This is a genomic window from Vibrio sp. Y176, from assembly GCF_033438945.1.
This window is the reverse complement of sequence record NZ_JAWOQS010000003.1, coordinates 230,686-288,356: the sequence shown is the minus strand read 5'-3', so window position 1 is coordinate 288,356 and position 57,671 is coordinate 230,686. Positions and strand designations below refer to the sequence as shown.

Sequence of the window (57,671 nt, the reverse complement as noted above, 5' to 3'; positions counted from 1 at the left end):
AAAGTAACAATTCGCTTCCGTGGCCGAGAGATGGCACACCAAGACATCGGTGTTGACGTTCTAAATCGTCTTAAGGAAGATACTGCAGAAATTGCTGTAGTTGAATCTTTCCCTAAGAAGATTGAAGGTCGCCAGATGATCATGGTGCTAGCCCCTAAAAAGAAGTAATTAACGGCTCATCAAGTAATTAAAACCTAGCCGCTTTCCTTTCGATAAAGGCATAACGGCTGGGTTTTGTTCGCCCTAATTACGTTGTTTATTAAACCTACTCAATGCGGAGTTATTCATCATGCCTAAGATGAAAACCAACAAAGGTGCTGCTAAGCGTTTTAAGAAAACTGCTGGTGGTATTAAGTACAAGCACGCTACAAAACGTCACATCCTGACTAAGCGTACTACTAAGAACAAGCGTCAACTACGTCCAAATGCAATCCTTCCAAAATGTGAAGTGGCTGCAGTAATCCGTATGTTGCCATACGCTTAATTCTTTTTAGTTATCAATCGTTTAGTTTAGGAGAAGCATAATGCCTCGCGTAAAACGTGGTGTACAAGCTCGTGCACGTCATAAGAAAGTTCTAAAACAAGCTAAAGGTTACTACGGTGCGCGTTCACGCGTTTACCGCGTAGCTTTCCAAGCAGTTACTAAAGCTGGTCAATACGCTTACCGTGACCGTCGCGCTAAGAAACGTCAATTCCGTCAACTATGGATTGCACGTATCAATGCGGCATCTCGTCAAAATGGTCTATCTTACAGCCGTTTCATCAACGGTCTTAAGAAAGCATCTATCGAGATCGACCGTAAGATCCTTGCGGACATCGCAGTATTCGACAAAGCTGCATTTGCAGTTCTAGTTGAAAAAGCGAAAGCTGCTCTTTAATTAGCAGTTTAGGATTAAGAGAAGGAGAGCATTAGCTCTCCTTTTTTATTGCTAAAATTTATACCCAAATGACTTTTAGCTTGGCTATTTAGAGTATTGTTTATCAGTCTTCTCAATTTATTGGTTAGCATCTTATGTTAGTTATAAGGTAGCTTGGGTATAAATTTTTACGTTTATAAGGGATTAAAAATGATCTACACAACGACCGAAAGCATTCCTGGCCAGCAGATCTCTGAAATCAGAGGGGTTGTAACTGGTAATGTTGTTCAATCAAAGCATATTGGCCGTGACCTCATGGCGGGTATCAAGAGCATTGTTGGCGGCGAAATTCGTGGTTACACGGAAATGATGACCGACGCGCGTGATATTGCTATACAGCGCATGGTGGCGGACGCTGAATCTAAAGGTGCCGATGCAATTGTAGGGATTCGATTTACCACAAGCTCAATCGTAGATGGTTCTTCGGAAATTTTGGCATTTGGTACTGCAGTGAAACTAGCGGACTAGTCTACTTGAATAGCATTGCAAAAATGCTAATAGAGAGTGGTGAATTATTATGCATTTACCGTTCTGTTCCTTTTAGGTTAATTATTCTAGATTTTTGCAGAGCGAATAGATTTATATTCTCAACTTTACGTTACTATTAAAATTAATCACGATAATTTAGAGTGATTGCTTTACTTTTATTTTGCATATTATTTTATATCTATAATGAAATTGAATTCATATTGAATTTTTCATTTGTTGTGTGAATTCTACTTTCAGTATATTAATTCATGTTTTTCTTATAAAAATATGAACTTATACCTTGCCAAGCGGTTCTAAATTGTTACAAATACTATACAGCTGTAACATTGCCAAAAGGAATTGTAGATGAGAGATCTGACTCCCGAATACTTGCTAGCCGCATTACGCCAAGCGATTAAAACAAAAGGGCTAACATATCGAGAGCTATCTGAGAAAATGGGTATGCCACTATCTACCTTTAAGAGACATCTTACAAGCACGAATCTCGCTTTAGATAAGTTGCTGGAATATTGTAGAGCGGTTGATTGCACGTTAGATGAACTACAAAAGCTCGCAAATCAATTGCAAGGTGAAGACGAGGATTACTTTAGTCGTACGCAGGATGAGGTATTCTTTCAATTCCCTCACCTTTACGACTTTTATCGTGAATTGAGAATGCTTCGAGGTAAAGACGGTTATTCTATTTTAAAGAAAAAGTATGACTTGTCTGAGCAGAGCATGTCTGATTACTTAAAAGCATTAGAGTTGTTGGATCTCGTTTACGTTGATGAAGATAAAAATATAACGCTGCACGGGCCTTTATATTATAGCTATGCAGAGAACTCCAAGCTCAACGACAAATATACAGAAATCATAAAAGAGCAGACGACTACCCACGATAAGTGTGTTCGCGTTGCTTTGGCGCGTATGAAAATTACCGAAGAACAGCTTTTGTTACTGGAAGATCAAGTCGCAAAGACCGTCATCGATTTTCATTCCAAAAATGTTGTAGCAGAGAACTTTAATGTCTCTGATTTTACTAATATTGTTCTACTTGCTGGGCCACATCAGCCAGTCACATTCTCTGACGGCATTATTGAGACAGAGGGGCGATTTATTGATGATATTCGTTATGCCATCGCAGCTGCAGGTGATAAGCCAAGCCTATCTATATAGATTTTGAGCCTTTTTTGAAGAGAGTTTCTGAAAGGGCGTTGCAAAAGAAAAAGCCTAAGACAGCAAATACTTTGTAAGTAGGGCATTCAGCGGTGTTTGCTCTTAATTCAGACTTAAAGTGTTTTGGGCTTATTTCGAATAATACCTGTTCAGCATCTACTTTCGTTATTTTTAACATGCTGATTTCCTTCGTTGTTCCTCCCAAAGCCTCTCTCGCTTCCTCTACAAAGAAACCATTCTCGTTGAACCAAGCATCCTGTAGCTACTTGGGTATGCATAATTGGTAGCTATTTATCTTCTAATTATAAATTCATACTTGAAATGTTTGTTTTTTGATCTATTATGACGAAGTGTCATTTATGACGGTTCGTCAACTTTAGTTGCGTTCCTGTATTAAAGAATCGTGTTACAATTATTGGGAGTGTGTTGGTATACGGATCAAAGGATTATGTTTAACTTTCGCTGTAAAAAATATAGCAAGCAAGACGGATGTCGTGTGTCTTCAGGGCTAACAAAAAAGCAACAGGCGATTGCTGATCGTGAGATAGAGCTTATTCAATTGGCTAAGTCTTTAGTTCAAGAGCAAGGCTTTGCCAACTTAACGATGGACAAGCTTACAGCGTCAAGCCCTTATTCTAAAGGGACGATCTACAATCATTTTTGCAGCAAAGAAGATGTGATTCTTGCGCTTTGTATTCATTCGCTGAAAAGCGAAGCAATATTTTTCGAACGTACCGCCAAATTTAATGGCAATACCAGAGAAAAAATCATTGCGATGCATGTAGGTTATCGTATTTACGCTCGTATGGAGCCAGTACTATCAACCTGTGCGATTGTTGCAAAGACGCCTTGGGTTCTAGAGAAGGCTTCGCCTAAACGTGTGAATGAACTGAATAACTTGGAAGAACAAGTAATAGATGGTGCTGATGCGCTAGTGAACAATGCGGTAGAATGTGGTGATCTTAAGTTTTCTCCCGCAATTGGTTCTGATGCTATTGTATTCGCCAACTGGTCTATTGCATTCGGTTCAAACGCTTTGGCGCAAAATGCATCGAACAGTCGATGTATTCAGCGAATTCAAGACCCATTCTCAGTACTGCACAACGCGAATATGTTACTTGATGGTTTAGGTTGGTCGCCTTTATCTACAGAATGGGACTACCGTAAAACCTGGCGTCGAGTGGAGCAGGAGTTATTTAGTGAAGAGCTTGCTTATTTAGAGTCAGTGAATCGCTAATAAACTGGAAAGGCCAATCTGACGTTATGGTTGGCTTTTTTATCGCACTATTGTGACGAATCGTCATTAAATCTCGAAGGTTGGTGTTCAGCCAATGATCACGAGAAGCACAGGAAGTTACTAAAAACTAACTTATGTAGCCAAATTCATTCGATCTAAAGTTTGCATGTCGAGTTTGTCTGGTTATTTACAGCATTTGCTGTTTTTTTAGTTTTTAAATTTGACGAAACGTCACAAAAGGAGAGTGTGATGCCACATCACAACGTTCAACAATACGCCCGTTCAGGGTGGGGTAAGCTACCAACGAATTACAGTGTATTGGTGATACTTGCTACCGTTTTATTGATTGTCATAGCAACTATTGGAGGAACAAATCTTTACTTTAGAGGAGATTACGACATCTTCTTTGATGGAACAAATGAGCAGTTACTTGCGTTTGATGAAATTCAAACCACCTTTGCAAAATCTGACAGTCTTGCTTTGGTTATAGCGCCAAAGAGCGGCACTGTTTTTACTCCTAGCACATTATCTCTTATTCAGCAGATCACTGACGAGGCGTGGCAAGTTCCATACTCGACCCGCGTTGATTCCCTCGCCAACTACCAGCATACCGAAGCGTTTGAAGATGATCTTCTTGTCGAAGATTTACTGTATAGCGAATATGAATTGACACCTCAACGAATAGAGAAAGTCAAAAGTATTGCGTTGAGTGAGCCGGTTTTGAAAAGTTCACTGATTTCTGAAAAAGGAGATGTCACGGTCGTAAACATTACGGTCCAACTCCCTGAAATAGATAAAACTGCTGAAGTACAAGAGGTGGTTGCTTACATAAACGGAATGATTGAGCGTTATCAGCAAGTGTACCCAGACACGGAATTCCACAAGGCTGGTATTATTGCAATGAACTACGCGTTTATGACCGCAGCCCAAGATGATAGCGCAACATTAGTGCCTACTATGTTACTAGTGATATTGGTGTTTTTGACCATCATGTTGCGCTCATTGCTTAGCGTCATCGCGACGCTCATCGTTATTATCGGCTCGGTTATGGTTACAATGGGCTTGTCAGGATGGGCTGGTATGTTCTTAAGCACGGCGACCGTTAATGTGCCTACCTTGGTGATGACGCTTGCCGTCGCAGACTGTGTACACATCATCGCGACAATGCGTCAGTCTATGCAAAACGGCTTTAGTAAAGCCCACTCTATTGAGCGAAGTATTGCGCTCAATTTCATGCCTATCTTGATTACCTCCATTACCACCGCGATCGGCTTTTTAATGATGAATATGTCGGATTCTCCAATCCTGAGAGATTTCGGCAACCTATCAGCCCTTGGCGTCATGGTTGCTTGTTTCCTTTCCATCACGTTACTTCCCGCCTTGCTTAATATCCTTCCGGTTACGGTGAAGTCGGATACTTCTGATGAAATAAAGCACTTTATGGATCATTTAGGAGATTTCGTGGTGTCAAAGCGACATGCTTTATTGCCGTTGTCGGTGCTTGTTATTGTCGCGAGTGCGAGCTTGATTCCACTGAACAAAGTCAATGATGAATCCGTCGAGTACTTTGGCCATAGCAATGAATTTCGCCGAGCGGCTGATTTTATGGAAGAGCGAATCAGTGGCATGGCGAACATCAGTATCGCGATAAAAACCAACGAATCGCAGGGCATTGCCGATCCTAATTTTCTCAATTCCGTGGGTAAATTTACTGACTGGCTAAGGTTGCAGCCAGAAACGGACCATGTTGCGACCTTGAGCGATGTTTATAAGCGCCTAAACAAGAACATGCATGGAGATGATCAGGCTTATTACTCGCTCCCTCAAGACAGAGAATTAGCGGCTCAATATCTGCTGCTTTATGAAATGTCACTACCGTATGGTTTAGATTTGAACAACCAAATCAATGTAGATAAGTCGTCGATCAAGATGGTTCTCACCGTGGAGAACTTGGGCAGCGTCGAGCTTGTTGATTTGGAAAATCGCATTTACCAATGGTTTAACGAAAACGCGCCTCAATATGATGTTGTTGCGTCTAGTCCTTCACTGATGTTTGCGCATATTGGTGAAACGAATATGGCCAGCATGCTGTCAACCTTGCCCATTACTCTTGTCTTAATCTCTGCATTACTGATCTTTGCCTTGCGTTCGTTCAAGCTTGGCTTAATTAGTCTTGTCCCGAATATTGCTCCTGCGCTTATTGGTTTTGGTATTTGGGCGCTGGTTTCTGGCGAGATTAACTTGGGATTGTCTGTCGTTGTGACATTAACGCTTGGTGTTGTTGTCGATGACGCCGTTCACTTTCTTTCTAAATATCAACACGCTCGTAAAGATGGCCACAGTGCGGAGCAAGCGGTTCGCTACGCCTTTCGTACCGTGGGGCGCGCACTTTGGATTACGACGGTCGTGCTTGTTGCTGGTTTCTCTGTTCTGGCGATGTCGAGCTTCCGTTTAAATGCCGATATGGGACAGCTGAGTGCCATTGTCATCTTTATTGCTCTTGTTGTGGATTTCATCTTCCTACCAACTCTACTGATGTTGTTTGACAAAGGCGTTTACGACGAGGTGGACCGCCGAAATAGGCTTAAATCAACTGACTCTCAAACCAAGACTGTTACTCAGTCATAACGAATTAAAGGATTGAACATGAATTTAGTAAAAAATGCCTTAAAAGTATCAGTACTTTCTGTCTCGCTTATTATGAGTCATGCGGTGTTGGCGGATAAAGCCAAAGGACTAGAAATTGCTCAAGAGCGCAAAGCCCGTGATGAAGGGTGGGGGGATTCTGTTGCTACGATGCAAATGATTCTGCGAAACGCGCAAGGAGAAAGCAGCACACGTTTAATGCGCTTACAATCACTCGAAGTTGATGGTGATGGTGACAAAGGGCTCACGATATTTGATGAACCGAGAGATGTAAAAGGCACGGCGTTTCTTAACCATTCTCATACGGTGGGTGCCGATGACCAATGGCTTTACCTTCCTGCACTGAAACGTGTGAAACGTATTTCCTCGCGTAACAAATCAGGTCCTTTTATGGGCAGTGAATTCGCGTATGAGGATCTCAGTTCCTTTGAGATTGAAAAATACCGTTTCAACTACCTAAAAGATGACAGCATAAACGGGCAAGATGTTTTCGTCGTAGAGCAAATTCCGACCGATAAGAACTCAGGTTATACCAAGCAAACGGTATGGTTAGATAAAGCGCATTATCGTCCACTTAAAGTTGAGTTTTACGACCGCAAAGGCTCTTTGTTAAAAACGCTTTCTTTTTCCGATTACAAGCAATATCTCAACCAATATTGGCGAGCGCACACTATGGCGATGACAAATCATCAAACAGGAAAAAGTACTGAGCTAACGACTAGCGAAATGCGTTTTAACACTGGATTACAAGACAATGACTTTCATAAGAATGTGTTGAAGCGAGTGAGGTAGTGGAGGAAAAATGAAGCGATTAAATGTTGGGTTGTTGCTTAGTGCAGCAGCCTTTTTTTACTCGATGCCTCTGACTGCCGTCGAGCTTGCAGGACAAGTCAATATTGAGCATCGTCAGTTTTTTAAAACGGGCTCTCAGGGTCAGAGCAAAGCGCAAGCGTCATTGGTTTTGCAGCCAGAATTTTACTGGGAGATACAAAATGGTGATGCAAACTTTACTTTCACACCTTTCTATCGTCTGGATGGTCTAGACGATGAGCGAAGTCATGGCGACATACGAGAGGCACTTTATCTGACTTATTGGGATGATTATGAGCTTCGAGTTGGGATTAGTAAGGTCTTTTGGGGAGTGACTGAATCAGCCCATTTAGTTGATGTCGTAAACCAAACAGACTCTATTGAAGCCGTTGATGGTGAAGATAAGCTCGGTCAGCCGATGTTACATTTTACCTCTTTCAAAGACTGGGGTACCGTCCACGCAATGTTGTTACCTTACTTTAGGGAACGAACGTTTGCGGGTACAGATGGCCGCTTGCGAACCGACCCCGTTGTCTCTGATGATGCTATCTATGAATCAAGCAGAGAAGAGAAGCACGTAGATGTGGCTTTTCGATATTCGAAAATGCTTGGCGATTGGGACGTAGGCCTGAGCTATTTATATGGAACAAACCGGGATCCTTACTTTCGTTTTGAGTACGGAGAATTAAAGCCTTACTACGCTCTGATGAGTCATGTCGGTCTGGATGTGCAAGGAATCGTTGGCGATTGGTTATGGAAACTAGAAAGTGTTTATCGAGATAGCGCTGATAATCATGTCGGTCTTGTGACGGGTTTTGAGTATACCTTCGTCGGTGCATTTGACACGGTTTGGGATGTGGGAGTTATTGGTGAGTACCTCTATGACAGTCGTGGGAACAACGCACAAACTATCGGTCAAAATGATGTGTTTGCAGGTATTCGTTGGGCGCTCAATGATGAGGACGGAACGGAAGTATTGACGGGAATTACGAAGGATTTAGATAACGATGATGTTTACAATGCTAAGTTAGAAGCATCGAGCCGAATATCGAATCACGTTAAGTGGCAAATTGATGCTTGGTTGTTTAAAAATGAAACACCAAATGATTTGCTCTACTTCGCTAGAGATGACGATTTTATCGAGCTATCTATTCAATACTATTTCTAAAACAAAAGGGCACAACTAAACGGCAGATTAACTAAAGATGACATTTTTGACGTTTTTGTGCTCTTTTTATTCAATAACCTCTTCTTTTCGTAATTCAATTTGGCATTGGTGCCCGGTTTGGCTACTATGTACAGCTATCAAAAAACCAATCACTCCCTTATGGACACTACCTACAGGTAGATGAGGAAACGATGCAACATCTAGAAGAGATCATTGCTAGCGCGAGCACTGCAATTGAAGCTGCCGAATCGCTAGTCGCACTTGATGAAGTGCGTGTTCAGTATCTGGGTAAAAAAGGTGAGCTAACTGCTCAACTTCAAAGCCTAGGCAAACTACCACCAGAAGAACGCCGTGAAGCTGGTCAAGAGATCAACAAAGCGAAAGGCGTCGTTCAGCAAGCTATCGCAGCTCGTAAAGATGCACTACAACGTGCTGAGCTTGAAGCGAAACTAGCAGCAGAAACAATCGACGTAACACTACCAGGTCGTCGTATTGAAAACGGTGGTTTACACCCAGTAACTCGTACTGTAGAGCGTATTGAGAAGTTCTTTGGCGAACTTGGTTTTAACACCGAGGCTGGCCCAGAGATCGAAGATGCATTCCACAACTTCGATGCGCTAAACATCGCAGCTGATCACCCAGCGCGTACTGACCACGATACTTTCTTCTTCAACCCAGACTTGATGCTTCGTACTCATACGTCAGGCGTACAGATCCGTACGATGGAAAATGGTAAACCACCATTCCGTTTCATCGCACCAGGCCGTGTATACCGTAACGACTACGACCAAACGCACACGCCAATGTTCCACCAAGTGGAAGGCATGCTGGTTGATGAGAACGTAAACTTTGCTCAGCTGAAAGGCATCCTGCACGATTTCCTATGTAACTTCTTCGAAGAAGAAGTAGAAGTACGTTTCCGTCCATCTTACTTCCCATTCACTGAGCCTTCAGCTGAAGTAGACGTGAAAGGCAAAAACGGTAAATGGTTAGAAGTACTAGGCTGCGGTATGGTTCACCCGAACGTGCTACGTAGCGTAGGTATCGATCCTGAAAAATACTCTGGTTTCGCATTCGGTATGGGTGTTGAGCGTCTAACAATGCTTCGTTACGGCGTGAACGACCTACGTGCGTTCTTCGAGAACGATCTTCGTTTCCTAAAACAGTTCAAGTAATCCAGAGGGTTCATCAACATGAAATTCAGCGAATCATGGCTTCGTGAGTGGGTAAACCCTGCGGTTACTACTGACGAGCTAACTCACCAAATTACAATGGCCGGTCTAGAGGTAGACGACGTTCTTCCTGTTGCTGGTTCTTTTACTGGCGTTAAAGTCGGTCACGTTGTTGAATGTGGTCAACACCCAGATGCAGACAAACTGCGCGTAACTAAAGTTGACGTGGGTGAAGAAGAGCTTCTAGACATTGTTTGTGGCGCACCTAACTGTCGCCAAGGTCTGAAAGTAGCAGTCGCAACAGTTGGTGCTGTTCTTCCAGGTGATTTCAAGATCAAAAAAGCGAAACTACGTGGCCAGCCATCTCACGGCATGCTTTGTTCGTTCACTGAACTAGGTATCGACGTTGAGTCAGACGGCATCATGGAACTAGCAGAAGACGCAGTAATCGGTACTGATTTCCGTGAATTCCTAGGTCTAGACGACGTAACAGTAGACGTAGATCTAACAGCAAACCGCGCTGACTGTTTCAGCATTCGTGGTCTAGCTCGTGAAGTTGGCGTACTAAACCGTGCTGACGTGACTGAGGCATCAGTAGAAGCAGTTGCCCCTTCAATCGACGATAAAGTGTCTATCGAAGTGAAAGCGCCAGCTGCGTGTCCTCGTTACCTAGGTGGTGTTATTAAGAACGTAAATGTTCAAGCTGAAACGCCACTATGGATGCAAGAGAAACTGCGTCGTTGTGGTATTCGCTCTATCGACCCTGTAGTAGACATCACTAACTACGTTCTTCTAGAGCAAGGCCAACCAATGCACGCATTCGATCTAGCGAAGATCGAAGGTGGCATCGTAGTTCGTATGGCAGAGCAAGGTGAGAAGCTAACGCTTCTTGACGGCAACGAAGCAGAACTAAACGCAGATACACTAGTAGTTGCTGACCACAACAAAGCACTTGCAATCGCAGGTATCTTTGGTGGTGAAGACTCTGGTGTAACAACTGAGACTAAAGACGTTCTACTAGAGTGTGCATTCTTTGCACCTGATCACATCCGTGGTCGCGCTCGTAGCTACGGTCTGCACACTGATTCTTCAATGCGTTTCGAGCGTGGTGTGGATTACGCACTACAAGTGAGCGCAATGGAGCGTGCAACTCAGCTTCTTGTTGAGATCTGTGGCGGTGAAGTAGCACCTGTTGTTGCAGTAGAGTCTGAAGCAGACCTACCTAAGCCAAACAAAGTTGCTCTACGTCGTACTAAGCTAGACAACCTGCTAGGTCACCACATTGCAGATAGCGACGTAGTAGAAATCCTAGAGCGTCTAGGTTTGACGGTTGAAGCTTCAGAAGAAGGTTGGATGGCAGTAGCGCCAACATGGCGTTTCGATATCGCTATCGAGCAAGACCTGATTGAAGAAGTTGGCCGTATCTACGGTTATGACAACATTCCTAACCAACACCCAGCAGCAGCACTTAAGATGCACAACCACGTTGAAGCGGATCTTCCACTGAAACGCGTTCGTGATCTTCTTGTTGACCGTGGTTACCACGAAGCAATTACATACAGCTTCGTTGAGCCTGAGCAACAAAAGCTAGTTGTACCTGGTGTTGAGCCTCTAGTGCTTCCAAACCCAATTTCTGCAGACATGTCGGCAATGCGTCTTGGTCTTATCCAAGGTCTGCTGAACACAGTTGTTCACAACCAGAAGCGTCAACAGCCACGCGTTCGTCTATTCGAATATGGCCTACGTTTCATCCCATGTGAATCTGCAGAAAACGGCATGCGTCAAGAGCCTATGCTTGCAGGTGTTATTGCTGGTACTCGTGGTGAAGAGCACTGGGATATCGAAACCAACACTGTTGATTTCTTCGACCTTAAGGGCGATCTAGAAGCGATTCTAGAGCTATCTGCGAACGAAAAAGCGTACTCTTTCGCTGCACTGTCACCTGAAAGCAAAAAAGCTAACCCAGCACTTCACCCAGGTCAATCTGCGGCAATCATCGTAGACGGCAAAGAAGTGGGCGTGATCGGTACCGTTCACCCTGAGCTTGAGCGTAAGTTCGGTCTAAACGGTCGTACTATCGTATTCGAAATCGAATGGTCTGCAATCAACAGCAAAGTGATCCCAGAAGCGGTAGCGCTTTCTAAGTTCCCTTCAAACCGTCGTGATATCGCGGTAGTAGTGGATGAAGCTGTTGCATCTGGTGACATCGTTAACGCTTGTCTAGAGCAAGGTGGCGAGTTCCTTAAAGATGCAAAACTGTTCGACGTTTACGTAGGTAAAGGCGTTGAAGAAGGTAAGAAGAGCCTAGCAATCGCTCTGACTCTACAGTCACTTGAGCGTACGCTTGAAGATGCAGATATCGCTGGTGCGGTTGACGCTATCGTTGCTCACGTTTCTGAGAAGTTTGGTGCGTCTCTACGTGACTAATCTCGCGTAACGTATCTTCTTAAGAAATGAAAACCCTGCCAGTTTGGCAGGGTTTTTTTATTTTTAGGATTACCTTATCGTTGTTCAAGTTCCTTACTGCTCGCACCACCCCTCATTATTTTAAAATACTAGACCAAACTAGGGATGGCCCTTACCCGAGATTAGGAACGTATTGTTTTTCAGCTAATACACGCTAACGATAGCTTATTGGCGGTTAGGCAGCGAGTGAGAGGGTATAGCTAAGCAGAAGAGGCAGCGTAAGAATGCTGAAAAAGTTGCCAAATAATACCATTGACGCCACCTTCATGGGTTCTATATTCAGTCTTTCCGCAAATAGGTAATTCATGACGGCTGGCGGCAGCATTGTGAAGAGCACCATCATTTGCAATTGCATCGTTGGAAGGGGAATTAACCAATAAATAAGTGCAAAAGCGACAGCACCAGTTGCCAGTGACTGCACGGTACACAACACACCAATCTTTAAACCGTCCAACCTTAAATGACACATTTGTGCCCCCAGAGATAAAAGCATCACGGGTACGGCCGCTTGCCCAAGTAGAGCAGTGGCTTCGTATAAAGGCGCCCATGCACCCACATTTGACACGTTGAGAAACAGAGCCAGAGACGCTGCTAAAAAGATTGGCATCTTGACTATTTGCTTAAAAGGGTTGCCATGACTAAGCAGCATTACGCCTAAGCTGATATGCAAGCATGCTGACACGACAAATAAAAGCACTGCTGACGACAGCGCAATTTCTCCAAACGTATAGGTAAACAAAGGAATAGCTAGATTTCCGCTATTGCGAAACATATGTGGTGGCGCCCAGGTTTTAAACGAGAGTGACGTCCATCGACATACCGGGATCATGAGTAGTGCGGGAATTAAAACCGCGACAATTGCCGCCAAAAGAAGTGGCCCCTGATTTGAATCGAGCGGCATGCTAACGAGTGACGAAAATACCAGTGCTGGCGTAAATACCTCAATATTAATGCGGTTTATTGGGCGAAAGTCAGGCTTGATGTAACGACCGACCAAATAGCCAACTCCGACAAGAGCAAAAACAGGGAAAAGAATATTTATGATTTGATTAATCATGGTCGCCTAGAAGCAGTGTAAGAAGCTAATGAGGGAATACACGAACTTCCACATTATCAATCTTTATATATGGCGTCATCGTTAAACAGCGAGAAGCGTGGGTTTAATCAAGCTTTCTAAGCATAGTTGCAAAGTACAGGTGGTCATACCTTTTAATCTAATTGTTACGTATCGAGTTACATACAAATCACTGAATTTACGACAAGTTCTATGTCAAGTGTCTGTTAAATAACCAATATCTGATATTTTTATTAAATAGTGTTTAATGTTGATATTTAAACTAATTTTAGTTTTATAATCTGGATGTTTTTCCTGATAAAGATGAAACAAAAACAAAAATATCAAATTTCTGGCGTTTAACAATAATTTACGTAGTGCTATTCCTTTTGTTCGCCAAGAAAAAAGTTGGCGAAAATCATAAGCTTGTCATACACTTCCTGATGTAACCCCGATATGTTGTTGAATTGGTAGGGTAAAACTGCTCTGGCGCTACACTAACGTAGCATTGTTTAACATAGCTTTGAGGAAAGTTTTATGGCGCTCACAAAAGCCGAACTGGCAGAAAACCTGTTTGATAAATTAGGATTTAGTAAGCGGGACGCCAAGGAAACGGTAGAAGTGTTCTTTGAAGAGATTCGTAAGGCACTGGAAAGTGGCGAACAGGTAAAACTGTCAGGTTTTGGTAACTTTGATCTTCGTGACAAGAATGAACGACCTGGTCGTAACCCGAAAACTGGTGAAGATATTCCAATTACTGCTCGACGTGTAGTGACTTTTCGCCCGGGTCAGAAGTTAAAAGCTCGTGTAGAAAACCTGAAGAAAGTACAGTAAGCCGAATAAATGGATCACGCTAAGGCGTGGTCTTTTTTTGCGTAAAATTCGTGTGCATACAAATGAAAACCACCGCAATGCGGTGGTTTTTCTGTTTATGAGAGACGCTTAATGATATCGGTTACGCCGCTTCTAGATGCGTTGTTAAGTATGGTTGCCATGCTTGTTGGTACAAGTTCTTAGACTGTGTACGCATGTTGCGAATAGAGGCAAGCTCTATTTCGCTTAGCTCACGTTTTTCCAACATCGCTTGACGTTCTAGTTTCTGGATTTTTTCGTATAGGTCATGTTCGGGACCGCTTTTTACATCTGCGATTGCTTTCAAGTGCAGTTGAACTTCGGCTACTAGGTTTGTTTTTGGTAAACGAACGAGCAAGTTCAAGTCTCTATATCCTGAAGGGCCAGGTTTTTTGAATCGATTTTTTACTTTCACAATCGTTGTTTCACGCTCTAACGTTTCATAAATGGAGACTAAACTCGCGACGTCTTCAGCTACAATCGTTGCACGTGCTAGGTCAGTAATACGTTCAACTTTCCCATCTAACTCTAAAGCTATCTTTTCTTCTGCTCGTTGTTTGGATTTCACGCCTGCGAAGTATGGCTGAGCGTCATTAAGAAGTGCGGTACTTTTACAGATAGTTTCAAGTTCAAATTGCGCTTGGTGAGCTTTGCTGTAAAGAATGTCGAAGTCAGAATATGGCTGAGTTGGTGTGGTGTCGATTGACTGAATGCCATATAAACCGCTAAGGCTGTGTTTAAAAAGTTTCGAACAAACTTCGTTTTGGCTGGTTGAACGATTTTGTTCGCCATTAGGCGCAGGGGTAATTGGAAGTGCGGCAAATGCCGGTGCACGGCTAAGTACCAAAAGCATCAATGCTGTAGTACGAAGAAATAAGCTCATTCACTCTCCTTAACTTGCTTGTACTTAGAAAATAGGGAACATAAAGGTCGCTAAGTTCGGCAAATCAGGTACTAACTTATAAATGGGGCCATTACGAAAGATTCCAAGGTTTCAGTTTTATCTTGAAGTAGAATCGTGCGTTAGATCACCATTTCTCTTTTCTTTATTCTGATTATCAGATAAAGGCGCGTCTCCTATGAGACCGATTACATCCTATCACCGCAGTATTAACCAAAGATGAACGGCATAGACAAATTGAAAAAAAACGTTAGTCTTACCTCTCAAAATGAAAACAGCCGACAAGTAGAAAGTAAAATGAGAGACCAAGAATTTTGGCATAACAAATGGGCCAGCAATCAGATCGGATTTCACTTGGAAGATGTAAACCCGCTATTACCAGTATATTGGAAACATACTAATCCAAAGCGTGAAGATAAAGTGTTAGTTCCTTTATGTGGAAAGTCAGAAGACTTGATTTGGCTAGCGATGAAGCATGATTCGGTTGAAGGCGTTGAGCTAAGCCATATTGCTGTGCGTGCCTTTTTTGCTGAACATTTTTACACGCCAACGGTAACGCCTCTTAATGGCATGCACGAGCTTTATCAATTTGATGAGCTCTCTATTTATACTGGGGACTTTTTCACTGCACCAGTATCTCAAGCCGATATCATTTATGATCGCGCCGCGTTGGTTGCTTTACCGCAAGATATGCGAGAGGAGTATGTAGAGCGTCTCAAGCAACTGCTGAACCCAGGCGGTCGTATTTTGCTTGTTACACTCAACTATCCTCAAGAAGAGATGGCGGGGCCTCCATTTAGCGTGCCGGTCGAAGAGATTGAGCAGTTATTTTCAGGTTACAAAGTTACTTGTTTGAACGTAGATGAAGCTGACGAGAATCATCCTAAAATTGCGAAAAAAGGCTTAAGTCGCTTCTCTGAAGAAGTGTACTTAATCGAGAGTGAATAGGCTCTCTTCGGTTTGGAACACGAAATAGCGCAGCAATTTGAGCTGCGCTATTTTTGTATGAGTGGTTCGTATTTAATAAATGATATTCACTTTTGAAGCACTTTCAATAGCATCTTGAACGGCTTCTTCGGTGGTTTTTCGTCGCGTAAGGACAACACCTAAACGGCGGCGACCATCGATTTCTGGCTTACCGAATAGACGAACTTGTGTTTGAGGTTGAGCTAAAGCTTTGCTTAGGTTTTCAAAGCGAATGTTTGTGGAAGTCCCTTGTCCAAGAATAACAGCAGACGCAGATGGGCCATATTGCACAATATTATTAATTGGCATTCCGGTAAACGCGCGCACGTGGAGAGCAAACTCAGACATTTCCTGTGAAATCATTGTAACCATACCCGTATCGTGAGGGCGAGGAGAGACCTCATTGAAAATGACTTTATCGCCTTTAACAAATAGCTCTACACCAAAGATGCCGTAGCCACCGAGCGCGTTTACCACTTTCTCAGCCGTGTATTCAGCTGCTTTTACTGCGTTTTCTGACATAGTTTGCGGTTGCCATGATTCGCGGTAGTCGCCATCTTCCTGACGATGACCAATTGGAGCACAGAAATGCACACCGTCAACGGCTCTGATGGTCAATAAAGTGATTTCGTAATCGAAGTCGATAAAACCTTCCACGATAACGCGACCTGCACCCGTACGCCCGCCTTCCTGAGCGTAATCCCATGCTTTTGTAACGTCGTCTTCGGTCTTGATAACACTTTGCCCTTTACCTGAAGAGCTCATCACAGGCTTCACCACGCACGGAATACCCACATGCTCAACCGCGGCTTTGAAGTCTTCAAAGTTATCTGCAAAACGATAAGGTGAAGTCGTCAATTCCAGTTCTTCTGCTGCCAAACGTCGGATACCTTCACGATTCATTGTTAGCCTGGTTGCCTTAGCGGTTGGAACAACATTCAGTCCTTTTTCTTCAAGCTCTACCAGTTTGCCGGTTGCGATGGCTTCAATTTCTGGTACGACGTAAGTAGGTTGTTCCTTCGTAATAACTTCTTCTAAGGCGTTCCCATCTAACATGTCGATAACATAACTACGGTGAGCGACTTGCATCGCTGGAGCATTGGCATAGCGATCACAAGCAATCACTTCTAAACCAAGTCTCTGGCATTCAATGGCGACTTCTTTACCGAGTTCGCCAGAGCCTAAAAGTAATACACGGGTAGCATTTGCGCTAGTTGCAGTGCCAAACATAGTGTTCCCTTACAAAATAGAGTGATGAGACAGAAATTGCAGGAGATCATACTCAAGTTTCATGACAAAGCAAACGTTTGCTTTTGGTTTTTAGGTAATAAAAAAGCTCTACATGTTGTAGAGCTTTTTGTTGAATTTGTCGTTTATACGTTGACAAAACTAAGCGGAATATCTGGATTCAACGCTTCCAACGTTGATTGCGTATCGGCTAAGTGACTGATCTTACCTTCAGAGTTTTCTACCAATGCAGCGGCTTTGATGCTGTCAAAGGTTTCACCCGCAAGTAAAACTTGGATTAGCGCAACTTGTAGCGGTGGCAAGCTAGGATTAAACGCTGCATTTTCTGCATAAGCGCCTTGGAATACACGGCCGCTAGTCATCTCTAATGCTAAACCACTCAAGTTGTTGGTGTATGGAGAGTGGCTCATGTTCATCGCTTCAACTGCACTTTGGATGAGTGCGTCTTCATCATCACATGAGAATTGGTGTTTAACTTCTGCCATTAAGCCGGACTCGATACCGAGATCGTTTGGTCCAAAGGCTTCAGGCAGGTATTCATGAAGTGACTTTTCTTCGCGTTCTGGGAGCTGGATTTTAAGCTCGTTTGCGGTAGATAACTCATTCATGAACTGGCGGCAGTGACCACATGGGCTGAAGTTGATAGTGATATCCTTAACACCACGTTCGCCTTTCATCCAAGCATGGCTAATCGCAGACTGCTCTGCGTGAACCGTTTGACCCAACTGTACACCAAAGAATTCCATGTTGGCACCGAAGTAAAGGCGACCTGAAAGACCACGAACGATAGCGCCGACATAAAAGTCAGAAAGGGGAGCATAGGAGTACGCTGCGGCAAAAGGAAGTAGCGCAACACGAAGCTCTTTGTCTGATAGACCGGTAGCTGAAAGCAACTGCTCAAATTGTTGAACTGAAAGCGTAGCATCAAAATCATCAGCTTGGATGATAGGAGCAAGTTGTTTGGAAAGTGCTTCTGGAGCGCCTGCTAGCGCCTGTTCAATGCGACTTTTCATGTTGAATCCTTGTTATTGCATGGACAGTTATTCTATGTGAAAGATAGAAATGTTCCGTGCGTTAGATCACGATAAATAATGCAATTGATAATTCTGTTACATAATTAGAGTGAGCTCACACATGTATTCGATTGCACAGGTGTGAAGCGTTATCTCCGTCTCACAATTAACCATATCAGTATATATTCATATGACCAAGGAGCAGGAGTATGTTACCAACGCGACTTTTACCGCTATGCTACTTTATACTTACGTAATCTAGAGCGAGTGGTAGCAGCTAGAATGCTAATGCTATGAATGTATATCTCAGTCAAGTCCCTTCACGATATTACTGGGTGAGTTTGATAGATAAGATAGGGTTTTGAAAAGGGATAAGTAAGAAACGGAAAGGCTACGGCCTGCCGGAAGGAGGGCAGACCGAGAGCGCTTAACTATTGATATAGCCAGACCGCCAAAGCAAAAAAACTTGGAGCCAAAATAGAAGTTATGATCCCACATAAAACCAATGCGAGTGATGAGAACGCGGCATCTATGGGCTGTTTCTCTGCACAAGTAGCGGTGCCTAAGGCATGAGAGACTGTACCCATTGTCAGACCACGTGCAATCGGGTGTTTAATTCCAATTAAGTTGTAAATTGGGTATGCCAAAATCGCGCCCAATAAACCAACAATCAGAACCAAGATCGCCGCAACGGCAGCTTCACCACCGAGGTGACTCGAAATTTCCATTGCTATTGGCGTAGTGACGGATTTACCCACTAGACTTGCGATTAAACTGATATCTGCTTTGAAAGCGACTGCGATCAAGGTGGTTGTCATCATCGACATCACACTGCCTACTGTGCAAGCGAAAGTGATGATTCGCCAGTTTGCTTTAATTTGTGGTAGTTGTTCATATAGTGGATAAGCCAGAGCAACTACAGCAGGTTGAAGCAAAAAGCTAATTCCTTCGTTATCCGCATAATACTTTTCAAATGGCACATTTAAGTAAGTAAGCAAAGGAATGAGCACTGCGATACTGATCAGCAAAGGGTTTGCTAGAGGATTGTTCACTTTGATTGCGATTTGGCGAGCGATAAGAAAAACCGCAATGGTAACAACTAACCACATATCAGTGTTTCTCCTTTAGCAAGTAGTCCAGCAGCCAAGCGAGGCTGACTAGTACAATGAGTGAGCCTCCAACTGCGCTGGCAATGATAGGGAGGGCATTAGCGAGTAGCATATCGAAATGTTGCATTAATCCGACGCTAATAGGAACGAACAATAAGATCATATAGCGGATAAATAGCGTGGCGCCCGGTTTGACCCAGTCGACTTTTACAAGCCCAAGAGTCATGGAGAAAAACAGTACGAGCATACCGATGACACTTCCTGGAACGGAAACGCCAGTGAACTTTTGAATGGTAATTCCGATGCCAAGTGCTCCCATGATGAGGAAGATTGAAATGAGCAGTTGGATCAGTTGTAAGAATCGTTCTTTAATCATTTTGACAGTATATAAACAACAAGCACACCATAAGGTGCGCTTGTATTAGGAGGAGTTAGGAAGCTAAGCTCTCTACATAACAGTACACGGATTTTAATATCGCAATCTTCTTTTCGTCACTTTCATGTTCGTGAACTAAGTTTTCTAAATTCAGCATGTACTCTTCAATTTGGCTTTCAAACACTTCTCGACAGTGTAGTGCCCAGCGTCTTTGTTCTTGCTCGTCTAATGTGCCTGGGAAGTTACGCGCACGATAGCGGAACAATAGAGGTTTAATACGCTTGTCATCAAATTCAATGTCTAATGCAGCAAGATTATTCGGGTCGGTTTCTCGAATGATATCCATAGCTGCGCGATCAGCCGGAGAAAAGAACCCGTCGTAAAGCTGTGTATCGACGTCATCACTTTTATCGAATTTACGCTCGACTGAAAAGAGGCTAATCAGCTTTTCTCTAATTTCAGGATGTTGGCGCAACAAAGCGAGATTAGCGAGACATTGCTGGCGATCAATGCCAATAGACTCTGCATTTTCAGCCGTTAACGTTTTTGCAGGGGCGAGAATAGGGCATTTGTTCAAATGAACTAGTTTAACTGGCACTGGTAGCAATTCACCAAGATCTTCGCGCTTAGTGTAGAGTCTTTCGTGCAGCTCTTCTGCGGATAGCTCAAGAATAGGTTGAGGGTCTTTCGCTAAATCGATGGTGATAACGGCATTATTATTGGTTGGATGCCAAGCAACAGGCACAATCCAGCTAGTGTACTGGCATTCGCGCCCTAACATGCCTGAAACGTGCATCAACGGTGTCATGTTGACGATGTCGACTAAATCATTGAGCTTGCGCTTTTGGCGCATAGAAAAAAAGTAATCAAACAATTTTGGTTGCGCTGCTTTTACTTTCTTTGCCATTTCGATAGTCGCAATCACATCTGCCATGGCATCGTGCGCGTTACTATGTTCTATGCCGTTAGCCACAGACAAGTGTTCTAATTTAAAGCTAGTGAAGCCATCTTCGTTTTCTGGCCATTCTACGCCTTCTGGGCGAAGGGCATGGCACGCGCGTAGTACATCGAGTAAATCCCAACGCGAGTTACCGTTTTGCCAACTCCATGCGTATGGATCGATAAAGTTGCGATAACAAGTATAACGGGTCACTTCGTCATCAAAGCGAATGCTGTTGTAGCCTAAACTGGTGGTATTTGGTCTCGCGAGTTCAGCGTGAATCTTAGCGATAAACTCTGGCTCAGAAAGGCCTTCTTGAACCGTTTTTTGCGGAGTAATACCAGTAATAAGCGCAGCTTCAGGAGACGGAAGATAATCAGCAGGTGGCTGGCAGTACATGACTAAAGGCTCGCCGATGATATTAAAGTTTTCATCTGTACGAACACCAGCAAACTGGCTTGGGCGATCTTTCGCGGGGTTGGTTCCCCATGTCTCATAATCATAGAAGAAAAAAGTGGGCTGATTATCTTGGTGCATTCTGCTTACCGTTTACAAAACCGATGACAGTATTAGACCATTCAACGCCTTGACTAGCAACGAAAGATGCAAGTTGAATTTTTGAAAATGAAAAAAGCCGATGGCGAACCATCGGCTTGATATTTTACGTTTTATCGCTTTGGAAGGAATTTGAGTTCTATGCTCGTGTTTCTTCCAATGTTGCTTCACTTTCTGGTGACTTCAGCACTCGGCTAGCAATTGTACCCGCAGTCATTGAGCCTGAAACGTTTAGTGCGGTACGTGCCATGTCAATCAATGGTTCAATAGAGATAAGCAGCGCCGCGATGGTCACAGGTAAGCCCATTGCAGGAAGAACAATCAAGGCTGCAAACGTTGCACCGCCGCCAACACCTGCAATACCAAATGAACTGATGGTGATAATCGCAATCAATGACAGGATAAAGTGTAGATCAAGTGGGTTGATACCCATTGTTGGAGCTACCATCACTGCAAGCATTGCAGGATAGATACCCGCACAGCCGTTTTGGCCGATAGTGGCACCAAACGATGCTGATAGGTTTGCAATCGCTGGTGGTACGTTAAGCTTGGTGATTTGCGCTTCTACGTTTAGTGGAATTGTTGCTGCTGAGCTACGGGATGTAAACGCGAAGGTCAGTACAGGCCAGATTTTCTTAAAGTATTCCGCAGGGCTAACGCCAACAAAAGAGACCAATACGCCATGAACAACAAACATCAGTGCGATAGCAACATAAGACGCCACAATAAAGCCAAGTAGGTTTAGGATGTCGCCTGCGCTTGATGTCGCTACCACTTTTGCCATCAGTGCTGCGATGCCGTATGGCGTTAGGGCCATGATCATCTTCACTAATCGCATAACGATAGATTGAGCAGCTTCTACGAAAGTACGAATCGGTGATTCCAACTCTGCTTTTTCCATCATCACTTTACGAGCGGCGATACCAGTTAACACGCCGAAAATCACAACAGCGATAATTGATGTCGAGCGAGCACCTGTTAGATCAGCAAATGGGTTGGTTGGAATGAAGCTAACTAGCATTTGAGGAATAGTTAGGTCACTTACTGTACCGGCACGGCTTTCTAAAACGGCGATACGAGCGGTTTCACGCGCGCCTTCAGTTAAACCTTCTGCTGAAAGGCCAAATGTCGTTGTCACCAAGATACCGATAAGTGCAGCAATTGCAGTCGTTACTAGAAGAACAGAGATGGTCAGGCCAGAAATTTTACCTAATGATCCACCTTTCTCCAATTTAACAACTGCAGAGATCATCGATACCAACACCAGTGGCATGATGACCATTTTCAGTAGACCAACGTAGCCACTGCCTACAATGCCTACCCATTCAAGTGTTTGAGCAATAGCGCTGTTGCCTTCACCGTGAATGAGTTGCAAAGCAAGACCAAAAAGAGAACCGGTAACAAGACCGATCAAAACGAGACGTGAAAGAGTGTGTTTCTTTTGTTGTTGGTTAAATAGAAAGAACAATATGCCAACAAAGACGGCTAGAGAGGCTATCACTGCAAAATTCATAATTTGACCTTATCAACCAGCCGAAGTGGCGGTTGTTTTTTATACGGGGTTTTATACGGATTTATTTATGGAGCGTAAGATAACGCTCGTGATATAACTTTAAAAATGACAAACGGGTATTAGCTAGATCTAAAATGAATATAAAAACGAGATCTAAGTCGCGTGAGAGTGTGAATTAGCACGTTAATTGTACAAAATGGTTATTCGTAGTGATGCAGTAAGTCACGCATTTCTTTCCTTTGTAAGTAAACCACCGAGTCTTCTTGATAACTGAAAAGTTGATAAATCATCGCTTTGGCGACATCTTCTGCTCGAATCGGTAAAAAGTTGGACAGTTTGCCTAGCATAAGTGGGCGAATTACCTTAAACAGAGTTTGTACTAACTTCTCGTCCATTCTTGGGTTTTGACGTTGACCAACAAGCGGGCCTGGGCGAACAAATACGATTTCCTCAAAATCCATAGCTTCGATTCGTTGTTCCATTTGTCCTTTACAAGCTAAGTAATGGGATGGCGATTTACTATTTGCACCGAGGCTAGAAACAACCGCAAGGCGTTTGACTCCGATTGTTTTCATTTGTTGGGCGACTTTGCACACCAGATCAACATCTACTCTACGCAAATTATCCTTACTGCCTGCTTGCTTAAGGGTCGTGCCTAAACAGATAAAGCCGATGGTTGGTGTTGGTTGGTTCTCATCCCATTGGTGGATAGAAAGGTCTGCATCAATGAGAGGAATAAGCTTGTTGTCCACATCTAGGACGCCATCGAGTGTGCGGCGAGAAAGATAATATAATGTTCCAACACCTGATTGATTTATGAGGTTTGCAATGACTTTTGAGCCTACTAAGCCAGTTGCACCGGCGATGATTGCGCAGGTGTTGTTATCCATATCTTTTCTCCTATATGGGAACATAGTCTAAGCTATTGTAGCGGATTTCAACGAGTTACTTATAATCTCGTGCAAGAAAGGTGAGACGCTCTGCGAACTCGGCAGACTATCCTGAGATAAACTTGATTAGCGCTGCCCCAATTGGATGCAAGTGTATACAATAGTGGGCGCGCAAAAACTGTCGCTGAACAAGACCTCTTGAACAACAGAACACCTCTCACCCAGACAACATCAAAGGAACGTAAAAAATGGATGACTCTTTTGCTGCGGAGATACAAGCACGCATAGATAACAAAACCAAACCCGTCGGTTCTTTAGGCTTATTGGAAAAGGTGGCACTGCAGTTAGCTCTTATTCAAAGTCAGGATAAACCTCAGCCAGTTGATTCCATCGCTATCTGCAAACCGAGCATGCTGGTATTTGCTGGAGATCACGGCGTTGCAGAGGAGGGTGTGAGCATTGCGCCAAGCGAAGTCACTCAGCAAATGGTGGCTAACTTTCTCGCTGGCGGCGCAGCCATCAACTGTCTTTGCGACATTAATGGCATTCAACTCAAAGTAATAGATTGCGGCATGTTGGCTCCTATTGATGTGCTGGTTCCAGAATTTAAATCCCATCCCAACTTGGTTGAACAACGGTTGGGTAACGGTACGGCTAATTTTTCTAAACAATCCGCGATGTCCCCAGAACAAGTGGCGTTAGGTTTAGAATATGGTGCGAAGATTGCTGAGCATACCATTTTGCATGGTTCAAACCTCTTAATGTTCGGCGAGATGGGCATCGGTAATACCAGTTCGGCCTCAGCACTGTTATCGGCGCTGAGCTCATTAGATATTGATTATTGTGTTGGCGTTGGCACCGGAATCAATCAACAGCAGTTGAGCCGCAAATATAAACTGGTAGCACAGGGGGTAAACCGATGTCGAGGTCTTGATACCAAAGCGATTCTCGCACAGGTTGGGGGCTTTGAAATCGTACAAATGGTGGGCGCTTTTTTAGAAGCCAAGCGGCTTAAAACTCCAGTTTTAGTGGATGGGTTTATCGTATCGGTAGCGGCTTATATTGCGACGTTGCTAGATGAAGAAACGCGTGAATACATGTTGTTTGCCCATCGCTCTGAAGAAAATGGACATAAATTTGTATTGGAACATCTTAAAGCAGAACCTCTGCTCGACCTTGGTTTACGGCTAGGGGAGGGAACAGGAGCCGCTCTTGCCTTACCCTTGTTAAAAGCTGCCGCTCAGTTTTACAACAAAATGGCGAGCTTCGAGAGTGCAGGAGTTACAGTATAGTGTCAGTCCCTGATAATTCTGAGAAAGTCACGCCGTCATCGTTAAGATACCAGTGGGAGTTATTTCTATTAGCTACCAGTTTTTTTAGCCGCTTACCCGTGCCCCAAGCGTTGCCTTACAGTGAAGAACGCATGAATCAGGCAGGCCGTTACTTTGCGTTAGTTGGTCTCGTGCTTGGAGCACTTTGCGCTTTGGTATTCTCGCTCACCTCAATTTTTTTCCCAGAGTCGGTTGCCATAGTATTAACGATGGTGTTTAGCTTATTGTTAACTGGGGCTTTTCACGAAGACGGCTTGACCGATATGGCGGATGGCATTGGCGGTGGCATGACCGTAGAGCGACGCCTCTCTATTATGAAAGACAGTCGTATTGGCACTTATGGTGCCGCCACTCTCATTATGGCGTTATTGGCTAAGTATGTTTTTTGGAGTGAACTGGCTAACTTGCCGCACTTTTGGTTGGTCATTGTCGTCGCTTACACCGCAAGCCGAGCACTAGCAGCGACGCTTATTTATGACATGCCTTATGTCAGTGACAGTGATACGTCGAAAAGTAAACCGCTAGCAAGTCGCCAGTCTTCTCTAGAAGTCTCCATTTTGTTGTTTACTGGTGGCGTAACATTGCTTGTGCTTGGTATCGCGGATGCGATCTTGATATCGCTTGTTCTCGTGGTATTTCGTTTGATGTTCAAACGTTGGTTAATCAAGAGAATTGGCGGCTTTACGGGGGATTGCCTTGGCGCAGCGCAACAGTTGTCGGAACTGCTTATTTATCTCACTATGATTGGGTTGTATCACTCCTCATGAAGCAATTGATACTCGGTGGCGCGCGCTCTGGGAAGTCGCATTTGGCAGAAAAAACAGCTAAGCAATTATCGGTCGCTTCTCAGCGAGCATTACACTATGTTGCAACCGCGCTGCCATTTGACCAAGAAATGCGAGAGCGAATAGCGCATCATCAAAAGCAACGCGGGGGCGAGTGGCAAGAGCATGAATGCCCCCTTCATTTATCTGAGTTACTGACAAATTTCGCTATCACCGATGTTGTATTGATCGACTGTTTAACCTTGTGGCTCAACAATTGGATATTTGAGTTAGGTGATGAATGTTCCCATGAGAAGCTAGAAGCAGAAATTGAAAAGCTTATAAAGATGGTACGTGGCTCAGATGCGACGTTAATATTCGTCTCTAACGAGGTTGGAATGGGCATTGTACCTTTGGGGGCGGTTAGTCGTTATTTTGTGGATAATGCAGGACGGATGAATCAAAAACTAGCCAGTGTTTGCCATCGCGTTACCTTTGTTGCTGCTGGTTTGCCGTTGGTTCTTAAAGAGTAGGATGGAACAAAATGAAAACACTCAATATCTATCTTGTGCGTCATGGAAAAGTAGACGCTCCACCAGGACTCCATGGCCAAACAGATGTAAAAGTTACGCCTGCTGATCAAGAGAGTATTGCTCGGGCTTGGGCTGAGAGTGGACGAGGTGTGGGTGGAATAATTTCTTCTCCACTTTCACGCTGTCAAGAACTGGCAAACATCATTGCTGAACAGCAATTATTACCAGTAATGACGGATGAATCTTTACAAGAGATGGTATTTGGTGATTTTGATGGTATGCCTTTTGATCTGCTCACTGAGCAGTGGAAAAAGCTAGATGCTTTTTGGCAATCGCCAGCACAACATACGTTGCCGAATGCTGAGAGCTTAAGCACATTTTCTGAGCGCATATGTCGCGTTTGGTCTCAAATCATCAACGATATCAATGACAATCTACTTATCGTCACGCATGGTGGCGTCATTCGTATGATTCTTGCTCATGTATTGGAGTTAGATTGGCGTAACCCAAAGTGGTATTCGACGTTGTCGATAGGAAACGCTTCTGTCACGCATGTAACAATTACCATAGATGAGCAAATTTACGCCTCGGTGCGTTCGATTGGCGTACCTCTTTTAACTCGTTAATTTATAAATATTAAAATGCCCAGAACGATATTGCTTACGGGCATAGTCACGGAAGATGTCAGTGGAAGCCCATCTGCTAGGTGCAGGAAGCGAAAATTGACTCAGTTACATAAAAAGGAAATATAGAAATGACAACGCCGAGTTGGGATTTGTCCATCGTTTATAACGACCTTTCTGACCCACGAATTCAAGACGATATTGCTCTTGTGGAACAATGTATTGATCTTTTGAATAAACAATCAGTAGATTGTGGCAACGTAGAGATCATGCAAAATGCGATTTTGACCAATGAAGCTGCGAGTCGTTTAGCGGGTACAGTTGCAAATTTTGCGAGTTGTTATGCTTCTGTTGATGCAACAAACGCCGAAGCGAAATCGTTACTTGGTAAAATGACCCGCATCTTTTCGGAGCTTTCCCAAGCGTTCAGTCCCTTTGATTTGACATTAACTCATGCCGACGAAGAGTTTATCTTGCGCGTGTTAGACCATGAAAATCCTGATATCAGTGGGCAAGCTTTTTCTATCTTGAATTCTAGAAAGTTGGCGGATACTCGTCTTAGCAACGCAGAAGAACAGTTACTGGCTGCGATGAGTGTGGATGGCAAATCGGCTTGGGGTAACCTATACGATAACCTGACTGGCTCATTGAAAGTGAAGCTTGAGTACACAGATGGTAATAGTGAAGAGCTTGGGTTTTCTCAAGCGGCAAGCATTCTTTATGGTTCTGAATTCGAGCGTCAAGAAGCCGCGTGGCGTGGCGTACAAGATGCAATGCAAACGCACCAAGAATCATTCGCTGCGATTTTGAATGCGTTAGCAGGATGGCGCTTAACTGAAAACAAAAAGCGTTCTACGAAGCGTGAAGTTCACTTCCTAGAGCCGAGTTTGCATGGTAGCCGAATCCAAGCTGAAACTTTAAATGCGATGATGACCGTAGCCAAAGACAGTCGAGCTATTGGTCAGAAAGCGGGTTTATTGATGGCGCAAGTACATGGTCTGGATGAGATGAAACCTTGGAATCATCTGGCGGCTATGCCTGCTTTGAGCGGTGAAGCGAAGGTTTACGACTTTGATGAAGCGATTGATGTTATTTGTGAAGCATTTGAAACAGTAAACCCTGAGATGTCGGAGTTTGTCCGTTTGATGGTACAAAATGGTTGGATTGATGCCGCGCCAAATGCTAACAAGCGTCTTGGCGCATACTGCACCAAACTGCCAGCAACGCGAACACCACTTGTGTTTATGACTTGGAGTGGCAGTCGGTCAGACCTTATGACTCTGGCACATGAACTTGGCCATGCGTTCCATAACTGGGTTATTCGTGATTTGCCACTTTGCCAAACTTACTACCCAATGACGTTAGCAGAAACCGCCTCTATCTTTGCAGAAAACATCGTTCGTGATCATTTGATTTCGAAAGCGGAGAGCGTTGATGAAAAGCTCGAGATGTTGTGGGAAGAGTTGTCATCTGCGCTAGCTTTAATGATCAACATTCCGGTTCGCTACGAGTTTGAAAAATCGTTCTATGAACGCCGCCAGGATGGAGAGTTAACCGCAGATGAATTCTGTGAGTTGATGTCAGAAACTTGGAAAGAATGGTATGGCGACGTAATGAGCGAACCGGATCCGTACTTCTGGGCAAGCAAGCTGCACTTTTCTATTGATAGCGTGAGCTTTTATAACTACCCATACCTATTTGGTTTCTTGTTTAGCAAGGGTATCTATGCACAGCGAGAAAACAAAGGCGAAGCGTTTTACACCGATTACATCAATTTGCTGCGCGATACAGGCTGCATGATGGCGGAAGATGTCGTCGAAAAGCACCTGTCGATGGATTTAACCCAGCCAACGTTTTGGCAGCAGAGTGTTGAGCTAGTGCGTGAAAAAGTCGATGAGTTTGAGCGTTTGCTCGCACAGCGCGGCTAAGTTTTTCGCAGTGTTGATGCATAATCTGCTTTATAGCTACAAAAATTTGATCAAATCATAATGATCTTAATCAGGGCTGTGGTAAAGTTCACAGCCCTAACACTTTGTAATTGTTTGAAAATTAAACGCCTCAATGCTTGATTTGAGTGCCTGGCGCGAAAAGGCATCGGATTTTCGAGGGAAATAGTGATTTCTACTCATAAGTGAGATCGCAGCAACAAAAATCCTTTGTACAATTTATTAACATATCCGCCGTGCTATTAAGGAGTAACGCATGACGAAGTCTCTCTTTCGCCAATCGTTTTTAACTGACACGTTAGATGTTCATATTGATGTTGCACCAGCGGAGCAGGTGCTTTCTAACGGTGTAAAACTTAAACTCTATCAGCGTGGTGTATTAGAAGTAATCCCTGCGAATTATACTCAGGATACGAAGAACATCATCATCTCTTGTGGGGTTCACGGAGATGAAACCGCACCGATGGAGCTGGTGGATTCCATTATTCAAGACATAGAATCTGGGTTCCAGACGGTCGATACCCGTTGTCTGTTCATTATCGCTCACCCAGAGTCCACTCTGGCGCACACGCGATTCCTTGAAGAAAACCTCAACCGTTTGTTTGACGAAAAAGAACACAAACAGACAAAAGAGCTTGTTATCGCCGATACGCTTAAGCTGCTTGTTCGAGATTTTTATCAGGATACCGACCCGACAACACGCTGGCACCTTGATTTACACTGCGCGATTAGAGGCTCGAAGCACTATACGTTTGCAGTAAGTCCTAAGACTCGTCATCCTGTGCGCAGCAAAGCATTGATCGATTTCTTGGACAGTGCACACATTGAAGCAGTGCTCCTGTCAAACTCACCATCGAGCACGTTTAGCTGGTACAGTGCCGAGAGCTTTGGTGCGCAGGCTCTCACAATGGAGCTTGGCCGTGTGGCTCGTATCGGTGAAAATGACCTCGATAAACTGACCGCGTTTGATTTGTCTTTACGTAATTTGATTGCGGAAACGAAGCCAGAACACTTACCAAAACCATGCATTAAGTATCGCGTAAGTCGCACAATCGTTCGTTTGAACGAAGACTTTGACTTTATGTTCGACGACAATGTTGAAAACTTCACCTCATTTGTTCACGGCGAAGTGTTTGGTCATGATGGCGACAAACCATTAATGGCGAAGAATGAAAACGAAGCGATTGTCTTCCCGAACCGCCACGTCGCAATAGGTCAACGTGCAGCTCTGATGGTTTGTGAAGTGAAAACCCGTTTTGAAGAGGGTGAGTTGGTTTACGATTAATCCAACATTGCTTTGAGAAGTTAATTGCAATTTACCGAGGCTTAACTGTAAGGTTAAGCCTCGTTTGTTTTTATCGGCCGCTATGGATTTTCAACAACTTATCCTGAACAAGGAACGACGCTGGCAACGTAACCTGATGGTTATGTCGATCGTGCTCGCTGTACTCTCTGCCATTCACTTGATGGTCGGAGAAATTTTCCTTTCTCCTTTTCAATCCTTATCTGCATTTGAACAGAAGTTATTGGTGGACTTGCGTTTACCGAGGTTAGTGTCTGCGGCAATTATTGGTGCTGCGTTAGCGGTATCTGGCGCGACGTTACAAGTGTTGCTTGGGAACGTGTTGGCTGAACCTGGCGTGCTCGGTATATCTGGTGGTGCAAGCTTAGCAATGGTCTTAATCATGTTCGCGTCACCTGTTCTTCCTACCCCGATTGTTTTTATGTTGGCAGCGATTGCAGGCTCGATGGTCTTCACGTTTGTTTTGGTGGCGATAGCAAGGGCAATGCACCTGACGACGGCTCGATTGCTTTTGGTTGGGGTCGCATTGGGTATTTTATCGAGCGCGATTGTGACGTGGGCTTTTTACTTTAGTGATGATCTTAGCTTACGCCAACTGATGTATTGGTTAATGGGCAGTATTGGCGGTGCGAGTTGGTATCAACATACCGTTACCTTGGTGATGTTACCGGTGCTCATCTGGTTATGTTGTAAAGGCAAATCGCTTGATAGATTGATGCTGGGTGAGATTCATGCGACCCAATTGGGTGTCGATGTGCATCAAATGCGTTGGAAACTGATCCTCGCCATTTCTGTTTTGGTGGGTAGTTCAGTCGCTTTGGGTGGCATCATCAGTTTTGTTGGTTTGGTGGTGCCGCACTTGTTGCGTTTGGCTTTTGGTACGGAAAACCGTTATTTATTGCCACTTTCTGCAATATCTGGTGCTGCGTTGCTTGTATTTGCTGACATCGGCGCAAGACTGTTATTGGACTCCGCAGAGTTACCTTTAGGTGTCATGACAACATCGATTGGCGCACCTATTTTCATCTGGATGCTGGTGAAGAGTCATGATGCACGTTAAGCATATGTCGGTTGGTAGTCGATTATTGCCTCTTTCTTTTGAATGCAAAGCTGGCGAAATCGTACATATCGTTGGGCCTAATGGTTCCGGTAAGAGTACTTTATTGGCTGCGATTTCTGGTACGTTAAGTCACCGAGACGGTATGAGTGGTGAAGTGTACGTTGGCAACAAAAACTTGCTTACTTTACCGTTGTCAGAGCAAGCTCATGTTCGAGGTTATTTGTGTCAGCAATCGCGCCCAGCGTTTAATGTTGATGTGTTTCAGTATCTCGCTTTATCTCTGCCAAGTGGTGCTGAGATTGCGGATATCAAAGTGCGTGATGCCGTCAATATGGTGGTGGAGCTGGTACAACTGCAAGATAAGCTTCATCGCAGTATTCAAACATTATCCGGTGGTGAGTGGCAGCGTGTCCGATTAGCAGGTGTATGTTTGCAGGTGTGGCGTACCATTAATCCTTTTTCGCAGTTTTTAATTTTGGATGAGCCAGCAGCACCGTTAGATATTGCGCAAGAGGGTCTGCTCTATCAATTGATTAACGCTATGGCGGCGCAGGGAATTGGAGTATTGGTTGCTAATCACGATCTCAATCGCACATTAAAGCACGCAGATAAAGTATTGCTGCTTAACAACGGTGTGCTGCACTCATCAGGAAGTGCCGATACTGTGCTAACGGAAGAAGCTCTCGGGGAAGTGTTCAATACTCAAGTCAAAAAGGTCATCGTAGATGAGCAACCTTATTTAATCTTTGATTAGTATTTAGGGACAACAAAAAACGACCTACTTGAGGTCGTTTTTTTTTAATCGAGATAGCCAAACTCAACGCTTATTGAGTTAACGGTTTTAGATCTGCTGGGCGGTAGTAAACAGATTTGAGTACTTTGCCTTTACGAATGGTTTTACCTTCCGATACGAAATCTTCGGCGCATTTCGCGATGATGTATTCACCTTTCTGCACCGCCATCAACTTGATGCCTTGTTCCGCGTAGAATGCTTCTGTTTCTGAGTACTCTTGCTCGTTACGGCATACTTTGCTCATGTTGCTTGAATGTACTTCATCCCAGCAAGGAATAAATTCGATACCACGGTTTACCGCAACGTTTAATAGAAGATCAATTAAGTAGCTGATCGCCAGGTTGTCTTCTACTTTGCTGTGGCCAAGATGAACGAGACGGCCCATTAATACATACACGCTGTCTACGATGGCATCTGCTTGCTCAGTTTTACAATCTGCTTCTGCTAGCTCTGTTAGCTCTTCGATCGCCAAAGAGGTGTGTAGTGTATCTGCTTGCGTATCAAGGCTTGCAGCGTCTGCGACTGGTAAGTCGAACGTACTACGGAACTCGGTGATATCACGGTATAAGTGATCAAAAATCTCTTGGGTTAGCTTTGACAGTTGCATTCTAATTTCCATTGAATCGATTGAAGCGGCAATGATACCAAACCGCACTTTGAACCCCAAGGGCATTGCATCTAACTGGTGATAAATCTGCCTTTGGGGAATGGTGGTGCTTAACGAAATAGGTAAGGGAACAGCTTTTTACGTTCTTCCTCTGAAAGGGCGGAAACACGAGCGATGTTCGTATCGGGAATGGATTCAGGATCAGGATAGTGTTTTAGTACCTTTTCCATACTCTCTTCGCGAATCAAATGGAAGATCGGGTAAGGAGAACGATTGGTCAGGTTTTCGTCGTCTTCAGGCCTTGCGCCGCCAAAACAGTAATCAGGATGGAAAGTCGCTACTTGGAAAACACCTTCCCAGTTTTGCTGCTTAATTAATCCTTCAACCCAATCTATGCAAAAGTTGTAGTCCCAGAAATCTTGTAGCATGGCGGGAACCACAACCAACGTGGTCTCAAGTTGTTCGGGTTCTGTGTTACTCAGCTCAATCAGCTGCAATAAAATATCTTCTAGAAGCGCTTCTTCTTGAGTCGCTTCACTAACAAAGATTTTGATTTGTTTATTACGTTGCGGCTTGGCAGCAAACGGACAAAGGTTGAGACCGATTACTACATCGTTGAGCCATTGATCGACCTGTTGAGTGATCGCTTCGATATCTGTGTTTTGTGTTGAACGCGTTGACATACGACTTTCTGGTTTTTATTAAAGTAGCGCAAGCATAGCAGAGTTGGTTATCCAAGTAACCAGAGAGGTATTACGCAAATGAGCGTACCTTAGCTACTCTTTAAACTCGCAGCGTCAGGTGTTTGGTCAGTATGCTTTCTTTCGGCAATGTGTTTCAAATACGCAATTGCAGCAAACATCGCTAGGTAGACTGCGCTTCCTCCCATAAGAACACTCGACCAACCACCATGTTGCCAACAATAAAGAAGTAAGAATCCTCCTAAGCTACCGCCTACGTAGTAGTGTACTAAGTAGAGCGCTGTCGCGGTGGCTTTGGCGCGAGTGGCGTTCTGACCGACCCAACCGTAGGCGAGGGTATGAGTAAAGAAGGCACCAAAACTTATCAGCAACAACCCAAATAGCATTGCAGTCAAGCTTTCAACCGCCGCAATCCACATCCCCGTCATGCTCACTATCGCGCCTAAGAACATACCGCGGATTGATGAATAACGTTTACTCCAGTGGCCTGCGCAACGAGAGGAGAAAGTCCCTCCCAAGTAACAAATAAAGATCAGTGAGGCCAACCCGACGGGCACATTGTGAGGTTCACTCACCAGACGGAAACCCATTACGGAATAAAGGTTGACGAACAAAGCAAAGTTGAGTCCTCCTATCAGCATCGCAAACCACACGCGTTGGTTTTTAAAATGACCAATAAGCGCACGATTTTGATGGCGTAAGCTGCTTGATGACGGGGTGAAGTTGCGCTGTGTTGGCAATAAATAGTGAACGCCAATGACACCAAGAAGAGTGAACACCATCATAACTTCAATGGCGACATCAACACTGAAATTGTCCGCCAATAAGCCGCCGCTAATACGCCCTGCAATGCCGCCTAATGAGTTAGCCGCAATGTACGTTCCAATTGCCATCGAGAAGGCGTGCTTGTCGAGCTCTTCTGCCATGTAAGCCACGGCGACCGCAGCAAAAGCGGCGAGCGCGACACCGATCAGTGCTCGACATACCACCAAAAACAGAAATGAGTCACCAAACAGCATCAAAGCGGAAAGGGTAGGAATCGAAAACAGACCAGCCATCATGACTGGCTTTCGTCCCACTGATTCTGACAACACAGCCATCGGGACGAGGCTAAAAGAGAGAGCGAGTGTTGAGGCCGCAAATAACCAGTTCACTTGCGTTTCTGAGATCGTGAAAATTTGAGCAAAAGTGGGCAGCATTGGCTGTAGTAGGTATAAATTTGAAAAAACCAAGAAGGAACCAAGCGCTAGCGAGAGCGTAATGCGTTTGTATTCCGGTGTGCCAAAACTGACCATGAATCCTGCCTAATGTGAGCAAATGGAGAGACTGTGATCAATCTATCAGTTCGTTATAAATTAAAAAAATATATTAAAAATATGGACACCATATATTTTTGATCTAATGGAATCGAAACAACTTAAACATTTTCTGGCGGTCGCTGAACATGGAAATATTACCCATGCGGCGAAAGCCCTGCATATTGCCCAGCCCGCATTAAGCATTTCTATCAAAAAGTTTGAGCAGTCTTTGGGTGTTACCCTATTTCGCCGTGATGATAAAAAAATCAGCTTAACGAAAGAGGGCGAAACGCTACTTGTACATGCCAAGCGGGTGATTCAACAGTTGCACGACGCGCAGCTCGCGATTGATGAGTTGAAAGGTTTAGCGAAAGGCGAAGTAAGGCTCGGGACGCCATCAATGATGGGCAGTTATTTCTTTCCACGAATTGTGATGGCGTTTAAAAGCCAGTTCCCGGAGTTAAAATTGACCTTGGTCGAAGCTGGGACTCAATCGATTCGTCGTATGCTGCTCAATGGTCAACTCGATATCGGTGTGATCAGTTGTGATAACGTGCCTGATGACCTAGAAACTGACCATTTGTTTACTAGCCAAATGGTAGCAGTTGTTTCACCTGAGCATGAGTTAGCCCAGCGACACGCTCTTACTTTTGATGAGTTCTTTGAACACGATTTGGTTATGTTTCAGCATGGCTATTTTCACCGCGAATTTTTGGATCAGGTGAGTGAGGAGCATGGGTTTACCATGAAGTCATCATTCGAGACCAACTTACTGCCTTTGATTTTGAGTATTGTAAAACAAGAGTTTGCGATTACCGCGTTACTGGAATTGGTGACTCAACATGAGTCAGGCGTTGTTGGCGTGCCGTTTGAACCACCAGTGACGCTGGATCTGGCACTTGCTTGGCGCAAGCAGGGGTATTTATCAATAGCAGATCGAACGTTTATCGACTTTATCAAGCGCTACGTTTAAACGCAGCGCAGATTCATCGTCCGAGCACTAGTCGCCTTTGTACATCTTCTCGAAGTTCTTTGGGTTCCAGCCAATCATTACCCGATCACCAATTTTTAAAACTGGCACTGAACGAGCACCAAGCGCATCAAGTTCTTTGCGACCGCGTTGCATCTTAGCATTGCACAAACGATAGTTAATATTTTTCGAATCCAGATAACGTTGAGCATCTTTGCAGTGAGGGCATTTGTCTTTGACGTAAAGGACGACACGTTTCATTGAGTTTCTCTCCATTATCATTGGGAGGCGAAGTTTAACGGCCTTTCACAATAAATGAAAGGCGAAAGCTAAGGTGAAACTGTCCTTTATCTCAGGTATATTGAGCGCCTTTATTTTGTCATAACAGACGTTAATTCTATGCATCCGTCACTTCGATACATTCAAGGCTACCCACAAAACATCGTAGAGCAGGTGAGCTCGTTGATAGCGAGTGGCAAGTTTGTTCCTTGGTTCGAGAAGCGTTATCCCGACAGGCACCAAATCAAAAGCGAAAGGGCGCTCTATGAGTACGCCATGGCAATCAAAAACCGCTACATGAAGAAAGCCGCGCCAATCAGTAAAGTCGTCTACGATAAGAAAATTCACGCGGTAAACAACGCGCTTGGTTTGCACAGTGTAATCAGTAGAAACCATGGCGGTAAGCTGAAGTCGAAAAACGAGATTCGCATTGCCAATGTATTTAAGGATGCGCCCGAGCCACTATTAAGAATGCTGGTGGTACATGAGTTGGCGCATACTCGTGAGAAAAACCACGACAAGGCGTTCTATCAGCTATGTTGCTATATGGAGCCTGAGTATCACCAACTCGAATTTGATGCTCGTTTGTTTATGATTTACCTCGATTTAAAAGCGAATTTGAATGAAGAACAATAATCACAACGCGAAGCAAGCAAAGCCAAAGACTTCAAAGGCGGCTCAGAATAAAGACGCGAATAAAGCCAAGCCGAAGCGTGTTAAAGACAAAGTTGCGCGCAAATCCTCGCAGCCTGCAGGAAAGAGCGAAGTCGAGTTCATAAAAATAGCGAAGAATGGTTTGCATGAGCGTAATGTTCATCGAGGTCGTTACGATTTTAAAAAACTCGTGGAAAGTGAACCACAGTTAAAGCCATTCGTTATCAAAAATCCGAAAGGGGAAGACTCCATAAACTTCTCTGATCCTAACGCTGTTAAAATTCTCAATAAAGCATTGCTTGCTGCGTATTATGGTATCGAGTTCTGGGGCATTCCCGACACCTACCTTTGCCCACCGATTCCGGGCCGCGCTGATTACATTCACCGAGTGGCAGAACTTCTTGATGGTGAAGTAAAAGGTCAGTACGCGCACCAAAAAGTGAAAGCGTTGGACATTGGCGTGGGAGCAAACTGTATTTATCCGATTGTTGGTGTAACAAAATACGGTTGGCACTATACGGGCAGCGATGTCGATCCAAAATCCATCCAATCGGCTCAAACGATCGTAGAGCACAATCGTGTTTTGAAGGGAAAAATTGCACTGGTACAGCAATACAATGATACCAATATTTATCGAGGTATCATTCAACCGAATGATCGTTATGATGTGACGACATGTAATCCGCCATTCCACCGTTCGGCGGAAGATGCCGCTATGGGCAGCCAGCGTAAAATCGATAATCTAAAAGCAAACCAGCGCAAGAAAGGGCTAAAACCTCAAACCGCACCAGTAAAGACAAGTAAGCCTGCGTTGAATTTTGGCGGTCAAAACGCTGAATTGTGGTGTGAAGGCGGAGAAGCGGCGTTTATCCGAAAAATGGCGAATGAAAGCCAAGCTTTTGCCGCACAGGTCTTGTGGTTTACAACACTTATATCCAAAAAAGACAACGTTCGCCCGATGCGCAAGCAGCTTGAAAAATTGGGTGTGAAAGCCATTCGTGTGGTTGAAATGAGTCAAGGGCAGAAAGTGAGCCGCTTTGTAGCTTGGTCATACATGGATAAGCAACAGCGCAAAGCATGGATTGAACTAAAGTAACGTTGACCGTTTCACACTGAACAATAAAGTAGGAAGCCCGCTGATATCAGCGGGCTTCTATTTTGGGAGATCTAAAACTTAATGATGGGCTCACAATCTAGTGAACTGAGAGAGACAAAAGTATCTGTTTTGGCATAGTACAAGCCACAGGTTTCACCTCTTATCTGCAACGTATATTGGTCTGGAAGATCCGTATAGCTGCCATCCAACAGTTGATTGTTGTTCCCTTTTACTCGTCCTTTTTCAATCAACAAATGCGGTGAGGATTCAAATACGTTATTTGCGACTCTAGGTGCTGGTGTCCCTTGGATTTCTGCGATCGCGTTTTGAATCTCTATGACTGTTTCCGGAGAGTTCTTTTTACTCAATGCTTCAACGGGTTCTTGTGACATAGCTTGGCATCCTATCAAAGAAATCGAAGTGCCTAAGAAAAGCACAACCCGAATCAGCATTCGTAAAAAGTTAGTTGATCTCAACATGAATTGCCTCTGTTCGTAGCGGAGAGCGAAGATCGCTTAACTCCGGAGATGAAATGTTACGCGGCATGGCGTTGAAACTTGAAGGGGATACTGGCGGACAGGTTCCAGTTTCCATGTAGTTTAGTGCCGCAGAAAGCATACCTTCAGACGGATCGCCCAATGGTTTTGTTAGGTCGTCATTGACCCAGCAACCTTCCACTCTATTGTTTAAGCCTAGCTCGGTATTGATTTGGCTCTTTGGAGTAGGAATAAAACCATCAGCGAAGTCGCCAAATTTTTTCTCGTTCGCCGACTTGAACTGAATAGTGTAGTACATAGTGCCGCAGTTTTGTTCTGGTGAGAACCCATACGGTTTACCTGTGGTTGTTGAACCTATTTGGATAACCTCCACATCAATGCCGCGCAAAGCGTTGATTAACAGTTCACTTGAGGAAGCCGTGCCTCCTGAAGTCAGCACATATACGCGCTTTTTGTTCAGTGTCGGAAGCACTTGATCCGAATATTTCTGTGCTGCCCAGTCTATTGCTAGATTCGTAAAGCGATAGATGTTATCCCCATCTTTAATGGTACGCATCACTTTGTCATTATGAATCAACTCACTGAAGACTCGGTTCTGACCAGCACCGCTTAGCATGTAGCCTACTTGCGAGGACTGAAGGACTAAGCCACCGCCGTTGTAACGTAAATCAACGACGATCTCGTCAACATTCTCTGCTGAGAGCATACTGAACGCCTCAATAAGCGGGGCTTGAGCGCTTGGTTCAAAGGAGTTGTATTGCAGATAGCCGATCCGCATACCATTGTGTGTAATCACTTTGGCATTTTTAACTGGAGAGGTCATGACATCAGAGGCGGTAAGCGTCACGGTTTTCTCTAGACCGTCAACACTCTCAAATGTGAAGGTGTAATCTTGATTGATGTCAGGGTTAAAGAGCGTTTTGTTAATAAAATCAATGTCGGACTGACTACCGGTGTTAACCACATCAATATTATTGATTTTCAGAAGCTTATCACCACGAGCAATGCCGCTTCTATCAGCTGGCGAGGCTTCTTCAGTGTAGGAAATACGAACGTCTCGAGGTTGTACGCCACGTAGGAATGCCCAGTTAAAACCAAATCCAGCAACTAAACCGGATTGCGATGATTTCATATCATCTTCATAAGGGACGGTAAAATGGAAGCGATCTTTTGGTTTACCCGTCGCGGTAGTAGCAGAGGTGACCAGCGTATTGAAGTAATCAGTAACAGTTTTGTAGTTTGCTGGATTATTATCAGGAACCTCGTCATACCATAGATACGTTTCGTTAGTAAAAGCTCTTAAAAAGAGTTTTTCGTGTAATGCAGAGCCCAATTTATCTGGATAGGCGGCATAGTTGTCATATGGGTCCAGTCCGACGCGGGGCGTTTCACATTGGTTGATAAACGTTTTCGACGGTTGGCTAAAATCACCGGCTTTCCATGTTGGACCGTTTGCACTGCTAGTGGACGGAGTAGGTGATGAACCATCACCGCCGCCACCGCCACAGCCTTGTAATAATGCGAGAGTGACTGCCGTTGCTAAAGAATACTTAAATTTCACTTTTCTATGTCCTTATAAATAATAGAATTATAATTATGTGTTTTGCTTTTGTTTTTATTAGCTAGGTGAATGTATTAATTTAATTTGTTCGTCTGCAAATTTATAGTTAAATAGTGTGAGGTAAATAACGTAAAAAAGTTGTCTTTTATACTTAAGCTAAATTAGTCATTACTTAAGTTTTCTGTCTATTTCAAAAGAGCTAACAAGACAATTAATAAGTGTGAAATTAAGACAAGTTCTTAGTTGACTAAGCGATGCTTGCTAAATAAAAATCAGAATTAGATTCAGGAAACGCTTTGAATCAATAGTTTGGTAGGGGTATATGATGTTATCTGGGATTTGTTTGATTTATTTGTCTGATGCTTTAACTTAATTTAGTGAGTTGAGCGACGTGCTTTAATAGGCTTCCGTCAATGTTAGGTAAATCATCAGCGAAAAATATCTGAGCACCGGGAGTGCAGCGCATTAATATATTTGTTAGTTCACCTTCATTGTTGGAAGTGTTAACTGCGTTAAGTTTCGCTAATTTATTACAAAGCTCGTTCTCTATTTGCACTTTCTGCTCTTCGGTGAGCCTAATGCGACCTATACATACGCCTGGGTTGATATCATGAGAAAGCGAATCTTGTTGAAATCGCTCTTTGAATAAGGTGTCTAATGCCGTACCTTCTTCCATAATAAATCGACGACCAGAACGGTAAAACAAGCCGTCTCCGAAGTTTTCGACATATCCTAGAATTTCCGCGATACGTAAATAGAATCGTAAGCTTGTATCAGAAAGCCCGTAAGTTTGGGCTATCTCTTGCGGTTTAATATCACGAGAAGTCAGCATATAAATAAAATCAAGTAAATAAGGATGCTCAACGAAAAGGGCGCTCTCTTCATCTGTTAGCATTTGCTCGTTTTGGTGCTGAAGCTCGTTGGCTAAGGTTGCGAGTTCGATGAGATCGGTATTCAGGTAGTTCAGATAAATAAGTACTTTATCCAAACCTAAAGCTGGATTATGTAGGTGGCGTTTAATACTAGATAAAGGGATGCCACTTTTCTCTGACAAGGAATTGTAGCAAAGCCCTTCTTCTTTAATCTTTTGTCGTAGCGCTGCGAGTAAAAACTTTGGTCCAACATTCATCCTTGAATATCACCTTATTCGTTATTCCGTTTACTGGCTGATATTTTGCCTTTCAAGCAGCAGGTTTCGAATCGCTGTGCCCGCTTCTAGAATGTGTTTTTTCAGCAGGTACTTGGCGCCTTCGATATCGCGATTTTGGCACATTTCAAACAAGTTTAAGTGCTCTTCTTCTGCCTTTTTAATGCCTGTAGTAAACAATAGCTGCATGCGTATGTATCGGTCACACTTTGTGTTCAGGTTGTAAATGACGTCCATAGTTTCAGGCATGTTGGCTGGCGCATATAGGGCTTTGTGGAACTCGTAGTTGTAGTTGCTCCATTCTTCTACTTCGTCGCCACTGTTCACTACTGACTCGAAACGTTCGCGAACTTCGCGCGCGCGTTCAAGGTCAGCGTCTGTCATATTTTGAATCGCGCGCTCTAAAATGTGGCATTCCACGACAGCGCGCAGTTCAAATAGCTCATTGATTTTCTCTGGAGATAGTTCAGTGACCGTCGCACCTTTGTGAGGTTCAAAGCTAACGAGTCCTTGTGCTTCCAATTGAACTAACGCTTCACGCACAGGAATTCGGCTAACATTAAACTCTTTTGCTAACGCATCTTGACGTAAAGGTTGACCAGTTTTTAACTCGCCCTTCAAGATCTGAGTTCGAATTGCTTCCTCAACGAGCTGAGTACGCGTTTTAAAAACAGGTTTCTGTGACATTGAAGTCTCCCGTGAAATTAATATTGTATCCAATCCATTTTACTTTAGTAGTTTATTGTTTTTCTGGCACAAACCAACTAGGAAAGAAGGTTTTGAGAAGTAGAGTGAAATAAAAGGCATCAGTTGATGCCTTTTTGAGCCATTTGGTGATTTTATTGGGACACACTGCCATCTATGGCGCGTTGAATACCCAGTGGGTTCGACGCTTTTAATGAATCCGGCAATAAAGATTCTGGTAAAGCTTGATAAGCGACGGGACGCAACCAACGATGAATAGCCTCTGCCCCGACAGATGTTGAGGCAGAATTGGTTGAAGCCGGATATGGTCCACCATGAACCATAGCGTAACCAACCTCGACGCCAGTTGGCCAACCGTTGAATACAAGGCGTCCGGCGATTTCTTCCAAACTTGGAAGCAGTTGCTTGGCTTGTTCTTCGTCTTCAGCGGTAGCGTGAAGGGTTGCGGTGAGCGATCCAGTCAGTGAATCACTCAGTTTCAACATGTCATCGAAATCTTCACAGATTACGATTAACGATTGAGGACCAAATATTTCTTCCTCCCATTGCGGGTTTTCACGCCAGTTTTTACTGTCCGTCACGAACAGTGCTGGTGAGACATTGGTCGCTTCTGCTTGTTCAGAACGAGTGACGTTAATGCCTGTTTCGGAAGCTCGCTTATCCACTTCGGATTCATACGTTTCTCGGATTCCTTGCGTTAGCAAAGTGGCCGTTGATTGTTGTCGAATTAACCCTTGAGCGATTTCGATAAAGGCTTGCGTTTCTGGGCTATTCAAGACAAATACAACGCCTGGTTTTGTACAAAATTGTCCACAGCCCAAAGTCATAGAAGCCACAAATTCTTTAGCCAATGATGCGTTTGCCCGTATGGCTGAAGGGAGAATAAATGTTGGATTAATCGCCCCTAGTTCGCCATAGAAGGGGATTGGCTCTGGTCTTTGTTGGGCTAGATTGAACAGCGCACGGCCACCACCGACTGAACCTGTAAACCCAACCCCTTTAATTTTTGGATGGGTAACGAGTGCTTGGCCAAGTGCACGTTTGTTACCTTGCAATAGCGTGAAGATGGCTTGCGGTAAGCACTCTTTCTCAAGTGCAGCCTCAATACACTCAGCAACAAGTTGACTGGTGCCAGGGTGGGCGGTATGGCCTTTTACAATCACAGGGCAGCCAGCAGCCAGTGCCGAAGCCGTATCGCCACCTGCAGTAGAAAATGCGAGCGGAAAATTAGACGCACCAAACACGGCGACAGGGCCAATTGCGATTTGTTGACGGCGAATATCTGGTTTTGGCAGTGGTTGACGGTTTGGGTTTGGCGTATCGAAAATTGCTTGATGGTGATTACCCGATCTCACAACCTCGGCAAATAGTCTTAATTGGTTCGCGGTACGTCCTATTTCGCCGCTTAAACGTGCTTCGGGAAGGGCAGTTTCTAAATGAGCACGAGCAACGATTTCTTCACTCTTCACTTCCAATTCAGAGGCGATAGAGCAAAGTAAGCTCGCTCGCTTTGCATTGTTTAGTTGGCGAAACTCACGCGCAACGCTTTGGGCGGCTGAGGCGGCTTGATTAACTTCTTGCTCCCCATGCACCGGAAACTCTGTGGGTAGAGGCTCACCAGTAAAGGCGTTGACTGCGTAAAAAGTGGTTGGTTCTTGTGGGGTCATCATTCTTCCTTACTATCCTTATTACTTCACTTCAAATCCGTACGCATATGGGTCTTCATCGTCTACCCATATCGTGTTGTGACCGTATACTTGTGCCCATCCTTCAATGCTTGGCAAAATAGCGGCTTTGCCATTCACTTCGGTAATGCCTTCTATACGTCCTTGAAATAGGCTGCCGATGATACTTTCGTGAACAAAGTCTTCTCCTTGATTGAGTTTGCCTCTTGCATGCCATTGCGCCATGCGCGCACTTGTTCCCGTACCACATGGCGAGCGATCCAACGCTTTGTCGCCGTAAAACACAGCATTTCGAGCGGTAGCGTTTTCTTGAGTGGGCTCTCCGGTCCATAGCACGTGAGAAACACCGCACACTGTTGGATCTTCTGGATGTACGCACTCAACCGCTCGAGATACCGCTTCGCGAACTTTTGGAGAAAGCATCAAAATTTCATCTGGAGAGTAGTGTTCAAGTCCGGCGTAGTTTTCTTGAGGATCGACGATTACGTAATAGTTTCCGCCATAAGCAACATCGACAGTGAGCTCACCTAAGCCCTCTATGTTCACGGTTACGTCTTGGTGGGCAAGGTAAGCTGGTACGTTAAATATCTTCACCGACGTGACCTTGTCACCTTTTGTTTGGTAGTGCACTTCGATTTGTCCTGCTGGGACATCAAGTATCAAACGGCCTTCTTTTTTGGGAGTGATAAGGCGATTCTCGATAGCGGTAGTGACGGTTCCAATGGTGCCGTGGCCACACATTGGTAAGCAGCCACTGGTTTCAATAAACAGAATTGAAGCGTCTGCGTTATCGCTGCAAGGAGGCAAGACAACTGACCCCGACATCATTGAGTGTCCGCGAGGCTCAAACATGAGTGCCTGACGAATCCAATCATAATGCTCAAGAAAGTATTGGCGCTTTTCGCTCATGGTATTGCCTTCGAGTGGAGGCACACCGCCTGCGACCAGCCTAACTGGGTTGCCGCAGGTGTGGGCATCAATACAGAAAAAAGTTCCTTGTCTCATTTTTCGCTCCTTGCTGAAAAAATGGTTGAATTAAACAATAGTGATGTTAACGTAATGTAAAATATATTGTATACAATCTACGTTTTCAAGTGTGACTCGGAGCATATTTATGTTGGTCAAGGATGAAACAAAAAAGGAAAGGATCGCCGTGATAGGTGCGGGGATTATTGGCTTATCAATTGGATTGAAGTTGCAGCAGCAAGGTTATCAAGTCACAATTTTTGATCCCAATGGCGTGGGGAATGGATGCTCTAAGGGAAATGCAGGTCATATCGCGACTGAGCAAATCTTCCCTCTTGCAACGCCAGCGCTGCTTCCACAATTACCTAAAATGCTGCTAGATCCCAAAAGTCCGGTTTCGATCCGTTGGCAAGATATTCCAAGCACTATCGGGTGGATGATTCGTTTTCTATTACAAACAAAGCCATCAGCCGCGGAGCAGGCAAAAAACGCGATTAAAACTCTTAACGAGCGGTCAGTGGCAAGTTGGCGTGGCGTGCTTGATTCAATCGGAAAAGCGCATCTAATAAAAATGAATGGTTCATTGCTCACTTTTGAAAACGAGAAACTGTTTAAAGACTACCAAAGTACGCTTAACTCACTGGCCAAAAACGGTGTGGCGTATCAAGTTTGGACGCAAGAGGCGATTCGAAAGCGGATACCTGATCTCAGCCATAAGGTTCGTGTCGGCGTCTTTTTTCCCGATACAGGACATACGCTAGACCCTTATCAGATCTGTGTTGAGCTAAGTGAAGCTTTTGAAGCTCTTGGCGGTAAGATTTTACAAAAAGGTGTATCTGCGTTGGAGAAAAATGGTGATGTGTTGGTTGAGTCTCAAACACATTCATTTGACCGAATCATTGTTGCCGCTGGTGTACATTCTAAGCCTTTGATATGGCAGCTAACCGGAGTCAAAGTGCCTATTCAAGCCGAGCGTGGTTATCACCTAATGGTAGATGACAAGCGTGATGTACTGCCATTTCCTATTAGCTCTGCCGATAGAAAATTCATCATGACTCCGATGTCTGGCGGGCTACGCTTGGCAGGCACTGTTGAGTATGCCGATGTAGAATCACCACCCAATATGAAACGTTCAGAAATGCTTTTTCAGTTAGGTGATGAGATGTTTGAATCGGAGTTAAATCCACTCAAGCAAGGAGAAAAGTGGATGGGTAATCGGCCTTCAACAGTCGACTCGTTACCGGTTATTGATAGCATTTGGGATGGAAATGTATTACTGGCATTTGGCCACCAACACCTTGGATTAACTCAAGCGGCGATTACGGCAGATCTCCTTTTAGAGCTTATCGAAGGAAAGCCGACATCGATTGATCTATCACCTTTTTCATTACAACGATTCGCCTGAAAAATTTAATATTAAATATTGTATAAAATATATTAAATGCTAATGTTAACTTAATTTTAACAAAAATGGTGTCCAACAGCCGTACTCGGATGCCTCCAGAAAAACAACCAAAAGGAGTAAAACATGTCACGAATGACCAAAGCACCATTGGCGCTGTTGATTTCAGGAATGCTGTTGGGGGCCTCTGCTTATGCTGAAGACAAATTGACGGTCGTATCTTGGGGTGGTGCATTCACCAAGAGCCAAGTGGAGGCATATCATAAGCCTTTCATTAAAAAAACAGGTGTCGAGATCGTATCCGAGGATTTCAGCGGCGGATTAGCTGAAATTAAAGCACAGGTGGAAGCGAACAACGTGCGCTGGGATTTGGTTTCTCTCGACAAGCCAGACATTGTTCGTGGTTGCGCCGAAGGGTTACTAGAACCAGTGAACCCAAGTATTTTGCCTCCGGGCGCAGATGGAACACCAGCACAAGAGGATTTTATTGATGGTGCGATTCACGAGTGCGCAATCAATACCATCGTAGTGTCCACTGTATTAGCGGTGAACGAAGACGCGTTTAAAGGTAAGGCTTTGCCAAGCAAGTTGACCGATCTTTTTGACCTAAAAACTTTTCCAGGTCGACGTGCATTGCAAAAACAACCTCAGGGCAATCTTGAGTGGGCACTATTGGCTGATGGTGTAAAGCCAGAAGAGGTCTACAGCCTGCTCGAAACCGAAGCGGGGCGTGAGCGTGCTTTTGCTAAGTTGGATACGATCAAATCAGAAGTACTGTGGTGGACAACAGGTGCCCAGCCACCTCAAATGCTTGCAGACAAAGAAGTGGTGATCGCCTCGGCGTTTAACGGCCGAATCCACAATGCCCGTAAGGATGAAGGTCAACCATTTCGGATTATATGGGACCGTCAAATGGGTTACATGAATGGATGGGCGATACCTAAAGGGAGTGAGAACACAAAGCTTGCATTGGACTTCATTGCTTTTTCTTCAGGAACAAAACCATTAGCTGATCAAGCTAAGTACGTTGCCTATGGGCCTACGCGTAAGTCGTCTTCGGCGGAGGTGAACCCAGACATTTTAGCGAACCTTCCTACCGCACCTCAAAACTTCCAAACCGCCTTCCTGATTAACGATGAATGGTGGTCAGACTACGCGGATGAACTCAATGAAGAGTTCAATACCTGGCTGCTTAACTAGGCGTTAATTTGTGTATGGGGTCGAGTTTTCATCCATAAGCGAGGTTCCGTACTTTCCTCAACTGTATTTATGTTTTCGGAGAAATGATGAAAGTCATCGAAGCACAGCAAGTCGCGCAATGTTTAACAATGAAGTCTCTTATTGAAACGATGCGTGAAATGTACTCGCGGCCAGCAACAATACCTCAACGCCGAGTCATGCCCTTAGAAGAGGGAGAATACGAGGCGTTTGCGCTACTTCCAGCTTGGAACCAGGAGTTGATTGCGGTGAAAGCCTTTACGTATTTCCCGCATAACCCTGAACAAGGCAAAGATACGCTTGCATCTAAGCTGCTTGTTTTTAGACGAAACGATGGTGAGCCGCTCGCACTCGTGGACGGTAAAGTTTTAACGTTTTGGCGCACCGCCGCAGCTTCTGCGTTGGCAGCGGACTATTTGGCGCGTCCCGATGCTGATCGTCTGTTGATCTGCGGAACGGGCAATCTTGCGCCTTATTTTGCGTGGGCATACGCTGCGGTTCGCCCACTTAAGCAGGTTTATATTTGGGGGCGTAACTCAGATAAAGCCGAGGCGACGGTAGATGCCATTGTGTCATCTTCAGAGTATCAGTCGCTTCCTGATGAGCGTCGGTTTCGCGTTTCAGTCGTAGAAAAAGTGGACCACGTTATCAAACACGTTGACATCATCAGCTGTATTACTGCATCAGCAGAGCCTTTGTTTAATGGCGCAGACGTGCAGCCGGGCACCCATATTGATTTGGTCGGTAATCATGACTTGGACAAGCGTGAATGTGACTCCGAAGCAGTGCAACGAGCACAGGTGTATGTTGATAGCCGTATTAATGTATTAGCCGAAGCGGGCGATCTTCTCATTCCAATTCAAGAGGGCGTATTCACGTCAGACGATATCAAAGGGGAATTACCGCAGCTTTGCGCCCAACAAATCTCAGGACGTCAAAACGATGAGGTCATTACTTTATACAAATCAGTTGGCAGTGCTTTGGCTGATTTGGCCGCTGTAAAGGCGGTGTTGTTAGAAAATGGCATAGATAGCCATGTCTGAGCATTTTCGCTCGTTCATTTAAATTGCATACAATATACATATAAGGAAAGTAGTTCATGAAAATTGATTGGAAAGGTGTTTATCCGGCGGTCAGTACGCAATTTCGTCAAGATCAGTCAATTGACTTAGACGCAACGCAAACCGTTATAGACAACCAGATTAAAGATGGTGTGAATGGCATTATCTGCTTGGGTACTGTCGGTGAGAACTGTGCGTTGTACCCGGAGGAGAAACGCCAGGTCTTGCAAGCGGCAAAAGAAGTCGTAAATGGCCGTGTGCCTTTGATTGCTGGTACAGCAGAGTCTATTACCACAGCAGCTGTTGATTACATGCAGGATGCGCACAAAATTGGTATCGATGGTTGTATGGTGATGCCTGCCATGGTTTACCGCACGTCTGAGAGCGAAACGTTCGAATATTACCGCACGCTAGCAGAAGCAACGCCAGAAATGCCAATCATGATTTACAACAACCCGGTTGCTTATGGTGTCGATGTAAACCTCGATATTATGGCGAAACTGGCTGAGTTTGAAAGTATTGTAGCTATCAAAGAGTCGACCACTGATACTCGTCGTATCACTGAGCTTTACAATAAATTTGATGACCGCTTTACCGTGTTCAGTGGTGTTGATGACATCGCTCTTGAATCATTGATGCTAGGTGCGACCGGCTGGATTTCTGGTTTAACCAACGCATTCCCAGAAGAATCCGTCGCGATTTATAAACTGGCAAGCCAAGGTCGTTATGCTGAAGCGTTAGAAATCTACCGTTGGTTCTTACCGCTACTGCGTTTAGACACCATTCCTACGCTGGTTCAGTGCATAAAATTGGCCGAGCAAGTCTGCGGACGTGGCTCTGAACAGGTTCGTGCGCCACGCCAACTCTTACAAGGTGAAGAGCGTCAACAAGTCATTCAAATGGTTGAACATGCGTTAGAAACCCGCTTAGACCTATCCAAATACAATCTGTAATTGTGCTGTTTAGTAGAGCGTTAACTGACGCTCTACTTATTCGTAATATTCAAAAAATGAGAAGAGGGAAGTCATGAGCACGGAAAACAAGGACTATGTCAGCTTTCAACACGTTAAGAAAACCTACGATGGCACGAATTTGGTGGTGAAAGACTTCAACTTAGATATTGCTCCTGGAGAGTTCGTTACTATGTTGGGGCCGTCAGGATCGGGCAAGACCACTTGCTTGATGATGCTAGCAGGCTTTGAAACTGCGACCGGTGGAGACATTTATATCGATGGCGTTCCTGTCAATCATCTCGCGCCGCACAAGCGCGATATTGGTATGGTGTTTCAAAACTATGCGTTGTTTCCACATATGACCATTGCTGAGAATCTTGCGTTTCCTTTAAAGGTGCGAAAACTCGACAGTGACACGATTCAAAGCAAAGTTCAGAGTGTATTAGAAATGGTCGAGCTTGAGCATGTTGCGACTCGATACCCAAAGCAGTTATCAGGTGGTCAACAACAGCGTGTTGCGTTAGCGCGAGCATTAGTGTTTGAGCCTAAACTCGTGTTGATGGATGAACCACTAGGCGCGTTAGATAAGCAGCTGCGTGAGCAAATGCAGATGGAAATTAAACATTTGCATGAAAAGCTTGGCATTACCATTTTGTATGTGACGCACGATCAAGACGAAGCTCTCACTATGTCCGACCGTATTGCGGTTTTTAATCACGGCGAAGTGCAACAACTCGCGACACCAACCGAGCTTTATGAATCTCCGAGTAATACGTTTGTTGCGCAGTTTATCGGAGAAAACAACCAACTCTTAGGTTTAGTCAAAGAGTGGAACGGAAAGTATTGCCAAGTGCTCGTTGGGAAAGAGTTATTTACTGCGAAACCTGTCAGAGTCTCTGAGCACGGGCAGAGGACAACACTTTCCATTCGACCAGAAAAGATTGTTATTCAACCAGAGAAAGCGTCTTGTGAGAACCAAGTCTCAGGCGTCCTACGAGAATTGATTTATCACGGTGATCATTATCGTTTGGTCGTCGAAGTAGAGAGCGTTGGTCACTTCATCGTTAAAGTACCTAACGATAATCGTAAACACTTGCAGTTAACGCCTGGCTCAATTTGTCGTATTGGTTGGCAAAGTGACGATTGCCATGCTCTTGATGGGACACAAACTCAAAGTAGCGAGGTAGCAGCATGAGTCGAGAGCTAACCGCATTAGATTCTGTATTGGAAATCGAACGTCAAGTTCATCAGCAAGAAACCAATCTGAAAGCGCAGTTGCAAAAGGCCGAGCGCCGAAAAAAGCTTCGCTCCATTATGCTCACAACGCCATTGGTGTGTTTTATTCTGCTTACGTTTGCTTTTCCTATCCTCGACATGCTTTATCGAAGCGTGGATAACCGAGAAATATCCCTGTCACTACCACAAACTATTCAAGCCTTAGAAAGTTGGGATTATCAAGGTCAGCCTCATCAAGAAGTCATTGAGGCATTCTCTGTTGAGGTACTTGCGCTTTATCAAAGCAAAGAGCTACCGAAAATAGCCAACCGGATGAATATTGAAGAGTCTGGTATGCGCAGTTTACTCATGAAAACCGGCAGAAAGTTGTCTCGGTTGACGTCGCTGCCGAGCTCGGTGACACAGTTGGCTAAGCTGGATAAGCGATGGACTAATCCTAAATATTGGGCGGCGTTTAAGAATCTTAGTGGCGCATTAACATTCAGTCATTATCTTGCAGCGCTAGACTTGCAAGTGAATGAGTTTGGAGACATTGAGCCCCAACCAGAAAAACGCCAAATATACGTCGACCTTTTCTTTAAAACTTTTTGGATGTCTATCTCAATCACCTTAATTTGTTTGGTGATGGCGTACCCCGTTGCTTACCTGCTTGCCAATTTACCTGATAAGCGCGCGAACTTACTTTTAATTATCGTGCTGCTGCCATTTTGGACATCATTATTAGTCAGAACCACGTCTTGGATTGTTCTGCTGCAAAACCAAGGGGTCATTAATGATCTCCTTATTTGGTCGGGTTTTACTTCTGAGCGAATTCAGATGATTCACAATACCTTCGGAACGGTGGTGTCTATGGTTCACATTCTGTTGCCGTTTATGATCCTGCCTCTGTATAGCGTAATGAAAGGAATTAGCCCAACATATTTCCGTGCCGCTCGTTCTCTAGGCGCGACGCCTTTCATTGCGTTCATCAAAGTTTATATGCCGCTTACGTTACCGGGGATAGGTGCGGGGGCTTTGCTTACTTTCATTCTTTCTATTGGTTTCTACATTACGCCCGCTTTGGTTGGTGGAAGAAGCGGACAGATGATCTCCAATATGATTGCCTATCATATGCAGACATCACTGAACTGGGGGATGGCTGGCGCATTGGGTGGACTGCTTTTGTTCGTTGTACTGGTCCTGTTTTATATGTTCAACCGTGTGGTTGGCATTAACAACCTTAAGGTAGGGGGATAACCATGGCATTACCAAACTATGCATCAAAAGTAGAGCGAGTTGCTTACGCAGGTTACTTAGCTTTTTGTGGGGTGGTGCTGTTCTTTTTAATCGCTCCAATTCTGACCATCATCCCGTTATCGTTTAATGCAACGCCTTACTTTACTTTTACCGAGGGGATGTTAAACCTTGATTTGGAAGCGTATTCTACTCGCTGGTATCAAGAAATGTTTACTAGTGAACAGTGGCTGTTGGCGCTGAAAAACAGCACGTTTATTGCTTTTATGGCGACACTCGTTGCAACAGGGCTAGGAACTCTGGCGGCGTTGGGTTTAGCCAGTAGTAATTTGCCTTTTCGCAATACGATTATGGCGCTGTTGATCTCACCCATGATCGTACCAGTCATTATCTCTGCTGCTGCGATGTACTTTTTCTACACGTGCCTTGGCTTGTCACAAACTTATCTAGGCGTCATTTTGGCACACGCTGCTTTAGGTACGCCTTTTGTCGTCATTACCGTTACTGCGACGTTAAGCGGCTTTGACCATAGCTTGGTAAAAGCGGCGGCTAGCTTAGGAGCAAACCCTGTTTATACTTTCAGACACATTACCTTTCCTCTGATTCGTCCGGGGATGATTTCTGGCGGCTTGTTTGCTTTTGGCACTTCGTTCGACGAGGTTGTGGTGGCGTTATTCCTGACTGGGGCAGAACAAAAAACCGTTCCTAGGCAGATGTGGTCAGGAATTCGAGAGCAAATCAGTCCGACTATATTGGCGGTCGCTACGTTGCTGATTTTTATGTCGGTGTGTTTGCTCGTGACTTTAGAAGTTCTACGTAGGCGTAATGTACGCATTCGAGGCATTCAAGAATAACCAAACTTTTTCTTTGTTGCTCGCTACGCACTTTTGTTTAGGTGCTCCTCAATTTTTGACCAAATGCGCCTCATTGTAGGCGCTTGTCTTTTGTGTTTATCGTCAGCGATGACTGACATGTCACTCTTGTAGATTAATGCCAGCCTGCTCGAAACGTGCCAAAGGCGACTTATTTGATCGCTGATACCAACTAGCTGGCATGTTTGATTTAAGTCGCGCTTTTTCTTCCTTGCTAATCACAACATAATGCAAAAACGTATCGAGTGTGGTTCCCATCACGTCAAATGTCATTTCCCCATCTTTGCTGATGGTTTTCAATAACCCAACCACGGCTTCCTCAGGGACTAACGGTTCAACCACCGCGTTTTTTCGCTCTTTTATTGATGTTGAAGCGCGCAGTTTTGCACGTGCCGTCTCCCAGCAAACTTTGTTGGTTTTACTGACAAGGTTGTGCTTGTAGCAGTAGTAACTGAATAAAAAGCGTGGCAGGTTTTGCCAGCGTTCGGCTTGGACTTCTAACCAAAGGTGTTGTAGCTCAATATCAGCGTCGGTCATAGGAGTTGTTTAGCAAAAAGAAAAGAAACCATTTTATAGCTTTTGTGAGGAGCAATAAAAGATATTTGAATGGAAAGATAAACAACTAGTTGATCAATATTATTAAAGCAAATCGATTTCTGGCAAGCTCGTGCAACGGCAACTCGAGTACCAAAAACTGATACCGCCACATCTGTTTGTTAACAAAATGTTTCTTCTTATCTTGCGAGTAGATTATATGGAGATGCTCTTGCAGTAATAAGGGCAGTGGCGATGCAAAAGACGTAATGCATTTAAGGAAAACTCAATATAGAAGAAATTAGATGGAACTGAAGATTTTGAGTGTCGCGATTGCGACAACATTAACCAGTACTGGCGTATTTGCGTTTAGCGAGCCAGTTTCTCAAGTTACAGAGCAACATGCACATTCGGCTCATACACACGGTGTTGAATCCAATCGAGTTGAATACCAACCAACCGCAACTCTCCCTATTCAGCCCTCCAAGGCAACTCGAGTACAGTCACTTGAAAGCCTTGATGAGTCGAGCACTGCTTGTGATTTGGAAGCATTGGTTACCGAAAGCAGTAACCAATTGATCGGCGAAATTTTAAGTCAGGGCGCGACGTGTGTGAACCAGCTATTCTCTGCTGAAAGTCGGATTCAAGAGTCGGTATTTAGCTCCGATCATATGTACAACATTGCGAAGCGTACTACGACATTGGCGAAGGGGTATACAGGTGGCGGGAGCGATGAACTAGAAACGTTGTTCTTATACTTACGCGCGGGTTATTACGCCGAGTTTTACAATGACAACATCTCATTTATTGAATGGGTCACACCAGCGGTGAAAGAATCCGTGGATGCGTTTGTTAATAACGCAAACTTCTATGAGAACAGCGACCGTCACGGCAAAGTGCTTAGTGAAGTCATCATCACTATGGATAGTGCGGGCTTGCAGCACGCGTACTTACCGCAAGTGACCCAGTGGCTTACACGTTGGAATGATCAATACGCCCAGCACTGGTATATGCGCAATGCGGTTAATGGTGTTTTCACTATTTTGTTTGGTGGGCAGTGGAACGAGCAATTTGTGCAAGTAATTGGTAACCAAACAGACCTTGCCAAAGCTTTAGGCGATTTTGCTCTGAGGGCGTCATCAATCGGTGCTGAAGATGAGTTTATGGCCGCGAATGCGGGGCGAGAGCTCGGGCGTCTGACCAAGTATACGGGTAACGCGAGTTCTGTTGTGAAGAGTCAGCTGAGTCGAATCTTTGAACAGTATGAAATGTATGGTCGGGGTGACTCGGTTTGGCTTGCGGCGGCGGACACCGCTTCATATTACGCAGATTGTAGTGAGTTCGGAATTTGTAATTTCGAAACTGAGCTAAAAGGCTTAGTGCTATCGCAAACTTATACTTGTAGTCCAACAATTCGAATATTGTCCCAGAATATGACACAAGAGCAACACGCGGCCGCATGTTCTAAAATGGGTTACGAAGAGGGTTACTTTCATCAGTCATTAGAAACGGGTGAACAACCAGTAAAAGATGACCACAATACTCAGCTCCAAGTCAATATCTTCGATTCAAGCACCGATTATGGTAAGTACGCAGGGCCAATTTTCGATATTAGTACTGACAATGGCGGTATGTACTTGGAGGGCGATCCTTCCCTGCCGGGGAATATTCCCAACTTTATTGCTTATGAAGCCTCTTATGCGAACGCGGATCACTTTGTCTGGAACTTAGAGCACGAATACGTGCATTACTTAGATGGTCGATTTGATCTCTATGGAGGGTTTAGTCATCCAACTGAAAAAATAGTGTGGTGGAGTGAAGGCATTGCAGAGTATGTCGCTCAAGAAAATGACAACCAAGCAGCACTTGAGACGATTCTAGACGGCTCGACATATACCTTAAGTGAGATTTTCGAGACTACTTATGATGGGTTTGATGTCGATCGAATTTATCGTTGGGGGTACTTAGCTGTACGTTTTATGTTTGAAAATCATAAAGATGACGTAAACCAAATGCTGGTGGAAACACGCCAGGGGAATTGGAGCAATTACAAAGCAACGATCACCCAATGGGCGAATTTATATCAAAGTGAGTTTGAGCAGTGGCAGCAAGCCCTTGTCTCAAATGGTGCACCTAATGCAGTCATAACCGCAAACAGTAAGGGGAAAGTCGGTGAAAGCATTACATTTAGCAGTGAAAACAGTACAGACCCAAACGGGAAGATCGTCAGCGTCTTATGGGACTTCGGTGATGGCTCGACAAGTACACAAACCAAGCCGACGCACCAATATGGGAGTGAAGGGGAGTATTCGGTCAGCCTAAGTGTGACAGACAGTGAAGGCTTGACGGCAACCGCCACTCATACTGTTGTTATCTCAGCGTTGGGCGGTAATGACACATTGCCACAAGACTGCGCGGTGCAAAGTAAAGTAAGCGGTGGACGCCTAACAGCAGGAGAGCCCGTTTGCTTGGCAAATCAACAAACCATTTGGCTGAGCGTGCCAGCGGTGAATGAGAGCTCAAATCTGGCGATAACGACGGGAAACGGTACGGGCAACCTAAAGCTTGAATACAGTAACTCTGGTTGGCCGGATGGTACTAATCTTCACGGGTGGTCAGATAATATTGGTAATGGAGAGTGTATTACGTTGTCAAATCAGAGTAACTACTGGGGCTATGTTAAAGTATCTGGTGACTTTGAGAATGCCGCCATCGTCGTTGATTTTGATGCTCAGAAGTGTCGTCAATAGGGCATTTTAACTGCATCATTTTAATTTAATTGATCGCCTCGCTAACATTGCGGGGCGTTTTTGTTTTTCACGCCGTTATCTCTATAAAAAAAACCAGCCCGAAGGCTGGCAAACAAGGGGTTTGAGATGAAAATGAAAACGTTATAAAGCTTGCTGATATCCTATTTCTCAATAAGTTGGGTTGTGCGTTGAAGCCAGTTTTTATCTTGCGTATCAAGAAAAGGGCTAAGCGCTTGATAGACTCGTGAATGGTAATGATTGAGCCAGTCTAGCTCTGCTTGATCTAGCATTGATAAATCAAGGGCGTTGGTCGCAATTGGAGCAAGAGTGATGGTCTCAAAACCGTAAAACGTGCCGAACTCATTTTGTTCTACTTCTACAACTTTAAGAATGTTCTCTATTCTTACCCCGTACTCACCTTCGCGATAAACGCCTGGCTCATTAGTAATGACCATACCCGGTTTTAGTTCAACCTCGTGGTGGCTTTGCGAGAAATTTTGTGGGCCTTCGTGAACATTCAAGCAAATGCCCACGCCGTGTCCAGTGCCGCACTTGTAATCAATACCATGTTGCCATAAGACGCCACGCGCCATGATATCAAGATTGGCACCCGTAGAGCCTTTCATGAATCGAGTCTGAGTCAGTCGGATGACCGCTTTGAGCACCAAGGTATAATCTTTGCGCTGCTTAATGGTCGGTGACCCGAAGTGGAAAGTACGGGTGATGTCTGTTGTCCCGCCAAGGTATTGGCCACCAGAATCGACGAGAAAGAAGTTGCTTTCATTGACTGCCGCATTGCTTTCTTCATCGGCGGCATAATGCATTTTTGCCCCGTGAGCTGCGAAGCCTGCGATAGTGCGGAAACTGTCACTCACATAATGTCGGGTTTGACGGCGATAGTGATTCAGTTGTGCCTCAGCAGACAATTCTGTAACGAGTCCGCTTGGAACTTGCTCTTCGAGCCAGTTCATAAACCTTACGATTGCCACACCATCATCTGTTAATGCCTGTTCTAGGCTAGTTAGCTCGGTCGCATTTTTTATGGCCTTCATTGCCGTTACAGGGCAAGCCATTGGCTTTAGATTCACATTCCCTTCAATCGAACTCACCAATAAGCTGTCTGTGTGGGTCGGGTTAAAAGCGAGCGATAATCCCTCACATTGCTGATTCAAATACTGACTTACGTAGTTGTAATGGCGAATGTGTACACTCTGATCGGTCAGCGCTCTTTCAACGTCTTGAGGCAGTTTGGCTTTATCAATAAACAGTGTCGCAAGTGATTGCTCTACGACTAGATAGGCTTCAGAAACTGGGCAGTAATTCGTATCACCACCTCGAATATTCATTGTCCACATGACATCATCTAGCGTTGACACTAATAAGCTATCTACTTGGTTCTCGGTTAACCAAGAACGGATTCTCGCTAACTTATTTTCAGTGTCAACGCCAGCAAAAGCGGTGGGGTGCTCGAATACGGGTGCACTTGGGCGAGGTGGTCTTTCAAGCCAAATCGGTGTGAGTAAATCCAGGTCGAGAATGATCTTAATGTTTTTCGCTTCAAAGGTTTGTTTGAGGCCTTGATAAAAAGCGTAACTGATGGCGCGCCCGTCAACCGCGATAATACTGTTTTCTGGTAGCGTGGTAGCCAGCCATTTGGCAACTGTCGGCGTTTCTGGTTGTTTGGCTTTAAACAGTTCAAGTCCTGTGCCGTGTAACTGTTCTTCAGCTTGAATATAGTAACGACCATCAGTCCACAGGCCACCACCTTGTTGGGTAATGACGACATCGCCTGCTGAGCCGGTAAAACCTGAAATCCAGCTTCGCGCTAACCAATGATCCGCTGAGTATTCACTGTTATGTGGGTCATTGTTGGTCACGATATATGCAGACACGTTGTGAAAGGACATTGCCTCACGCAATAACGTAAGGCGTTGGTTTACTGAGTTAGTATTGTTCATTAAATGGTTCCTAAAGTCATATTTGAGCAATAGATATGATGCTGCTCCGAGCCTGTTTTTATTGGGTTCTGTTGCCCGCATACTTCTGTTGCTTCTGGGCATCGAGTACGAAAAACGCAACCGCTCGGTGGGTTAAGTGGAGAAGGAAGATCGCCGGGCAATAGTTGTATTTCACGGTCACGTGCTAATTGCGGATTAGCTATCGGGACAGCAGATAACAGTGCTTTGGTGTAGGGGTGTTGAGCATCATCAAATACTTGATCGTAACGTCCTACTTCCATAGGTTTACCAAGATACATCACCATAACGCGGTCGCTGATATGGCGCACCACGCTTAAGTCATGCGCAATCATCACCAGTGTTAACCCCATTTCTTGTTTAAGATCATCTAGAAGATTGATGACCTGAGCTTGTATGGAGACATCTAGTGCACTAACGGGTTCATCACACACGACCAA

The 57,671-nt window shown here is 44.5% G+C and carries 55 protein-coding genes (2 of these 55 only partly in view); 32 read left to right on the top strand and 23 right to left on the bottom strand.

What is annotated here, in order from left to right:
• From infC to R7O13_RS09650, 5 genes are all read left to right on the top strand, one after another.
• A protein-coding gene (gene infC / locus R7O13_RS09670; protein ID WP_080276913.1) for a translation initiation factor IF-3 crosses the window boundary here: on the top strand, positions 1-168 show its final stretch. Its footprint begins 384 nt before the window's first position; the window shows 168 of its 552 coding nt (coding positions 385-552); its start codon lies beyond the left edge, outside the window; it ends in the stop codon at positions 166-168.
• 121 nt (positions 169-289) lie between these two features.
• Positions 290-484 carry a 50S ribosomal protein L35 gene (gene rpmI, locus R7O13_RS09665; protein WP_005377932.1) on the top strand — a complete coding sequence of 65 codons (195 nt, stop codon included), beginning with the start codon at positions 290-292 and terminating at the stop codon, positions 482-484.
• Positions 485-524: 40 nt separating this feature from the next.
• Entirely contained in the window at positions 525-878 is a 354-nt protein-coding gene (gene rplT / locus R7O13_RS09660; RefSeq protein ID WP_004727974.1) for a 50S ribosomal protein L20, read from the top strand.
• A gap of 189 nt (positions 879-1,067) precedes the next feature.
• A complete protein-coding gene (locus R7O13_RS09655; protein WP_033905144.1) occupies positions 1,068-1,385 on the top strand; it encodes a heavy metal-binding domain-containing protein in 318 nt (105 codons plus the stop codon).
• A gap of 366 nt (positions 1,386-1,751) precedes the next feature.
• Positions 1,752-2,561 carry a helix-turn-helix domain-containing protein gene (locus tag R7O13_RS09650; RefSeq protein ID WP_005385480.1) on the top strand — a complete coding sequence of 270 codons (810 nt, stop codon included), beginning with the start codon at positions 1,752-1,754 and terminating at the stop codon, positions 2,559-2,561.
• Here R7O13_RS09650 and R7O13_RS09645 read toward each other — a convergent pair.
• The gene (locus tag R7O13_RS09645; protein ID WP_005377915.1) at positions 2,554-2,739 is read right to left on the bottom strand and encodes a hypothetical protein; all 186 of its coding nucleotides are present in this window, start codon (positions 2,737-2,739) and stop codon (positions 2,554-2,556) included. The two genes, R7O13_RS09650 and R7O13_RS09645, sit on opposite strands and share 8 nt — an antisense overlap.
• Before the next feature lie 270 nt (positions 2,740-3,009).
• Here R7O13_RS09645 and R7O13_RS09640 point away from each other — a divergent pair, with 270 nt between their 5' ends.
• The 6 genes from R7O13_RS09640 to pheT all read left to right on the top strand — a co-directional run bounded on the left by R7O13_RS09640 (position 3,010) and on the right by pheT (position 12,021).
• On the top strand, positions 3,010-3,798 hold the full coding sequence (locus R7O13_RS09640; protein WP_005377913.1) for a TetR/AcrR family transcriptional regulator: 789 nt from the start codon (positions 3,010-3,012) through the stop codon (positions 3,796-3,798).
• Positions 3,799-4,047: 249 nt separating this feature from the next.
• Entirely contained in the window at positions 4,048-6,426 is a 2,379-nt protein-coding gene (locus R7O13_RS09635) for an efflux RND transporter permease subunit (RefSeq protein WP_318303707.1), read from the top strand.
• 18 nt (positions 6,427-6,444) lie between these two features.
• Positions 6,445-7,236 carry an outer membrane lipoprotein-sorting protein gene (locus R7O13_RS09630; protein WP_169628419.1) on the top strand — a complete coding sequence of 264 codons (792 nt, stop codon included), beginning with the start codon at positions 6,445-6,447 and terminating at the stop codon, positions 7,234-7,236.
• Between the two features lie 10 nt (positions 7,237-7,246).
• A complete protein-coding gene (locus R7O13_RS09625) occupies positions 7,247-8,422 on the top strand; it encodes a hypothetical protein (RefSeq protein ID WP_318303705.1) in 1,176 nt (391 codons plus the stop codon).
• Between the two features lie 191 nt (positions 8,423-8,613).
• A complete protein-coding gene (gene pheS / locus R7O13_RS09620) occupies positions 8,614-9,597 on the top strand; it encodes a phenylalanine--tRNA ligase subunit alpha (RefSeq protein ID WP_005385470.1) in 984 nt (327 codons plus the stop codon).
• An 18-nt stretch (positions 9,598-9,615) separates the two neighbouring features.
• Positions 9,616-12,021 (top strand): phenylalanine--tRNA ligase subunit beta, encoded by a 2,406-nt coding sequence (gene pheT / locus R7O13_RS09615; protein WP_318303704.1) that lies wholly within the window; start codon positions 9,616-9,618, stop codon positions 12,019-12,021.
• 214 nt (positions 12,022-12,235) lie between these two features.
• Here the strand turns inward: pheT and R7O13_RS09610 are convergent, their stop codons facing one another.
• On the bottom strand, positions 12,236-13,117 hold the full coding sequence (locus R7O13_RS09610) for an AEC family transporter (RefSeq protein ID WP_005377901.1): 882 nt from the start codon (positions 13,115-13,117) through the stop codon (positions 12,236-12,238).
• Positions 13,118-13,651: 534 nt separating this feature from the next.
• On the opposite strand from R7O13_RS09610, the gene ihfA reads away from it, so the two are divergent.
• The gene (ihfA, locus tag R7O13_RS09605; protein ID WP_005377899.1) at positions 13,652-13,948 is read left to right on the top strand and encodes an integration host factor subunit alpha; all 297 of its coding nucleotides are present in this window, start codon (positions 13,652-13,654) and stop codon (positions 13,946-13,948) included.
• Positions 13,949-14,069: 121 nt separating this feature from the next.
• Here the strand turns inward: ihfA and R7O13_RS09600 are convergent, their stop codons facing one another.
• The gene (locus tag R7O13_RS09600) at positions 14,070-14,849 is read right to left on the bottom strand and encodes a phosphoribosylglycinamide formyltransferase (RefSeq protein ID WP_005377897.1); all 780 of its coding nucleotides are present in this window, start codon (positions 14,847-14,849) and stop codon (positions 14,070-14,072) included.
• Positions 14,850-15,164: 315 nt separating this feature from the next.
• Between R7O13_RS09600 and R7O13_RS09595 the strand changes: the two genes are divergently transcribed.
• Complete coding sequence (locus tag R7O13_RS09595; RefSeq protein WP_021707633.1) at positions 15,165-15,815, top strand: thiopurine S-methyltransferase; 651 nt, start codon at positions 15,165-15,167, stop codon at positions 15,813-15,815.
• Positions 15,816-15,887: 72 nt separating this feature from the next.
• Here R7O13_RS09595 and purT read toward each other — a convergent pair whose 3' ends face one another.
• From purT to R7O13_RS09560, 7 genes are all read right to left on the bottom strand, one after another.
• Positions 15,888-17,063, bottom strand: coding sequence for a formate-dependent phosphoribosylglycinamide formyltransferase (gene purT, locus R7O13_RS09590; RefSeq protein WP_132936598.1), 1,176 nt, complete (start codon positions 17,061-17,063; stop codon positions 15,888-15,890).
• Between the two features lie 143 nt (positions 17,064-17,206).
• The gene (cdd, locus tag R7O13_RS09585) at positions 17,207-18,094 is read right to left on the bottom strand and encodes a cytidine deaminase (RefSeq protein ID WP_005377892.1); all 888 of its coding nucleotides are present in this window, start codon (positions 18,092-18,094) and stop codon (positions 17,207-17,209) included.
• A gap of 431 nt (positions 18,095-18,525) precedes the next feature.
• Positions 18,526-19,203, bottom strand: a complete 678-nt coding sequence (locus tag R7O13_RS09580) for an LrgB family protein (RefSeq protein ID WP_171344747.1) — start codon at positions 19,201-19,203, stop codon at positions 18,526-18,528.
• 1 nt (position 19,204) lies between these two features.
• Positions 19,205-19,579 (bottom strand): CidA/LrgA family protein, encoded by a 375-nt coding sequence (locus tag R7O13_RS09575; RefSeq protein WP_005397786.1) that lies wholly within the window; start codon positions 19,577-19,579, stop codon positions 19,205-19,207.
• Positions 19,580-19,634: 55 nt separating this feature from the next.
• Positions 19,635-21,056 carry an exodeoxyribonuclease I gene (gene sbcB / locus R7O13_RS09570; RefSeq protein WP_318303700.1) on the bottom strand — a complete coding sequence of 474 codons (1,422 nt, stop codon included), beginning with the start codon at positions 21,054-21,056 and terminating at the stop codon, positions 19,635-19,637.
• 157 nt (positions 21,057-21,213) lie between these two features.
• Entirely contained in the window at positions 21,214-22,587 is a 1,374-nt protein-coding gene (locus R7O13_RS09565) for an L-cystine transporter (protein ID WP_005377885.1), read from the bottom strand.
• A 200-nt stretch (positions 22,588-22,787) separates the two neighbouring features.
• On the bottom strand, positions 22,788-23,477 hold the full coding sequence (locus R7O13_RS09560; protein ID WP_025766774.1) for an NAD(P)H-binding protein: 690 nt from the start codon (positions 23,475-23,477) through the stop codon (positions 22,788-22,790).
• A gap of 248 nt (positions 23,478-23,725) precedes the next feature.
• Between R7O13_RS09560 and cobT the strand changes: the two genes are divergently transcribed.
• From cobT to btuD, 8 genes are all read left to right on the top strand, one after another.
• Positions 23,726-24,769 (top strand): nicotinate-nucleotide--dimethylbenzimidazole phosphoribosyltransferase, encoded by a 1,044-nt coding sequence (gene cobT, locus R7O13_RS09555; RefSeq protein WP_318303698.1) that lies wholly within the window; start codon positions 23,726-23,728, stop codon positions 24,767-24,769.
• Positions 24,769-25,575: an adenosylcobinamide-GDP ribazoletransferase gene (locus R7O13_RS09550; protein WP_053303161.1), complete on the top strand. Its 807-nt coding sequence runs from the start codon at positions 24,769-24,771 to the stop codon at positions 25,573-25,575. Before cobT ends, R7O13_RS09550 begins: the two co-directional genes overlap by 1 nt.
• Complete coding sequence (cobU, locus tag R7O13_RS09545) at positions 25,572-26,105, top strand: bifunctional adenosylcobinamide kinase/adenosylcobinamide-phosphate guanylyltransferase (RefSeq protein ID WP_318303695.1); 534 nt, start codon at positions 25,572-25,574, stop codon at positions 26,103-26,105. The genes R7O13_RS09550 and cobU overlap by 4 nt, the downstream gene beginning before the upstream one ends.
• Positions 26,106-26,116: 11 nt before the next feature.
• The gene (gene cobC / locus R7O13_RS09540) at positions 26,117-26,731 is read left to right on the top strand and encodes an alpha-ribazole phosphatase family protein (protein WP_318303693.1); all 615 of its coding nucleotides are present in this window, start codon (positions 26,117-26,119) and stop codon (positions 26,729-26,731) included.
• 128 nt (positions 26,732-26,859) lie between these two features.
• A complete protein-coding gene (locus R7O13_RS09535) occupies positions 26,860-28,656 on the top strand; it encodes a M3 family oligoendopeptidase (protein ID WP_170893856.1) in 1,797 nt (598 codons plus the stop codon).
• Positions 28,657-28,930: 274 nt separating this feature from the next.
• On the top strand, positions 28,931-29,959 hold the full coding sequence (locus tag R7O13_RS09530) for a succinylglutamate desuccinylase (protein WP_213876522.1): 1,029 nt from the start codon (positions 28,931-28,933) through the stop codon (positions 29,957-29,959).
• Between the two features lie 82 nt (positions 29,960-30,041).
• A complete protein-coding gene (gene btuC, locus R7O13_RS09525) occupies positions 30,042-31,037 on the top strand; it encodes a vitamin B12 ABC transporter permease BtuC (protein WP_005377877.1) in 996 nt (331 codons plus the stop codon).
• Positions 31,024-31,791, top strand: coding sequence for a vitamin B12 ABC transporter ATP-binding protein BtuD (gene btuD, locus R7O13_RS09520; RefSeq protein ID WP_017820884.1), 768 nt, complete (start codon positions 31,024-31,026; stop codon positions 31,789-31,791). Before btuC ends, btuD begins: the two co-directional genes overlap by 14 nt.
• 70 nt (positions 31,792-31,861) lie before the next feature.
• Here the strand turns inward: btuD and R7O13_RS09515 are convergent, their stop codons facing one another.
• The 3 genes from R7O13_RS09515 to R7O13_RS09505 form a co-directional block, all read right to left on the bottom strand.
• Entirely contained in the window at positions 31,862-32,437 is a 576-nt protein-coding gene (locus R7O13_RS09515) for a nucleoside triphosphate pyrophosphohydrolase family protein (RefSeq protein ID WP_005377875.1), read from the bottom strand.
• 110 nt (positions 32,438-32,547) lie between these two features.
• Positions 32,548-33,120, bottom strand: a complete 573-nt coding sequence (locus R7O13_RS09510; protein WP_213866585.1) for a DUF1415 domain-containing protein — start codon at positions 33,118-33,120, stop codon at positions 32,548-32,550.
• 89 nt (positions 33,121-33,209) lie between these two features.
• Positions 33,210-34,433 (bottom strand): MFS transporter, encoded by a 1,224-nt coding sequence (locus R7O13_RS09505; RefSeq protein WP_213866584.1) that lies wholly within the window; start codon positions 34,431-34,433, stop codon positions 33,210-33,212.
• A gap of 106 nt (positions 34,434-34,539) precedes the next feature.
• On the opposite strand from R7O13_RS09505, the gene R7O13_RS09500 reads away from it, so the two are divergent.
• On the top strand, positions 34,540-35,409 hold the full coding sequence (locus R7O13_RS09500) for a LysR family transcriptional regulator (RefSeq protein ID WP_137281907.1): 870 nt from the start codon (positions 34,540-34,542) through the stop codon (positions 35,407-35,409).
• A gap of 27 nt (positions 35,410-35,436) precedes the next feature.
• Here R7O13_RS09500 and R7O13_RS09495 read toward each other — a convergent pair whose 3' ends face one another.
• Positions 35,437-35,667: a glutaredoxin family protein gene (locus R7O13_RS09495; RefSeq protein WP_005377871.1), complete on the bottom strand. Its 231-nt coding sequence runs from the start codon at positions 35,665-35,667 to the stop codon at positions 35,437-35,439.
• Between the two features lie 138 nt (positions 35,668-35,805).
• Between R7O13_RS09495 and R7O13_RS09490 the strand changes: the two genes are divergently transcribed.
• Entirely contained in the window at positions 35,806-36,321 is a 516-nt protein-coding gene (locus tag R7O13_RS09490) for a M48 family metallopeptidase (RefSeq protein ID WP_005377870.1), read from the top strand.
• Positions 36,308-37,435, top strand: coding sequence for a 23S rRNA (adenine(1618)-N(6))-methyltransferase RlmF (rlmF, locus tag R7O13_RS09485; protein ID WP_318303687.1), 1,128 nt, complete (start codon positions 36,308-36,310; stop codon positions 37,433-37,435). The genes R7O13_RS09490 and rlmF overlap by 14 nt, the downstream gene beginning before the upstream one ends.
• 71 nt (positions 37,436-37,506) lie before the next feature.
• Here the strand turns inward: rlmF and R7O13_RS09480 are convergent, their stop codons facing one another.
• The 6 genes from R7O13_RS09480 to R7O13_RS09455 form a co-directional block, all read right to left on the bottom strand.
• A complete protein-coding gene (locus R7O13_RS09480; RefSeq protein WP_137281910.1) occupies positions 37,507-37,827 on the bottom strand; it encodes a hypothetical protein in 321 nt (106 codons plus the stop codon).
• 70 nt (positions 37,828-37,897) lie between these two features.
• Positions 37,898-39,493, bottom strand: a complete 1,596-nt coding sequence (locus tag R7O13_RS09475) for a S41 family peptidase (protein ID WP_115385900.1) — start codon at positions 39,491-39,493, stop codon at positions 37,898-37,900.
• A gap of 364 nt (positions 39,494-39,857) precedes the next feature.
• Positions 39,858-40,622: a transcriptional regulator gene (locus tag R7O13_RS09470; RefSeq protein ID WP_167415160.1), complete on the bottom strand. Its 765-nt coding sequence runs from the start codon at positions 40,620-40,622 to the stop codon at positions 39,858-39,860.
• A gap of 30 nt (positions 40,623-40,652) precedes the next feature.
• A complete protein-coding gene (locus R7O13_RS09465) occupies positions 40,653-41,327 on the bottom strand; it encodes a GntR family transcriptional regulator (protein WP_053303155.1) in 675 nt (224 codons plus the stop codon).
• Between the two features lie 152 nt (positions 41,328-41,479).
• A complete protein-coding gene (locus R7O13_RS09460; RefSeq protein ID WP_318303859.1) occupies positions 41,480-43,012 on the bottom strand; it encodes an aldehyde dehydrogenase (NADP(+)) in 1,533 nt (510 codons plus the stop codon).
• A gap of 21 nt (positions 43,013-43,033) precedes the next feature.
• Positions 43,034-44,035 carry a 4-hydroxyproline epimerase gene (locus R7O13_RS09455; RefSeq protein WP_054576450.1) on the bottom strand — a complete coding sequence of 334 codons (1,002 nt, stop codon included), beginning with the start codon at positions 44,033-44,035 and terminating at the stop codon, positions 43,034-43,036.
• Positions 44,036-44,144: 109 nt separating this feature from the next.
• Here R7O13_RS09455 and R7O13_RS09450 point away from each other — a divergent pair, with 109 nt between their 5' ends.
• The 7 genes from R7O13_RS09450 (at position 44,145) to R7O13_RS09420 (ending at position 51,953) form a co-directional block, all read left to right on the top strand.
• Positions 44,145-45,401: an NAD(P)/FAD-dependent oxidoreductase gene (locus tag R7O13_RS09450; RefSeq protein WP_033905157.1), complete on the top strand. Its 1,257-nt coding sequence runs from the start codon at positions 44,145-44,147 to the stop codon at positions 45,399-45,401.
• Between the two features lie 123 nt (positions 45,402-45,524).
• The gene (locus R7O13_RS09445; protein WP_017820893.1) at positions 45,525-46,598 is read left to right on the top strand and encodes a polyamine ABC transporter substrate-binding protein; all 1,074 of its coding nucleotides are present in this window, start codon (positions 45,525-45,527) and stop codon (positions 46,596-46,598) included.
• Between the two features lie 86 nt (positions 46,599-46,684).
• Entirely contained in the window at positions 46,685-47,659 is a 975-nt protein-coding gene (locus tag R7O13_RS09440; RefSeq protein ID WP_005377853.1) for an ornithine cyclodeaminase family protein, read from the top strand.
• A 56-nt stretch (positions 47,660-47,715) separates the two neighbouring features.
• Entirely contained in the window at positions 47,716-48,630 is a 915-nt protein-coding gene (locus R7O13_RS09435) for a dihydrodipicolinate synthase family protein (RefSeq protein WP_033905160.1), read from the top strand.
• Between the two features lie 73 nt (positions 48,631-48,703).
• Complete coding sequence (locus tag R7O13_RS09430; RefSeq protein WP_318303684.1) at positions 48,704-49,825, top strand: ABC transporter ATP-binding protein; 1,122 nt, start codon at positions 48,704-48,706, stop codon at positions 49,823-49,825.
• Positions 49,822-51,102: an ABC transporter permease gene (locus R7O13_RS09425; RefSeq protein ID WP_005389752.1), complete on the top strand. Its 1,281-nt coding sequence runs from the start codon at positions 49,822-49,824 to the stop codon at positions 51,100-51,102. Before R7O13_RS09430 ends, R7O13_RS09425 begins: the two co-directional genes overlap by 4 nt.
• Before the next feature lie 2 nt (positions 51,103-51,104).
• A complete protein-coding gene (locus tag R7O13_RS09420; protein ID WP_318303683.1) occupies positions 51,105-51,953 on the top strand; it encodes an ABC transporter permease in 849 nt (282 codons plus the stop codon).
• Positions 51,954-52,073: 120 nt separating this feature from the next.
• Here R7O13_RS09420 and R7O13_RS09415 read toward each other — a convergent pair whose 3' ends face one another.
• Positions 52,074-52,508: a hypothetical protein gene (locus R7O13_RS09415; protein ID WP_005377844.1), complete on the bottom strand. Its 435-nt coding sequence runs from the start codon at positions 52,506-52,508 to the stop codon at positions 52,074-52,076.
• A 302-nt stretch (positions 52,509-52,810) separates the two neighbouring features.
• Here R7O13_RS09415 and R7O13_RS09410 point away from each other — a divergent pair, with 302 nt between their 5' ends.
• Complete coding sequence (locus R7O13_RS09410; protein WP_318303681.1) at positions 52,811-55,255, top strand: collagenase; 2,445 nt, start codon at positions 52,811-52,813, stop codon at positions 55,253-55,255.
• Between the two features lie 161 nt (positions 55,256-55,416).
• Here R7O13_RS09410 and R7O13_RS09405 read toward each other — a convergent pair whose 3' ends face one another.
• Together R7O13_RS09405 and R7O13_RS09400 are read right to left on the bottom strand one after the other, a co-directional pair.
• Complete coding sequence (locus R7O13_RS09405; RefSeq protein ID WP_017633962.1) at positions 55,417-57,213, bottom strand: aminopeptidase P family protein; 1,797 nt, start codon at positions 57,211-57,213, stop codon at positions 55,417-55,419.
• Positions 57,213-57,671, bottom strand: the final stretch of a protein-coding gene (locus R7O13_RS09400; RefSeq protein ID WP_318303680.1) for an oligopeptide/dipeptide ABC transporter ATP-binding protein. 534 nt of this gene lie beyond the right edge of the window; the window shows 459 of its 993 coding nt (coding positions 535-993); its start codon lies beyond the right edge, outside the window; it ends in the stop codon at positions 57,213-57,215. Before R7O13_RS09400 ends, R7O13_RS09405 begins: the two co-directional genes overlap by 1 nt.

What these genes read in the sequence shown, in the direction of transcription:
- rpmI (WP_005377932.1), top strand. Translation starts at nt 290, where the DNA reads ATGCCTAAGATGAAAACCAACAAAGGTGCTGCTAAGCGTTTTAAGAAA.
- rplT (WP_004727974.1), top strand. Translation starts at nt 525, where the DNA reads ATGCCTCGCGTAAAACGTGGTGTACAAGCTCGTGCACGTCATAAGAAA.
- R7O13_RS09655 (WP_033905144.1), top strand. Translation starts at nt 1,068, where the DNA reads ATGATCTACACAACGACCGAAAGCATTCCTGGCCAGCAGATCTCTGAA.
- R7O13_RS09650 (WP_005385480.1), top strand. Translation starts at nt 1,752, where the DNA reads ATGAGAGATCTGACTCCCGAATACTTGCTAGCCGCATTACGCCAAGCG.
- R7O13_RS09645 (WP_005377915.1), bottom strand. Translation starts at nt 2,739, where the DNA reads ATGTTAAAAATAACGAAAGTAGATGCTGAACAGGTATTATTCGAAATA.
- R7O13_RS09640 (WP_005377913.1), top strand. Translation starts at nt 3,010, where the DNA reads ATGTTTAACTTTCGCTGTAAAAAATATAGCAAGCAAGACGGATGTCGT.
- R7O13_RS09635 (WP_318303707.1), top strand. Translation starts at nt 4,048, where the DNA reads ATGCCACATCACAACGTTCAACAATACGCCCGTTCAGGGTGGGGTAAG.
- R7O13_RS09630 (WP_169628419.1), top strand. Translation starts at nt 6,445, where the DNA reads ATGAATTTAGTAAAAAATGCCTTAAAAGTATCAGTACTTTCTGTCTCG.
- R7O13_RS09625 (WP_318303705.1), top strand. Translation starts at nt 7,247, where the DNA reads ATGAAGCGATTAAATGTTGGGTTGTTGCTTAGTGCAGCAGCCTTTTTT.
- pheS (WP_005385470.1), top strand. Translation starts at nt 8,614, where the DNA reads ATGCAACATCTAGAAGAGATCATTGCTAGCGCGAGCACTGCAATTGAA.
- pheT (WP_318303704.1), top strand. Translation starts at nt 9,616, where the DNA reads ATGAAATTCAGCGAATCATGGCTTCGTGAGTGGGTAAACCCTGCGGTT.
- R7O13_RS09610 (WP_005377901.1), bottom strand. Translation starts at nt 13,117, where the DNA reads ATGATTAATCAAATCATAAATATTCTTTTCCCTGTTTTTGCTCTTGTC.
- ihfA (WP_005377899.1), top strand. Translation starts at nt 13,652, where the DNA reads ATGGCGCTCACAAAAGCCGAACTGGCAGAAAACCTGTTTGATAAATTA.
- R7O13_RS09600 (WP_005377897.1), bottom strand. Translation starts at nt 14,849, where the DNA reads ATGAGCTTATTTCTTCGTACTACAGCATTGATGCTTTTGGTACTTAGC.
- R7O13_RS09595 (WP_021707633.1), top strand. Translation starts at nt 15,165, where the DNA reads ATGAGAGACCAAGAATTTTGGCATAACAAATGGGCCAGCAATCAGATC.
- purT (WP_132936598.1), bottom strand. Translation starts at nt 17,063, where the DNA reads ATGTTTGGCACTGCAACTAGCGCAAATGCTACCCGTGTATTACTTTTA.
- cdd (WP_005377892.1), bottom strand. Translation starts at nt 18,094, where the DNA reads ATGAAAAGTCGCATTGAACAGGCGCTAGCAGGCGCTCCAGAAGCACTT.
- R7O13_RS09580 (WP_171344747.1), bottom strand. Translation starts at nt 19,203, where the DNA reads ATGTGGTTAGTTGTTACCATTGCGGTTTTTCTTATCGCTCGCCAAATC.
- R7O13_RS09575 (WP_005397786.1), bottom strand. Translation starts at nt 19,579, where the DNA reads ATGATTAAAGAACGATTCTTACAACTGATCCAACTGCTCATTTCAATC.
- sbcB (WP_318303700.1), bottom strand. Translation starts at nt 21,056, where the DNA reads ATGCACCAAGATAATCAGCCCACTTTTTTCTTCTATGATTATGAGACA.
- R7O13_RS09565 (WP_005377885.1), bottom strand. Translation starts at nt 22,587, where the DNA reads ATGAATTTTGCAGTGATAGCCTCTCTAGCCGTCTTTGTTGGCATATTG.
- R7O13_RS09560 (WP_025766774.1), bottom strand. Translation starts at nt 23,477, where the DNA reads ATGGATAACAACACCTGCGCAATCATCGCCGGTGCAACTGGCTTAGTA.
- cobT (WP_318303698.1), top strand. Translation starts at nt 23,726, where the DNA reads ATGGATGACTCTTTTGCTGCGGAGATACAAGCACGCATAGATAACAAA.
- cobU (WP_318303695.1), top strand. Translation starts at nt 25,572, where the DNA reads ATGAAGCAATTGATACTCGGTGGCGCGCGCTCTGGGAAGTCGCATTTG.
- cobC (WP_318303693.1), top strand. Translation starts at nt 26,117, where the DNA reads ATGAAAACACTCAATATCTATCTTGTGCGTCATGGAAAAGTAGACGCT.
- R7O13_RS09535 (WP_170893856.1), top strand. Translation starts at nt 26,860, where the DNA reads ATGACAACGCCGAGTTGGGATTTGTCCATCGTTTATAACGACCTTTCT.
- R7O13_RS09530 (WP_213876522.1), top strand. Translation starts at nt 28,931, where the DNA reads ATGACGAAGTCTCTCTTTCGCCAATCGTTTTTAACTGACACGTTAGAT.
- btuC (WP_005377877.1), top strand. Translation starts at nt 30,042, where the DNA reads ATGGATTTTCAACAACTTATCCTGAACAAGGAACGACGCTGGCAACGT.
- btuD (WP_017820884.1), top strand. Translation starts at nt 31,024, where the DNA reads ATGATGCACGTTAAGCATATGTCGGTTGGTAGTCGATTATTGCCTCTT.
- R7O13_RS09515 (WP_005377875.1), bottom strand. Translation starts at nt 32,437, where the DNA reads ATGCAACTGTCAAAGCTAACCCAAGAGATTTTTGATCACTTATACCGT.
- R7O13_RS09510 (WP_213866585.1), bottom strand. Translation starts at nt 33,120, where the DNA reads ATGTCAACGCGTTCAACACAAAACACAGATATCGAAGCGATCACTCAA.
- R7O13_RS09505 (WP_213866584.1), bottom strand. Translation starts at nt 34,433, where the DNA reads ATGGTCAGTTTTGGCACACCGGAATACAAACGCATTACGCTCTCGCTA.
- R7O13_RS09500 (WP_137281907.1), top strand. Translation starts at nt 34,540, where the DNA reads ATGGAATCGAAACAACTTAAACATTTTCTGGCGGTCGCTGAACATGGA.
- R7O13_RS09495 (WP_005377871.1), bottom strand. Translation starts at nt 35,667, where the DNA reads ATGAAACGTGTCGTCCTTTACGTCAAAGACAAATGCCCTCACTGCAAA.
- R7O13_RS09490 (WP_005377870.1), top strand. Translation starts at nt 35,806, where the DNA reads ATGCATCCGTCACTTCGATACATTCAAGGCTACCCACAAAACATCGTA.
- rlmF (WP_318303687.1), top strand. Translation starts at nt 36,308, where the DNA reads ATGAAGAACAATAATCACAACGCGAAGCAAGCAAAGCCAAAGACTTCA.
- R7O13_RS09480 (WP_137281910.1), bottom strand. Translation starts at nt 37,827, where the DNA reads ATGTCACAAGAACCCGTTGAAGCATTGAGTAAAAAGAACTCTCCGGAA.
- R7O13_RS09470 (WP_167415160.1), bottom strand. Translation starts at nt 40,622, where the DNA reads ATGAATGTTGGACCAAAGTTTTTACTCGCAGCGCTACGACAAAAGATT.
- R7O13_RS09465 (WP_053303155.1), bottom strand. Translation starts at nt 41,327, where the DNA reads ATGTCACAGAAACCTGTTTTTAAAACGCGTACTCAGCTCGTTGAGGAA.
- R7O13_RS09460 (WP_318303859.1), bottom strand. Translation starts at nt 43,012, where the DNA reads ATGACCCCACAAGAACCAACCACTTTTTACGCAGTCAACGCCTTTACT.
- R7O13_RS09455 (WP_054576450.1), bottom strand. Translation starts at nt 44,035, where the DNA reads ATGAGACAAGGAACTTTTTTCTGTATTGATGCCCACACCTGCGGCAAC.
- R7O13_RS09450 (WP_033905157.1), top strand. Translation starts at nt 44,145, where the DNA reads ATGTTGGTCAAGGATGAAACAAAAAAGGAAAGGATCGCCGTGATAGGT.
- R7O13_RS09445 (WP_017820893.1), top strand. Translation starts at nt 45,525, where the DNA reads ATGTCACGAATGACCAAAGCACCATTGGCGCTGTTGATTTCAGGAATG.
- R7O13_RS09440 (WP_005377853.1), top strand. Translation starts at nt 46,685, where the DNA reads ATGAAAGTCATCGAAGCACAGCAAGTCGCGCAATGTTTAACAATGAAG.
- R7O13_RS09435 (WP_033905160.1), top strand. Translation starts at nt 47,716, where the DNA reads ATGAAAATTGATTGGAAAGGTGTTTATCCGGCGGTCAGTACGCAATTT.
- R7O13_RS09430 (WP_318303684.1), top strand. Translation starts at nt 48,704, where the DNA reads ATGAGCACGGAAAACAAGGACTATGTCAGCTTTCAACACGTTAAGAAA.
- R7O13_RS09425 (WP_005389752.1), top strand. Translation starts at nt 49,822, where the DNA reads ATGAGTCGAGAGCTAACCGCATTAGATTCTGTATTGGAAATCGAACGT.
- R7O13_RS09420 (WP_318303683.1), top strand. Translation starts at nt 51,105, where the DNA reads ATGGCATTACCAAACTATGCATCAAAAGTAGAGCGAGTTGCTTACGCA.
- R7O13_RS09415 (WP_005377844.1), bottom strand. Translation starts at nt 52,508, where the DNA reads ATGACCGACGCTGATATTGAGCTACAACACCTTTGGTTAGAAGTCCAA.
- R7O13_RS09410 (WP_318303681.1), top strand. Translation starts at nt 52,811, where the DNA reads ATGGAACTGAAGATTTTGAGTGTCGCGATTGCGACAACATTAACCAGT.
- R7O13_RS09405 (WP_017633962.1), bottom strand. Translation starts at nt 57,213, where the DNA reads ATGAACAATACTAACTCAGTAAACCAACGCCTTACGTTATTGCGTGAG.